The following is a 57671-nucleotide window of genomic DNA, read 5'->3' on the forward strand; positions in this document are numbered from 1 at the left end:
TTAAACAGATCAGCGTTTGATACGCTGAAAATCCGCAGGCACCACACAAGTCCCAGAAGCCTTACAAACCACAACAGGCTCGGCCAAAACATCCGCAGCAGAAACCTGTCCAGCAATCTTCGCTGGAGAAATCACCTTACGCGCTTCAAATTCCATCTTGCGTGAGGTCTTGCCCATAGAAACAATACGACCTGTCGCTTCAATATAATCACCAGCAAACACCGGTGCCATGAATTGCACATTGTCGTAAGCGACAAACAAACCTTCATCGCCATCACTACGGATCAACAATTCTGTTGCGACATCGCCAAACAAATTCAACATCTTCGCGCCATCGACCAGATCACCTGCATAGTGCGCGTCGTGTGAACCCATACGCAGGCGAATCAAACTCGTGTATTTGGATAAATCTTCCATCATTACCTCTTTTGAATTGTGATCAACACTCCCTTCTCCCGCAAGCGGTAGAGGGAATATATATTCGATTACGCAGCGTGACGCTTAATCCATTCATGAATCGCAAACGATGCGACATCTTCTGCATACGACTTAGTACCGAAGCCTGCATCGTAACCAAGTTCCTTCGCCAATTCATGACTAATACGCGGACCACCGACGACCAGAATCACTTTATCACGCAAGCCTTCTGCTTCTAACAAGTCGGACAACTTGGTCAAATTATCGAGGTGAATATTTTTTTGCGTCACGACTTGCGACACCAAAATCACATCAGCTTTTTCCTCGATGGCACGTGCAATCAACTCTTCCGAATCAACCTGCGCACCCATATTGATGGCGCGTACTTCGTGATAGCTCTCTAAACCTTTGTGGCCGTTATAGCCCTTCATATTCATGATCGCGTCAATGCCAACGGTGTGTGCATCAGTCTCAATACAAGCGCCGATCACGACCATACGACGGCCCATCTTCTCGGCGATCAAAGCATCGATCGCATATTTATCGAGCGTTTCGTATTCTGGCTTCACGACTTGGAAGCTAGACAAATCGACTTGATGTTTGCACTGACCGTAGACCACGTAAAAGCTAAAACCCTTACCCATGTCCTCGCAATGCACGACTGCGGGCTCTTCCAAGCCCATCAGCAAAGCCAAACGCTTCGCGCCTTCTTTGGAAGTTTCATCGAGTGCCACCGGCAAGGTGAAGGAAACCTGCACACGACCATCGTTCATGGTGTCGCCGTAAGGTTTGACCCATTGTTCTGGTTTCTTGATATCAGCCATTGTTGTCATGTTTTTCTCCTTACGCTGCCTGTGTTGGCAACATCAATTGTGGGAAAGGATTGTAGTAATCCGCGGCTTTAGTGATCACGCCAGCCAAACCTTTACCGCCCGTTGGTGTGCGTGAAATCTCTGCAAAGGTGCCCTTACCAATTGCTGCTGACAAGCCCATCTTTTCAATCTCTGCCAAGATGCTTTCTGTTTCTGCCAAAACTTCTTGTGCACGTGTTTCGATCAAGCCACCAGACTTGAATTCGATCTCAGAATGCAGATCCTTCATGGTACCGAACACATACTTCGCGTTTTGAATCGCTAAGAAACGATCTTGAATGAATGGCGTATGAATCGCTTCGGTCATCATGCCAAGTAAGTGAATATTTTGGTTGGTGACCGTGCTGACAATATTGAACAAGGTATCTTGTACCTGACCTTTGAAAATATTGCCTGTCATGTGTTTGGTTGGTGGCATGTATTTCAATGCAGCATCTGGGAAAACCTGACGCACTAATTGGGCATGTGCCATTTCCCACAAGAAGCCGTTTTCTAATTCTGGGTGAATTTCAAATGCATGACCAAGCCCCATTTGATCTGGCTGCAAACCGGACAAATAGGCGAACTGCTCATTAATCAATTGCGAAGCCAAAACGGTGTGCGCGGCTTCATAAGCATCGGCTGTCGTCAGGTAATTATCTTCACCCGTATTGATGATAATGCCTGCATAGGCATTGACCATGCGTGAGAAGAATTGATCGATGAAGGTACGCTTCATATTGATGTCGCGGAAGATGATGCCGTACATGGAATCATTGAGCATCATATCGAGACGTTCAATCGCACCCATCGCTGCAATCTCTGGCATGCACAGACCGGAGCAGTAGTTGGTCAAACGAATATAGCGACCGAGTTTTTCACCGACCTCATCCAAAGCGGCACGCATCAATTTGAAGTTTTCTTGGGTCGCATACGTACCGCCAAAACCTTCCGTGGTTGCGCCGTAAGGCACGTAGTCCAGCAAACTTTGACCAGTCGAACGAATCACCGCAATGATGTCCGCGCCTTGCTCGGCAGCCGCACGCGCTTGCACTACGTCTTCGTAGATATTGCCTGTCGCGACGATCAGATACAGCCAAGGCGTTGGTGCTTCACCCATCGTCTCAATCTGCTTAGCGCGGAATGCGCGTTGATTGGCGATACGTTCGCACATGATCGCCGCTTGCGCTTCGGTTGCCTTGCGCGCAGCATCTGCATCTTTTGGCAAAGCCAAAGTCAGCGTGCCTTTGGAAACAGCCTCAGCCACTTCTTGTGCCGTCATGTTATGTTCTTGCATAGCAGCGACCACGATCGGTGCCGCGCCATGTTGCAATAAATTTTGCGCTTGCAAATGATCAACGACCACGTTTGGCAAAGGCACATAATTTTCATCAATGCCGTCGATGCCTAACAAACGCAAAGTCGCGCGTTCTACCGTCGTCGTCGTGTATTGTGACATTTCATCGAACACTTGACGCGCAATGCGACGCGCTGAATCACGTGCGCGATCGATTTGTGCCTGATCTAGTTGTAAATGGCTCATGCTGCTTCTCCTGTTTCTTTAATTTTTTCGTCCGATGTCGCTTCTAGTACAACGTCACATACGTCGTAACCGATGAAGGCATTCTTTGCCACGTCCAAAAACTCAGCAGCTTCAAAACTGCCACCCATGGGCGAAAATGGATTCAAAGTAATCCCGGTCAAATTAATACCACGATACCCGACTAATTTCGCACCGAGCTTTTGAAAGATCAACAAATCGGTGTTTTCTATAAATAATTTCGTGCCATCTGCAACAACTACGGTCAATGTCGGATGACGTTCCGCCAAACTACTTAAGGCGCGCCATAATTGACGCCCAACTGCACCGCTAACCGCAATCGTGCCCACATCGGCATCGATAAATTCCATCAACTTCGCGCCCGCATTCAAAGTAGCAATTTCTTCTAAGAATAGCGTCTTGCCTTGTTGATCCCAAATACCAACACCGCCTTGTGTGAACACGGCTTCACATTGTGCTTTGATGTCGTCATCAGCTTGTTTGATGCCGAGAATGCCAAGACGATCACGCGTCTTACGAATCACGTCTTGTATACCGCCGCCGATTGCGGCACCGGTTGCCAGAATCACGCCGTCAGCAATCGCTGGAGACGCATGGTGACTGCGGCCTAAAGCGCCATCCAAAATCACTAAACTCGCGCCGCATTGGCGTAGACGTGCAATCACTTTTAACTGATCACTACCACGCGATGCACCAGCGACTTCCATCTCGCCGTATTCCAAGACTTTGACTACCAAAATCTCACCCATAGGGCTATCGATCTGCGTGGAGTCAATCAACTTCCAACGCACCTTTGCTCGCTGCAAAGTCTCACGTGCGGTAGCAACTAAATTGCCAGGCCACACCATGATCGGTGGTTTTGGGTTGAAAAATACTTGATCTCGGTCTTCACCATCACGACCGATTGAGGTTAAACCGATATCCACTTGCCCAGCAGCTGCTTGCGCTAGCACGTGGTTCATCGCGACCGTCTTACCGGTATTTTTGGTCATGCCCATAACCGCTAAGGTCTGCATTCCACTATCGTGGATGCGCTGCCAAAGCGGGCTGGTTTGTATATTGCTCAGAGTAGGATTTTTGAATTCCATCGGCGATGACTTTCTAAGCTATTAAACGTAGAGTTCAGTGAACAACTTGCGTAGTGTTTCACTCTCGCGCAGCAGGGCTAATGAGTGCTCTGCGTGACCAGTCGCGTAGCCATTACCGACGATCATTTCTACGTCTTTACCAACGCCTTCCGCACCCAAGGCTGCTGCGGTAAAGCTAGTTGCCATCGAGAAGAAATAGATTTTGCCATGCTGTTTGGTGGACAAGATGCTGCCCATTTCGGTGTTCTGAATATTCACGCAATTAATGACCAAGTCCGCCATCGCGCCATTCGTCACATTGGACACAGCTTCCATCAACGCTAAGGCATTAGTCGCATCGACTTGCAAAGTGTGATCAGCCCAACCCAAATCTTTCATGCGTTGGCAGTCTTTTTCGAACGGGGAAACACCGATCACGCAACCGTTTTTACCAGCGCGTTTTTTTGCTTCATAGACGCACAAGGTGCCAGATTTTCCGCCGCCACCGATGACGACTACGGTGTCGCCTTCTTTCACCAAACGTGCTGTCTGCGCAGGTGCACCAGCCACATCCAAAATCGCCAACGCCATCTTTTCGTCGATGTCTTCTGGTAGTTTTGCGTACAGGCCGGTTTCGAACAAAATCGCCTTACCCTTGATATCGACCTGATCTTTTTGCATGTGAATCTTGACGATTTCATCGATGCGCAATGGTGTCAAAGACAAAGACACCAAGGTCGCAATCTTGTCGCCCACTTTCAGATCGATTTTGTCTGCGAGTGCAGAACCGATTTCTAAGATCGTACCAATCAACATACCGCCGGAACCCGTCACCGGATTGTGATGCTTACCGCGCTTCTCCACGATACCTTTCACAATTTCCGCAACCTTAGCTTCATCGCCATTCGCTTCTTGTTTGATTTGCGTGAAGCTGGCAGCGTCGATATTTAAAGCAGAAACATCGATCAGGATTTCGTTGTCGGTGATCTCCATCGTGTTATCGATTTTCCATGCGCCTTGTGGCAAGACGCCTTGTGGTTCGATAACGCGGTGGATGCCGTATGGGGAGCTTGGGGTTGTGAGTTTCATGATGAGCTGAATGGGATAGTTTGGTGGATGAAGGCCGCGGATATCCCGCTCCCGCGAGCGGGAGAGGGCTAGGGTGAGGGTGATTCAGCTTTGAGTAAGCGCCAACCTATCTACCAATCATAAATTTCTAAATGTGCAGATAAATTACAACATTCATTGCTGAACGTCCCTCATCCCAACCCTTCTCCCGCTTGCGGGAGAAGGGCTTCAAATGCCAGATTCTTAGTTACTACGCGTAGGCAAGCTAAAGTCATGACCCAAGCCAGGCATGTCGATAGTCATGCCTTTGTAGTTACGGCACTTGACTGTCGTACCGCTACCATCAGGTAATTCTTCTTCACGTACATAAGTTGGAATGATAGGCAATTTACCCAAGCCACCCAAGCCATCGACCACAAAAGTTGGTACTGCTGGACCGCTGATCCAACCACGCAAGCCTTCATACAATTCAATCATGCGGTGATGGGGCACGATGAAATGCGCTGCACCTTCCACCATGTCTGTAGAATAAACGTAGTAAGGACGTACGCCCATTTCAATAGTTTGCATAAACAAATCGCGCATCACTTCGACGTCATCATTCACGCCTTTCAAGCACACGGTTTGCAAGCCCATCATGATGCCGGCTTTTTGTATCATCTTCACGCGTTGACGCAGCAAAGGTGTGATCTCTTTTGGATGACCGATATGGATATTGATCATCTGTACGCGATGCTTCTCTAAGACCGCGCACAACTCTGGTGTAACGCGTGTTGGCAATTGCACGACCATACGTGAACCCATACGCAAGAAGCGAACGTGCGGTGCACGGCGACGCAATTCTCCGAGGATGTAATCTAAACGCTCATCGGTAAATGTCAACGGATCACCACCAGACAAGAGCACGTCATCAATCTGAGGATTGCTCGCGATGTAATCGATGGATGCTTCGATTTCGTCTTTAGCGACGGAACCATCAGGCTGAGAAACCATACGCTTACGTGTGCAGAAACGGCACAAAGTCGCGCATGTATTCGATACCAAGAACAACACGCGACGTGGATAACGATGCACCACGCTAGTACCAGGAATCGTATCGCCTTCTTCGCCTAATTGATCCAAAGAGGTCGCGAAACCTGGAATGGTTTGCTCATGATGCGAAGGCATGTATTGCAAACGGATAGGGCAATTTGGGTCGTCTTTGTCCATCAATTTCGCCATGTATGGCGTAATCGCCACCGCGAATTTTTTGTAGACTGTGTTATCCACATCTTCCACATTATTCAATACACCCATCAATTCAGAATGGTGAGAATAACGACGTGTGAACTGCTTTTGCCAAGATTCTGACTCTGGATCATAAGCGTCTAATTCTTCGCGTGTCAGTAATTTCTTGATAGGATTAAATTCGACTTTTTGTTCCATGATGTCTCTCTCTTTGTGTAGCAAATCAAAGCCAATAAGCGGCAAAAATAAGGTGGATACCCATACGGGTGACAGGGGAACAGTGTAAAGACGAGTTGTGCCGCCTCAAACGCACAAAATGACTTAAATATCAGCAGAAAATCAGTCATAATGTATGATAATCAAACAATGTGCCTGAAACACAATTAATTATTCGTATGTCATCACCATTAGACCCACTCGACCAACAAATCATCGATCTACTCAAAGTGAATGCACGCTTACCCATAGTCGCAATGGCAAAAGCGCTCGGCTGTGCACGCAGTACCGCTCAATTGCGCTTGAAGTCCTTAGAGGACCGCGGCATCATCAGCGGCTACACAGTCGATGTTTCAATCAGCCGCAGCCGCCCTAGCATACGGGCGATGGTCTTAATTTCCATAGAGTCGCAACACGAACCAGAAATCATGCGAGCACTGACCAAGCGCCATGAAATCATCAAGCTCTATACGGTCAGCGGCCGCTACGATTTATGTGCCATGTTATCCACCGAATCAACCCACGAACTCGATGCCGTGATTGATAAGATACGTTTGATCAGAGGTGTGGTGGATACGTTTTCGACGATTTTGCTGTCGACTAAGTTGGATAGGCCGGAGTAATAAGTTCAATAAGTTTGTTAGCTATTAAATTTTGAAAGTGGTCTCCGCACTTAAATGCGTGACGGCCGTTCCAGAGGGTGCGGAAGATCGCGGGTGGTGCGTTGGGTTGTAAGGGATCTTTGGCTTCTTTTTCTACGCGCAGGCCTAGGTGATTATTGCTGTAGTTGCCTAACACCGTATTGTTCTTGCGAACGCTGATCAGGTTGTCTCTGGCGTTGTAGCTGTAGTACGTACTATCACTGCCTTTGGTCTTTTGATTGAGATTGCCTTGGCTGTCGTAGCTTAATGTGGTGTTGCCTGCGGCAGTGTCGGTGATGGCAGTGAGTTGGTTGCGGCCGTCGTAGGTGTAGGTTTTGGTGATGCTTGTTGGACTAGCTGCGCTGGCTGGTTTGGTGGTGATGATTTCTTTGGTGCGGTTGGCGAGAAATGTGTCATTTCAAGACGTGTCCCTACTTTCTCAATTCAATGTCAAATGCACGACCTAACCCTGTCGGTGTTTGGATTGTTTACGCGGATTGCAATCAGTGTGACGGGCTGGTTGATGGCGTTGGCATCGTCGAATTTCTGTCGCATGTCAACGACTCCATACTGCGCAATAAATAGAGCCAATTGCGCGCTACAAATGCTTACGCCTTACGGCCTTAGAAAGTGACATAAAGACCTTTACCAGACTCAATTTCATTGAACATATCTATTAATCGGGAAAGCTCCAATTTGTATTTGTGTTGATGTCTAAGGAGAACTTCTAGCATCATCTTATTCTTCTCCACTTGTTCTGGCGTTTGAAAATAAGATCCCATCTTTCCAGGATCAAAATAATTTGACCTTTCACCCACTGAGGATCCTAAAACAATAAGTGCTAGTGATTCAGATTCATTTAATAGGACTTTCTGAATCCTCTCCCATCCATCGCCAAGACCAATATCATTAGTCGGATCATAATATTTTGTAATTGCAAAATCAGCGTACTGATGAACATCTTTAATTTCTAGCAAATCCTCCCAGGATTCTTCTAGCACATTTCCCTCATACGGATCCTTAACATCAGAAAGATTATCGTCTATAAACTTTTTTATATTTTCAGCCTCATTCGACAATAATGCCATTTCCAATCTTGGACGCAATTCCAAATTGAATTTATCATAGTCAAACTCAAATGCTTTATGTTCAAAACTCATAAGTCAAACTCCTATTTTTTAGGCTTTGGAAGAAAATCTTCCGGTTTATACAATTCGGTTACAACAGGATCTCCAGTCTTGGGATCATATCGTTGAATTGCAATTGTGTCCGGCAAATGCCCCTCACGTTTCCGAAATGCTTCAATATTTCGAATCAACTCTTGCCGATCTTTTGATATTGGCCTACCAATTGGTTTATCGTCGACTATAAGCCGACGTTCATAATTGACCGCATCTGGTATTGCATTTTGCAGTCGAGCATCAACTGCATCACCAGTTTTGAGGTTAACTCGGTGCGGAACCTGAATCGTAGCCCCGCCCTTATCGGTAACAGCTTCATTAACTGTACTAAATTGGCCAGATGCTCGACGTCGTTCGGCTTCTATTCGATGTGCCTCCTTGCCTATTGCAGTACTTTCAGTTTCACCTGCTTTTGCAACTACTTTTTCAGCGGAATTCATCTCCGCAGTTTCAATTTTAGCGAGGCTTTGTTCAGTCTTCTTTGCCTTGAGCGCGTCTTTCGCAGCTTCCTTCAAAAACGGCAATAGAGGCTTTGCTTTATTGAGTATGCCACCGAGTAGTGGGCCAGCTATGATCGTCTCTGGGGTTGGTGCTGCAACCTCAGCAATTTCTCCGCCTATCTGCAATGCTAATTTACCGCGTGCATGCATCTGCCTTAGTTGTATTTGACTAGGCAGTTCTTCGACTTCATCGCCACCAATACCAGGCTTGTGGGCGGCTTCGCGTGTCAATCGTCTTTGAACAAACTCTGGGTCATCAATATTATTCGATGGTCGAGTTTTGTCTGCAAGAGTCTTCCGTGCTCTTTCTTGTTCTCGTGCGATGTTGTTCGCTGCTTGTTGCTCGGTATTCGGAGCAGGTTGACGATCACTAAATGTCTTTTGACCAGTAACAGGATCGATCGACATGTAGTAAGGTTTTCTTGATTGATACCCATGCAAATCAATGTAAGTCGTCGGATTCCCATACGCATACAAATAGTGATGCAAAGACAGTGGCGTGTTCCAGTCGCCCTCATACGGATCTTGAGTAATGAAGCGACCTGTTTGTGGATCGTAGTAACGCGCTTGGAAATAGATCAAGCCTGTTTCTTGATCCATCTGGTGGCCGGTGTAGCCGAACTTGTTGGCGCTTAGTCCGCTTCTGCTTGCGATGTTGCCGAAGGCGTCGTAGACGGTTTCGCTTTTGAGTTGGCCGCTGTTGTCAGTCGTGGCGGTGATGCTGCCTAGGGCGTCGTGGTGGAGCGCTTGGCTGCCATCGGTGCTGCTCCAAAAGCTGACGGTGTGGCGACCGTCGTTTTCATAGCGGCTTAGGGTGTTGCCACTTAGATCGCTGTCTTGGAAGGCGTGACGGCCGTTCCAGAGGGTGCGGAAGATCGCGGGTGGCGCGTTCGGTTGTAGTGGATCTTTGGCTTCTTTTTCTACGCGTAGGCCTAGGTGATTATTGCTGTAGTTGCCTAGCACGGTATTGTTCTTGCGAACGCCGATCAGGTTGTCTCTGGCGTTGTAGCTGTAGTACGTGATGTCACTGCCTTGGGTCTTTTGATTGAGATTGCCTTGGCTGTCGTAGCTTAATGTGGTGTTGCCTGCGGCGGTGTCGGTGATGGCGGTGAGTTGGTTGCGGCCGTCGTAGGTGTAGGTTTTGGTGACCGTGCTGGCGCTGCCGGCACCTGCTGGTTTGGTGGTGATGATTTCTTTGGTGCGGTTGGCGACAAATGTGTTATATCAAGACGCGACCGTACTTTTCAAAACCATCTTGAACGTACCTGTTTTTCTCACGGACACTTCGGACGGGACACCTGTGTTTTTTCACTAATCCCTGCTTTCTGTTTCTCAGATGGATGTCTAGTGATCGTCTTCCAATCACGGGAGAGCTCGAATTTTTTCAACGACCCGGTACTCGTCTGCAGGAAAGAACCCATGTGTCTCCATGCCCCCAAGTGCTGCCTTAAGGCGCGACAAGACTTCCAACACTGCACTATCACTATCTGCTGCTCGCAGTTGATCAAGCGCCATTTCGTAAATCTTGACGCCCTGAGACATATTCCTAGATTGGGCTGCGATCAGCAACGCCTCTATATACTGTGTAAGAATATCTTTCAAAGCTCTTTCTCCGATCACCAACCCGCTGGCAGTTTGTTTGTACGAACGACAGAGGATTTTGGTAAATTCTTGATGTCGATCCGCCCCTGATAACCTCCATCGGAACGAAACTCCCCTTGAATGCCTTCGCTTGTGGAGCAGCAACACCTTCACCAATTCAAGTCCCGTTGGCTGGTTTAAAGGTGGTGACTCAGTTGATGGCGATACACCACTCATCAGGAATTGCTAGGTCGTTTCGGATCATGGCTTCACTGCATAGAGCTTGCCCGTAACGTTGTTACCCGGTCTTTTCCATCAATTTGCGGTCAATACAGAAAGATCCCCATATTGCCCGCCATTGGTATCACATGCGGTTTACCCCGGAATCTCAGGCTCAACCAAATTCGCTAATTGCACTAAAGATTCTTGCCAACCCAGATAGCACATTTCGACCGGAATCATGGCGGGTATGCCTTCTTGTGTGACGGTCAGCTCCGTGCCGCATAAGACTTGCTTAAAATTGATTGTCACTGTCATGACGCCTGGCATATTCGGATCATCGAACTGGTCGGTATAGCGTAGCAAAGAGCCAGGTACCATTTCCAGATATTCGCCGCCAAATGAATGGCCGTTACCCGTCGAAAAATTACGGAAAGACATTTTGAATGTCCCGCCAACTTTGGGATCCATGTGGTGAACCTGGCAGGTAAAACCAAAAGGCGGAATCCATTTCGCCATCGCATCCGCTTCTATAAACGCACGATAGAGTTTATCGGGATTGGTACGTATTACTCTGTGTAATGTCACTGTGTTGGTTGACATAGCGTCTCCTTGCGATTGAATGGGGATTTAAAAAATATATTTACTTATTTCGATTCAATACCAATGCGTACTACATTTAACTGAGCTCCAACTTGATTTGGACTCAGTTTCAATTAAAATTCATGATCAAACCACTAGCTGCACTAGATTTATCAGATTACCGCATCCATCTTCAAAAATTACCGTCATAATCTGGCCCATATTCATAGGCTCTGAACGAAATTTAACGCCCACCTCTTTTAGACGCGCATATTCACTCAGCAGGTCTTTAGACATGAATGCCGTACAAGGAATGCCCGCATCGAACAAGGCTTTTTGATAAGTTCGTGCTGGCGCAAAAGCCATGGGTTCTAAAACCAATTCGACCCCATGCGCGCCTTCTGGCGAGATCACTGTCAACCAGCGAAACTCTCCCATCGGAATATCATTTTTCTTCTCAAAGCCTAACTTATTTGTATAGAAATCCAGTGCACGGTCCTGATCTTCAACCAGAATACTACTGAGTGTAATTTGCATTTCTTCTCCCTTTTAAAAATAGACACGAGTTCCTATATAGACTTTAGATTTTTTAACCGTTCAGCGCTCACTATTTCTGCTTGCACGAAGGGTCGACCTTCCGCCGCAAACAAAGGCGACTGTTTATGGCTGCCACTCAAACGCGCAGCTAAAGTCAAACAAATAAAACGTAACACAACGGGCAGCACGCCTTTTTGTGCCGGCTTTGCTTCGCCAAGTGCGGATTGCGTTTCCATCCATGCAGTCACAGCGCCAAAGTCTTTGTCTATATTTGCGCGATCTAAGGCGCTATGAATCAAACCGATGAACGCCATCTTAGGATTACGCATGGTATTTCCCAAAGGAGACTTGCAGCAAGCCGCATACCATCGCACCATGCCATGCTCGTGCAAACGCACCGCCGCCAAATTTTCACGCCCCTGAACAAAACGCAAACGCGCCTGACTTACTTGCACAATCTCCGTTCCACCTTGCGCATCCAACACTAACCCAGCACGCCCGAGGTAATGCGCAAAGGCTCGGCAATCGCTGCAATAACAAACGATGTGACTATGCAGACCAACGCCTTCGACCTGGGCGCGAAGTTGACCGCATTGGCATTGGATTGCGTGCATGTATTTCCTTACTTAAAAACGATAAAATTTTTACGAAAAAATTTTCAAAATTATCTATGACGTCCAAAATAACGAGCCACCTGTTTTTTAGTGCATCCAAATTCTGTTCATTGACTGGCACGATAAAATAGGCGGTACATCACGTAAAATCACAATGAAGAAAACTATCTACTAAGCCGCCGATTTTGACCAAAGTGTCAGAAAATTGGGCTCTTGCTGACAGCACAGACTTGTTTGAGCGCGACAGAGATTTTTCATATGGTGTTAGAGCTTCTCGAACACCTCAAAACTTTAGATCCTACGATGAATCAAACTTCACGCTCCATGACAATATTCGCACGAGAATAAACAGGGTGAGGCCCCTCAGACACGGTTTGAAAGCCAAATTTCTTATACAAATTGATCGCCGCTGCGAGCTTGGTATTCGAAACCAGATAGACCTTCTTTGCCTTGATCGATTGCAATGTATCCAGACAATGTTGAATCAATAAATTGCTATACCCGAGCCCCTGATGTTGAGGCGAGACCGCCATTCGTGCCAATTCGAAAACACCCTCTCCATTATTGAAAAGCGCACAAACACCTAGCACTTCGTGCTCATGCAACAGACAGAAAATGTACCCGCCTTTGTCGACGATTTGAAATGGATCAGCTGCCAACTTTCTATCGGTATCTTCAATCTCAAAATAGTGACTGATCCACTCTTCGTTGAGGCGAATAAAATCAGACAGATAGTCCTGCGAGTTTTCAACAATGGTAGGCATGGCCGATCCGCTATAAAATTTTCAGAATTCTGCATGCTAACGTGGAAAGAACGAAAACTCAATCGCGACTCATCAACTTAGCTACCAACAGTTTTTCTTGAAGAACTTGATTATTCTGGCTTCGCAATCATGGCTTGCGCTGGCATCTGAAATAGCAATAGCAAGGCAGCAGTTTCTTTATTCCAGAGCCTAAGGTAGGCGTCATTGTTATCAAAGTTCAAGGGATTCTGCTCGCCACTGATCGTCTTCCAACGAGCTTCGTGTGTTTTAGCACTGCAGTCGTGGTAATGTTGCAATGTGAATTCTGCATTGTGCCAACTTAGTTCTCGCACTTTGTCGCAAGCAATGTGGTCTGCCGGTGCTGACACGATCATCATACAAATCAGCAGATCAAGAACATTCCGCATCGATAACCAGCAATCTTGTCTAAAAACATGCACGATGATTTCTAGGGCTCAGAAAGTCGCAATAAATTGCCAGAACCATATCAAATTCGTAATCACATCTTGTTCGTCCAAGTCTGCACGCCATTACAAAATATGTCTGACTCTGTTCTATTTTCAATACAAATATTTTGAAACTGTGCGGAATTCCTTACATTGTGCGATCGCACAATTGCCCTACTTCATCTAAAGCAATTTTTCTTCACAATCAACGAAATGCCCCATTTTCGTGGTGTCATAATCAGCTGCGACTGATTACCCATCTGGTCACACATAACAACAAAAATAGCGTCGGGAATACGCTTCCCGACGCTTCTATTTCCCGGCCTAAATTTCTAGGCGCAATTTCTTAGTTAATGAAAGAGACATCATGATCGTAGGCGTACCTAAAGAAATTAAGAACCACGAATACCGCGTGGGTATGACCCCATCCTCCGTACGTGAATTGACTTCACGCGGCCATCAAGTATTGGTACAAAAAAATGCGGGCACTGAGATTGGTTTAAGTGATGATCAGTACAAAGCCGTTGGTGCAGAATTAGTTGAAACGGCACAAGAAATTTTTGCCCGTGCAGAAATGATCGTCAAGGTCAAAGAGCCGCAACCGGTTGAATGCGCAATGCTGCGCCCTGGCCAGATTCTGTACACCTATCTGCACCTCGCACCAGACCCAGAGCAAACTGCGGCATTGGTAAAATCGGGTGCGATTTGCATCGCGTATGAAACCATCACCGGCGCAAATGGCGGCTTGCCCCTGTTGGCTCCAATGAGCGAAGTAGCTGGTCGTATGGCGATACAAGCAGGCGCAGCGCATCTGGAAAAATCCAAGGGTGGAATGGGTTTGTTATTGGGCGGCGTACCTGGTGTCGCTCCAGCACATATCGTCATTATCGGAGCCGGCGTAGTCGGTACAAATGCCATGCAAATGGCGGTCGGTACGGGTGCGCGCGTCACCGTATTAGATAAGAGCGTAGATCGTTTGCGTCAATTGGATCTAGTGTATGGCAATCGCATTTCTACGGTGTATTCCAACACACAATCGATAGAAGAAGCCGTGTTATCTGCTGATTTGGTCATTGGTGGCGTCTTAGTTCCAGGAGCAGCAGCGCCTAAGCTGGTCAGCCGCGATCTGATCTCGCGTATGAAAAAAGGTGCGGTCGTTGTGGATGTGGCGATTGATCAAGGCGGCTGCTTTGAAACTTCGCACGCGACTACGCATGCGGAACCTACATATGTGGTGGATGGGGTGATCCATTATTGCGTCGCGAATATGCCGGGCGCAGTGGCTCGCACATCAACATTTGCACTCAATAATGCGACGGTTGGACACGCGATAGCATTAGCAAGCAAAGGGTGGAAGCAGGCACTACGTGACGATGTCCATCTGCGCAATGGATTGAATGTATGCGAAGGCAAAGTCACCTATGAGGCGGTCGCACGTGATTTGGGCTATACCCATGTTACAGCGGCTAGTGTATTGAACTAAAACATCAATCTGAAAAAACCGGCAATTCAATTATTTGAATTGCCGGTTTTTTTGTCAGTGAAGTGATAACTTATTTGCCCGCGCTAACGCCGCCGATGCCTTCTACTGTCTTGTTGATTGATTTTGGATTACCAAAGTAATTCAAAGAGCCAATGCCTTGCACATTCGCCTTCAGTTTTTCTGTTGCGGTCACCTCGACCGAACCGATACCTTCTACTGTGGCATCGACATTCTCAGCGACCAAACCCTTGGCATCCACAAAGCCCACGCCTTGTGCGCGCAATTTGAATTCGCGCACTTTGCCACTCATTTTTAACAAGCCTACGCCTTCGTAATTCAATTCAAAACGATCACCGGTGATCTTGCTAACGGTGGTTAAACCCGCGCCTTCCATCTTAAATTTACTCAAAGTTGGCATAGTAACGATCACTTTTAAATCGTCAGAAATGCGGATATTCTTTTTCTCTTTATAGCTGATCAAGAGTTCATCGCCCGCGATATCAGTAATGATTTTGTCCATGTATTTGTCGTCACCCTTGACCGTGATCGAATGCGTGCTGCCGACCACTACTTCTACTGATAATGCGCCTTGCGTGCGAATCGTAGAAAACGGAGAAACTTTACGAACCTGCTCACCAGCTGCGGCGAGAGAACTAGCTAACACTAAACCAAGGGTAATGCCTGAGATCCAAACTTTGCGCATGATGAGCTCCAGAAAAACGATCGAAAGATAAAACATCAAATGATGTGATGACGGTCGCTAGTGTGCCTGTTTATTTTTGTTTTGTGTAAAGCAAAAGACAAAACGACAGAAACGTGGAACAGAATGTCAAATAGACTGATCGGATGTCATCAGTACTCGATGGACGCAAAAAACGGCGCACTGTGCGCCGCTTTTTGCGTCTAATCCAGCAAAACTCTTTTGGATCTTATTTGGTCTTACATGAACATTACTTAGCAGACGCCACTGAAGCTGCAGCAGATGCCGCTGTAGGTGTTTTTTCTGTCATTACCTTTGCATGCTTTTTCGCGTGTTTTTCAACATGTTTTGCTGCATGTTTTTCATGCATAGCTGGCTTCACATCCGACTTCACTTCGGCTTTCGCTTCTGCTTTCACTGCAGTAGCAACTGCTGGCACACTCGTAACTTTTGCCGCTGCGGCTGGTGCTGCTGGTGCTGGTGCTGGTGCTGCTGCGGACACAGCTGTAGCACTTGCCACTTTTGTTGTCGCTGCGGGGACAGGTGTACTTGCTACTGCCGTCGCTGGTGCTGTCGCTGTCGTCACTGGATTTGCTTTTGCAGGCGCTGCTGTTGTAGTCGGCGCTTGTTCAGCATTTGCAAATGCTGCACCGAAAGAAAGAGTAGCTGCAACGAGTGACAATGTAAGCTTGTTCATGTTAAATCCTTTATGGTTTCGATTGATTAAACTAGGTTTTTTGTTGCATTTTTTGTTGCCTGAATTCTTGCCTTGTCTTGCTTTTTTTCGCTGCACTTGCTTGGCATTTTCTAGTGTCTGCTAAGCACTTGCTGCGTACTCCAATAACGAGGTCACTCAATATGCTGTTGACACGTTTTGAAAATATTCCTCATTCTTTCAATTTATTTTTCAAAATAAATTTTGATCTTTCAGCGCAGTACTTTTCCGAAAAAAATAGTCAAATAAAAATAAAAATAAAAACGGCGCAAAAAAAGCGCCGTTTTCTAGTTCATCTTGGAGATGATTTACTGCAAATGACTTCCATTATTTTTTCGCTGCTGGCACTACAGCTTCTACTTTTTCCGCCGCTTTTTCTGCTACTTTTTCAGTATGTTTCTTTACTGATTTTTCAGCATGCTTTGTTGGTGCTGTCGCCGCTTTCATGTCAGCACTAGCTGCTGCCTTCGCTGCAGCTGGAACACTCGCTGCACTGGCTGCCATTGCAGCTGCTGCTGGTGCACTGCTTGTTTTCGCGACTGCACTTGAAACCACGGTCGATGCCTGCGTTGTCGCGGCTGGTGCTGCCACGGCTTTCGGTGTAGTCACTGCACTAGCTGCGCTCGCTGCGGCAGAAGCTACTACCGCTTTCGGGCTGGCACTCGCTACTGGCGTTTGGTTGCTGGCAGCAAATGCTGCGCTCATAGACAATGTGGTAGCGATGATAGTGAGAGCGATTTTTTTCATGATATTTTTCCTGTTCAATTCTAAGTGATGAAGGTGTGAAATTAGTTCCGGTGTTGCTTATATTCTGTGTTGCTGTTGCGCAGTGTTTGCTGCGTACTCCCATAACGGGTTCGCATTTTTTTCTGTTGACACGTATTTGAAATATTTTTTAATGCGCCCTACTGAACACGCAAATCAATTTATATTTAATATTTTTTCACAATTACTGACCATGCAACCTGTATTGAGTAATGAATAAAAAGTGCGCACAAATGGGGTTGTTTCTTAAGCTTTCAAGTCCACAAAAAATTTAATTTTAATCTCTTGAAAAGCCCTTTTCATAGCTACATATCAGTATCAGCAGATGCTCAAGTGAGGTCTGCCAATTCATTTATCGCTTATTTTTTAGAGGATACTTATCATGCGTAATTTCGACTTTTCTCCACTCTATCGTTCTGCAATCGGTTTTGATCGCTTGGCACATTTATTCAATGAAGCACAGCGCACTGAAGCGACACCAAGCTACCCTCCCTACAATATTGAATTGGTCAATGAAGACCAGTACCGTATCAGCATGGCGGTCGCTGGCTTTGATCGCACAGAAATTGAGATTGAAAGCGAGCGTGATGTATTAAAAGTAGTCGGCCGCAAAACAAAACCTGAACTGCAAGGTACGTTCCTGCACCGTGGAATTGCCTCACGTGATTTTGAACACAGCTTCCGTCTAGCAGATCACGTCAAAGTGGTTGGCGCGAAGATGGATAACGGTTTGTTGAACATCGAATTACAACGCGAAATCCCGGAAGCACACAAACCACGTCGCATCCTGATTGATGGCGAACCACTGCGTACTGTTGGCACTCAGGATCAAGTGCAAAGCCAGCTACAAGCCGCATAGTCCATTTAATCCAACTCCGTAAAAATAGAATCCCCTCCTGGCGTGACTGGCAACAGTCACGCTTTTTTTCGCCTTTCTCTCTCTTCGTGGGCATTCATTTTGCGTTGCTTTTGCATATCAAAACTTGCTGCTCTACGATCAAGCTCTGTTACTATTTTAAGCTTGTTAGAAATGACCATAGGGGGACGCAAATGCATTACCTAAAATTGATACTTGCCATCAGCTTACTATGCCTAAGCCAACGCAATGTCGCGCAAGTGGCAACAGCACCAGCAATACCAGCAACCGTGCGCGTCGACATTCTGCATAGTGGCAACGCAAAGATCGAACACTATGCTTTGGAACGCGTAGTCATTGAACCACTGCCTTGGCCAGGGCATTTGAAGAAAAATGTAGACAGCAGCAATCGCGGCAATCAATTATTTGAAGTGCGTGACAAAGCTACTGGTGAACTTTTGTATTCACGTGGGTATTCGACCGTATTTGCGGAGTGGCAGAGCACCGCGGAGGCAGGAAAAATCGACCGGGGATTTGAAGAGTCTTTACGCTTCCCCAAACCACAACATGCAGTCAATTTGCGGGTGTTGAAACGCGATCAACAAATGCAGTTTCAAACTGTATGGAGTATTGATGTTGATACAGACGCACCGGATGTGGTCAAGAGACATCAAGCTACGCCGCTCAAACCTATTCCCATCCACATCAGTGGCAATTCGGCTGACAAGGTCGACCTCTTAATTATTGGTGATGGCTACACGGCGAAAGAATTGAAGAAATTTACCGCAGATGCAAAACGTATGAGTCAATATTTGTTCACCGTATCGCCGTTCAAAGAACGTGCGACCGATTTCAACATCTGGGGTTTAGTTGCGCCGACCAAAGAATCCGGCATATCGCGTCCCTCTAGCGGTCAATTCCATGCATCACATACCGGTACGAGTTACGATATTTTTGGTAGTGAACGCTATGTTCTGACTTTGGATAATCGCGCACTGCGCGAGTTCGCACAAAATGCACCGTATGAATTCATCGAGATCTTGGTGAATAATAAAACCTACGGTGGCGGTGGCATCTTTGGTCAATTCTCGACTGCCGCCGCTGGTAATGACTGGGCGAACTATTTGTTCGTCCATGAGTTTGGTCACCATTTTGCAGGATTGGCAGATGAGTACTACACCTCACCCGTGGCTTACCAGACCGGCGCAGAAATCACGCAAGAGCCTTGGGAACCGAACGTCACTGCTTTGAAAGACCCAGCGAGTCTGAAATGGAAACAACACTCAACTGCCAACATTGGCTTGCCGACATCCTGGCCCAAAGAGCGCTACGAAGAAGCATCACGTGCTTATCAAAAGGTGCGCGCAGATTTACGTAAAAATAACCGGCCAGAATCGGAAATGAGCGCCTTGTTCAAAAAAGATCTGATCGAATCTAGTCAACTTTTCTCCAAAGATCCCAACTATCACAGCATTGGTGCGTTCGAAGGCGCGAACTATGAGGCCAAAGGTTATTACCGCTCGCAAATGCAATGCCTGATGTTTGATCGTAGTGAAAAATTTTGTCAGGTTTGCCAAGATGGGATCACCAAAATCATTAATTTGTATTCGAAATAATTACAGAATGCATGTGATCAAAATAATACATTTGAATCTAAACGATTTTGCCTATGGGTATTATATCGGGTCTTAAATTAACTTTTTTACTTAATTTAAAAACATTTAAAGAAATTACGTATGGGCAACTGGTATTGTCGATGTTGCCCATATGAATTGTTTACCTCGCTCCACTATCTAATCAAAAAAGCAATCCAAGTCAAATCTCAGTCTGAGTCTGCTTTTCTTATAGAACAAATCACCTTGCTCAGCAAATATTGCCCACAATAAAGTGGTACAGATAGCTTTGATTTGTAGCAAAAAAAAATCAAAAAACAAAGCATTATTTAATTACTTTTTGCATCGTATTTGTCGGTTGACTTATCAAATGGCAAACATGATACTTTGCGCGCTTGATATTTTAAATTCAAGTATTACTAGTTTATATCTACAACAAAAATGGTGGCGCTAAATGAGCGCCTCAAGCAAACGGAGTTATTTCATGAAAATTCATCACGTCTTGCGTTTAGCGATACTAGGTGCATCAATTTGCACTAGTCTTGTACATGCAGCAGATTACAGGGTCAATTATCTTGCTAACACAAGGTCATTAATCAAGTTCAACGAACTCACTCAACCTGAAAAAGTTGTGTTAGCAGAGCAGGCGCAATTGGTATTGCGTGATCTGTATGTTAATCGTTATCAAAAAAATGAGTTTTATGGGACTAACCCTAATTTTGGGCATGTCGATCCTGCTTTAGCAGCCCAAGACATCCTTAACAAAGTCAAGGCAGGAAACCTCAGCACGACAGATTTGCACAAGAGTTTGAGTCAAGTTTTTGTCTCACAACGCGATTTGCATTTGAACTATAACTTCCCGTTGCCGTATGCGACTTTCGAAACGTTTATTCCTTTCGAGTTTACTCGCACTGCATCCGCTGCCGATCAAAATGAAGTACGCATTAGCCGTCACTTTAACGCTTACTACTACAATACTTTCTATCCAGGTATTCGCAAGCCAGTAGTCGGTGATTTGGTCTTAGAATATGATGGCATGCCAATCAAACAAGCAGTGCAAAAAGCAGTCGTTAATGGTAATGGCGCGAATTTGTATGCTGGCTTCTCGCGCGCCTTGCAATACATGACTTACACATGGCAAGGTTCTGCAACTCCGCCGACAAAAGATACTATTACGCTCAAACTTAAAGCTGCTTCAAACGGCGAAGAATATAGCATCACACTGCCATGGTTGAGCTTCTATGACAATGATGATTTACAGCCGACTGTGAACAAAGTTACTGCAAAGGTAGCCAAAACAGCACAAGCATTGAAAGCAAGTATCGGCAAAGCACTCAATTTGAGTAATGAACCTGTTCAAGAACACTACAATCGATTTGTCGCGAGAAATTCGACCGCTAATTTCGGAGCGATCACAAAAAATCCAACGACTGAACCGAGTATCCAATGGGCAGTTGTGGATCGTGGAACTAAGAAAGTTGGTTACCTCAGCATTGGCACTTTTGCTCCTGCAGGCAATGATTTCCTACCAGCGGTAGAAGTCATCACAAGTTTATTACGTAATCAGTTGGCAGTAACTGATGCATTAGTGATCGACGTTCGTAACAACGGCGGTGGCTACATTTCATACGCTGACATGTTGCCTGAATTATTCATTCCAGGAAAAGCAAGTGTGAATGCTGCACGCTTATTGAATACTTCTTTGAATTTCAAATTCTTGAATCAAGAAATTTTCCAGATCTACTGGCCAGAATGGGTGCAGTTAATCACAAACGCACAGAAGACAAAAGATCGTTATAGCAAAACTGAAGTATTCACTTCTTCACAAGATGCAAATTACTTTGGTCAAATGTATTACAAACCAGTTGGCGTTTTAGCGAACGCACGTAGCTTCTCCGCAACCGATTTGTTCACGTGCGCAATGCGTGACAATGCCGCTGCAACGATTTATGGCGAAGATCCTAAGACTGGTGCTGGCGGTGCAAACGTTATAGAACACTCTTTCTTTGCTGATTATGGCACCACTCCTTTCCAAGCATTGCCTGGTGGCGTGAGTATGCGCGTATCTTGGCGTCAAAGCATTCGTAGTGGCCTCGCTGCTGGTACGATGATTGAAGATCAAGGTTGTAACGCTGACGTACAAGTTCCTCGCACATTGAGTGACTTGACAAATGGTGACCAAACTCAGTTTGATAAGATCGCGAGTGACTTGTTATCAAAACCAGTTAACAAATCTTTCTATCGCAATTTGACTGATGGCAATTTCATTCCTGTAGGCGATGTGATCACTGTTTCATCCAATACGCTCAATTTGAATTTGCAAGTTGCAAATACAGAATTTGTTAAAGTCTATGTTGATAATGTCTTGGTCTCAACGCAAACAGTTCGTGCCTATGGCAATCCACGTGCTGTCGCTTTAAGCATTGGTGTGTCAAATGGTTCGCATCAAATTTCCATCGTTGGCACGAACACTGCACATACACCATTGTGGAACACTAAACGCAATGCAGAAGTATCTATCGACTGTGTTTCTAGCTGCCTTAAACGCTAATTAGAAATCCGTTTTGTTGTTCACTAGTTGCTGACTAGTTGGACAATTAGTCAGTCTAAAAGTCGCAGGTGCTAAAGTTTCTAGCGCCTGCGATTTTTTTCGGCGGCAAAAAGACAATCGGTAAAAGTCACACTCAAATTCAGTCTGACCTCACTTTCGATCTATCAACTAAATCCCTATTCCCACTCGATCCCGCTGCACTCCCTTGCAGAGTGATTGATTGCTGCTGAAGACCTGCCAGATTGTTTGCACACAAATCACGCGTGTCTATTTGCATTGGTAACTCATTGCGCAATGTAGAACACGTAAAGAAGCGGTTGATCATAGGTTCAAATCCGCGACTTTTCTCTACCTACAGTTCGCTGAAGGCATCGCCAGAAATTCTTATTTCGCACCATCGGAGAAACATTCAACCAGCAAATTGCGTAACCACTGATTGCCTTCATCTTGGGCAAATCGCCGATGCCAAAAAATATTTGTTTGCAAAGTCGGTAATTTGATTGGTGGCTTACAGAAATTCAAACGGAACGGTTCGGCCGCGCTCACAGCGAGTTTTTGCGGTACGATCACCACCAAATTGGTACTACTAACGATATAGGGTACCGAGGAAAAATGCGGCACTGTAAAGCTATTGCTGGCGGTGATCCCTACTTTCTCCAGACTCTGGTTGATCTTGTCATAAGGATTTTCTCGCGTCGATACTATCAAATGTTCGACACTCAAAAACTCTTTGTTCGATATGCCCTCACGCATCACTGGATGGCCTCGCCGGTACATGCAGACATAGTCTTGCCGAAACAAGCGTCGGTGATATAAAGCATCTGAAACCTGATCAAATGCACCGAGCGTGATGTCGATACGTCCGGTTTCCAGTTCTGCCATCAAATCAACGCTATTTGCACGCACTGTTGCGATTTGGACCTGCGGCGCATGACGTCGGCACTGTTCCACCAGAATAGGCATGAAATACATTTCACCCACGTCTGTCATCGCGATGGTGAATTGACGCTGACTGCTGGCGGCCTCAAATGTCTCATGTTGATTCAAGGCTTTCGTAATATGACTGAGAGCCGCTGCGACTGGCTCGGCTAATTGCTGAGCCAGCGGCGTAGGTTGCATGCCTTGCGAAGTGCGCACGAATAATTCATCGTTGAAGGTTTTGCGTAGACGTGCCAACGCATTGCTAACGGCGGGTTGCGACAAATTGAGTTTGCGCGCAACACTGGAAATTTGCCGCTCTTGAAACACCTCCTGAAAAACCACCAGTAAGTTTAAATCGATATCTTTGGCTTCTATCATTTTCGCCTCGCAGAGAACGCCCCATTATTGATTTTGTGAATGATCTACATTTTAGTATTTCTATCGTAAAAATGACAGGTTTGCACTACATTAACGAATACTAAAAAATTCCCGCGCTAGTTTTGATAGATTGCGCGCCCCTAATTCAGCTTGGCCGATCTGAGCCAGCGATAGTTTCTGAGGAGCCAGACGATGAATACTCATTACATGAGTGGTTTTGCGAATGAATTTGCGACCGAAGCCCTGCCCGGTGCATTGCCGCACAACCAAAACTCGCCGCAAAAATGCGCTTATGGTTTATATGCAGAACAAATTTCTGGCACTGCGTTTACAGCGCCGCGCCATGCGAATCGTCGTTCATGGACTTACCGCATTCGCCCAGCGGCGATGCATCAGCCATTTGTACAAATTGAAAATGGCATGATGACCAATGATTTTGCGCAAGTGCCGAGCACCCCAAATCAACTACGTTGGGATCCGCAGCCTATGCCTGTGGTGTCGACTGATTTTATCGAAGGTTGGCTGACAATGGCGGGCAATGGTTCGGCCGATGCACAAACTGGTTGCGCGATTCATTTATACGCCGCCAACCGCGACATGACGGATAAATTTTTCTACAATGCGGATGCCGAATTATTGATCATTCCGCAGCAAGGTCGTTTGCACATTAAAACAGAAATGGGCTTGATCGATATTGAGCCGCAAGAAATCGCTGTCATCCCACGCGGCATCCGTTTTCAAGTCAGTTTGCCGGATGGCGGCGCACGGGGTTATGTCTGTGAAAATTTTGGTGTGATGTTAAAGCTGCCCGATTTAGGCGTAATCGGCTCCAATGGTCTCGCCAATCCGCGCGATTTTCTGACACCGACTGCCTGGTATGAAGACCGTGAAGGTGACTTCGAATTAGTCGCAAAATTTAGTGGCAATTTGTGGAATGCGAAGATTGGCCATTCACCACTCGATGTCGTCGCTTGGCACGGTAACATGGCACCGTACAAATACGATTTGCGTCACTTCAATACGATAGGCTCCATTAGTTACGATCATCCAGATCCATCGATCTTTTTGGTGTTGCAGTCGCCAAGCAGTATTCCGGGCGTGGACACGATAGATTTTGTAATTTTTCCACCTCGTTGGTTAGCCGCAGAAAATACCTTCCGTCCACCTTGGTTCCATCGCAATATTGCAAGTGAATTTATGGGTTTGATTCACGGTCAATACGATGCGAAATCGACCGGTTTCCGCCCAGGTGGTGCAAGCCTGCATAATTGCATGAGTGGTCATGGGCCAGATGCGCCAACCTTTGATAAGGCTAGCAACATTGATACCAGCACACCACATAAAGTCGATGACACGATGGCGTTTATGATAGAAACCTGTACTATCCTGAAACCTAGCCGTGCAGCGATGGATTCCCCGCAATTGCAAGCCGATTACTTCCAATGCTGGCAAGGGATAAAGAAAAATTTTAATCCTTCGCAGAAGTAAATGACCAGCGCAGCTTAGGTACAGTGAAGCACACTGAAAACCGCAACGAGGCGCAAAGAATGGAAACGCAGAGAGGAAATTGTCGCTCTGCGTTTTCTTGTTCCCGCACTTGAATATTTTATCTAGTAAAGAAAGTCCACTATGTCTGTACAACTAAACGAAACGCATAACCCGGCATTGCGCAGCTGGGTCGCTTCTGCGAATGATGGCCACACTGATTTTCCGATTCAGAATTTGCCATTTGCAGCTTTTCGCCGTGCCGGTAGCAACGAACAATTTCGCATAGGTGTAGCGATTGGCGATCAGATTGTGGATTTAAGTATTGCTCTGCACGCGGGCGTTTTCGCCGACATCAGCAATGCCGCTTTAGCACATGGCTTAACTGCGACGAGTTTAAATGCGCTAATGGATTTGGGAAATCAAGTTTCTTCGCAAGTGCGTCTGGCATTGTCCAATGCGCTGCGAGAAGGTGCATTCGCACAAAAACAATTAGTTGGCACACTGGTAGCACAGGTCGATGCCGAATATGCCTTACCGGCCCAGATCGGTGACTACACTGACTTTTATACTTCCGTGCATCATGCAACTTCGGTGGGTAAATTATTCCGCCCAGATAATCCATTATTGCCAAACTATAAATGGGTACCGATTGGCTATCATGGGCGTTCTTCGTCTATCGGCGTATCTGGCCAACGGTTCCACCGCCCTATCGGTCAGACCATGCCACCGAACGCAACTACACCATCGTTCGGTCCCGCCAAACGCATGGATTACGAATGCGAGGTCGGCGTTTTTATTGGACAAGGGAATGCACTGGGTGAAGTAATTGATATCGATCACGCCGAGCAGCATGTCTTTGGTATGTGTTTGTTAAACGACTGGTCAGCACGCGATGTGCAAGGCTGGGAATATCAACCACTAGGCCCCTTCCTGGCAAAAAATTTCGCCTCAACGATTTCTCCTTGGGTCGTTACTTTGGAAGCCTTAGCACCTTATCGCAAAGCCTGGAGTCGCGACGCTGCTGATCCACAACCTCTGCCGTATCTGGACAACGCAGACTTACGCAGCACAGGCGCTTTCGATATTCAACTTGAAGTTTTATTGCAAACCGAAAAAATGCGTGCAGACGGTACGCCAGCGCAACGCTTATCCTTGTCCAATTTTGGTCATTCGTATTGGACAGTTTCTCAAATGGTGACCCATCACACCGTCAATGGCTGCAATTTGCGCGCGGGTGATTTCTTGGGATCGGGAACGCAATCAGGGCCTCTCGCAGAAGAAGCTGGTTCTTTGTTAGAACTCACCGAGGGTGGCAAGAAACCGATTATCTTTAGCAATGGCGAACAACGTATCTTTATCGAAGACGGGGACAGCATTATTATGCGGGGTTGGGCACAAAAAGAAGGTGCGCCACGCATAGGTTTTGGTGAAGTCGAAGGACGCTTGTTGCCGGCTCGCAAGCTAGTTTAAGCCTAGCCAATATTTCACTTTCTCACAATTTGGCGCGCAAGTTCTGCGCGCTTTTTTTTGTGTTGATACGAGCAATGCGTATGAAAGCAGAATCGCATTTGGCTTGGCTTGCGCCAAAACCACCATTTCCGGTCAATTGCATCGACAAATGTTACTTTTTCCTTCTCTAAAGTTCGAGAATTTGCTTAAATAGCTGCACTGCTTTAGATTTTCATATTGCCTTATCATATACAGGAAAACCATGGTGCGTTTATTTAAACAATTTGCTACGATAGCCTTCTTGGGCGCTAGCTTGACTGGTCTGTTAACTGGCTGCGCTTCAGTAAAATTAGCGAGTACCCAAGAGGATGCAAAAGCCAAAACTTTTGCCACTAATCCGAATCAAGCTAATTTATACATTTATCGCAATGAGTTTATGGGTGCGGCTATCCAAATGCCAATCGATTTAGATGGCAGAGAAATCGGCAAGACTGGCCCCAAATCTTACCTGTCTATCGGCGTCGCGCCCGGCAAACACACCTTAGTGTCCAAAGCTGAGAATGATTTCACGCTAGATCTCGCAACCGAGGCTGGCAAAAATTATTACGTGTGGCAAGAGGTCAAAATGGGATTGCTTTACGCCCGCACAAAATTGCAATTGGTCGACGAGGCACAAGGGCAAGCTGGTGTAAGAGAATCGAAATTATTGGAAATTTCAGGCGCAATAACAAAACAATCGGGAATGTCCGTTGCTAGTAATGCACCAAGTCCGGCGGTAACTTCTACCGTAACTTACCCAGTTACAACACCTGTTGCATCTTCGAATTCATCCGCTAATCCATCCGCAATTACGGCGCCAATCAGCAAACCCAGTCCTGAGCTGATTGCCACCAATTCAGTCAACGATATGGCTAGCACTCCAGTAAAAATCGAGAAAGTGCCATTCGAATTAGGCGTTTCGTCTGTGACAGTGGAGCGCATCGCAAAGCAAAATAGCTGCGAATCGAAAAAAGGCGCCGGCTTGCTCTACCGGAAGAGCCCAGTTGAGGTATATCGTATTGAATGTGACGATGGTCGTGAGATCAAAGCCCGTTGCGAAATGCGGCAATGCGAAATATTCAAGCCATAACCCGAAACAAACTCCAATCCAGCGCGCATGTCTTGCGCGCTGCCAATTCTTACACTCACGGTCATTCTTAGGTCTTTGTGAAGGCGAACATCCGATGCGATTGCGTCATCCTTTATTGTCTGTGTTATGTACATTGGCGTCCCTATCCGCATTGCCAGTGCAGGCTCAAAGTTTAACTGTTGCCTGGCGCGAAAAGCCTCCCCATCAATATATCGAAAATGGGCAGGAAAAAGGGGATCTCTTAGAATTAGCCAAGCAGGTGTTTGCCGATAGCAAAATCAAGACCATATTTGTTGAAGAGCCTGCTAAAAGGATTTGGCAAAATTTCACGAATAGTAAAAAAAATTATTGTTCGTTCGGTTGGTACAAAATCCCAGAGCGTGAAGCACTCGTTCAGTTTAGCGAAAGCTTTTATAAAGATCCGCCGCACACCTTGTTGGTCGGAAATGGCGCATTAAATCAAGTGCGTAACCACAAAAATTTAAAGTCCTTACTTGCAGATCCTAGCTTAAGTTTAGCGATCGTCGATGGTGTTTCGTATGGTGAGCAATTGGACCAACTATTTTTGAGCAGCAAAAACAAAATCATCCGTAGTAGTGCCGCACCCATGATCATGGTCAGGATGATCAACGCTAATCGTGCCTCAATGATGTTGATTGACCGAGAGGACTGGCGTTATCTTAGCAGCAAAGATGCTCAGTTAAGCGAACTCACGCAGGTCGATATTGATGGCATGCCCCCGGGATTGGATCGTTACATCATCTGTAGCAAAGATGTGACATCGGCTATGATGAGTAAGATCAACGCTTCATTAACAAAATTCAATAGCGTTACGAAAGCGCGATAAGTTTTACTCCTGTCAGGCACTTATTTTGCCCGCTTGAAGACTTACGCAATTTTGACCGCTTTGTTCGCTTTGACTCTATCGACTTTGTGAGGTTTGTTTCGACCTCCAATTCATACCGATTTGTACAGCGCGTGAAATCGCGCAATTTGCGACTCAACACAGGTATCTGGATTAGCACTTCTTATTCACTAACAATGCAAAGCTATCGCCCCGCGTCGGTTGGCTATATGCATTTGTTTCCTTCACATGCTTCACTTGATCCGGGTGGATGAACTCACCGCAATGCAGCGCATTACCGCAAGTGAAATTCTGTCTATTTAGGCGTCCATCAAGCTTATGTCACTACACATAAGCACTTTCCCTTGGAAAGTAACAAACCCGATCGCTCTTAAGAAAAAACCACAAAAAATAGTGTTTTAATTAAGTACTTTTAAGTAAATAGTTCTTTGATAAAAATACGACTAAAACTTAATTAGATGCTACAAGATCTCAAACTACAGAATTATGAATTGAGCTTGAGACACAAATAAAATTTATCGAAAAGTCATGCTGTTTGTATATACAAATCAGGTCAATTTCAATATACCAAAAGTATATTGAATTCTTCTCATTTTCTGTTTAACTCTGTGCTCGCTCTGCTTTTCTTGGTTCATTTTGGCAAAACTTTTACTACAAGTTTTTTCATTCTGAGCGAAATCCGTCGGTCGTGAAATGCGAGATGTAGGCATTCACCCAACAACGGCAATCTATGATCGACTATCAATCAACAAACAAATAATCAACATCCTACAGAGGAGACAGTCATGAAAAAATCATCATCAAAGTCGCAATATGCATTGCGTTCTAGTTTGCTTGGCGCATTATTGTTAAGCGCGGTCAGTGCGATAGCGGCAGACACTCTCGCGGCACGGCAAGAGATCGGGAGTGCCGACAATCTGATACGCTTGCTGGCAAATCAACACGCGAATCCAACTCCTGCTTTATTGCGGTCCAGCGAGGGCAGTAATTCAAAGACCAAACACCTTGAGACTGACATCACTGATTTCCATTTCAAAGACGGAATGTTGTCGGTTTCAGGTAAAGCACGTGGCTCAGCCAATTCCAGTTTTTATCTGAAAGGCAGCGCCAAAAATTTGCATGGTTATTTGATTAAGCATGACGAGAAAAAAGCTTACGAATACAGCACCGATGCAAAAGGTATTGTCAGTGTCACCGAAGTAGCGATCAGCAAGGTCATTCCTGACTTGGATGAACGCTGGTTAAAAGCCACCACGGTCAACAATCTCGCAGGTGCAATTCATCCTGTTTACAGCACAATGGCCTTGCGTCAAGCACGTCATATTGGTCCTTACAATAACGAAGATGTCACTAAGTTAGAAAGTAAGCCTGGCAGCCCGTGGGTGTTCTACCTAAATCATTCTGCGGTGATGAGTGGGAGCACGCCACTCAATGGCGTAACGAAAGAAAATATGTACCGTGCCTGGCAGATCGTGGCCGATCAGTATTCGATGTACAACATCAACATCACCACCAATCCAACTGTATATAACACCGCAAAATCGGCAAATATTTTGCGTACCGGCGTGATCAATTTTGTCAATCAAGATGGCCGCTCCAATGCGCCACTGAGTGCCTTCGGCACCACCTCGGCCGGCACTTTATATCGCAATCCTTCAAGTGGTTTCGACTATGGCTATGGCATAGGTATGACCGCGGCACATGAGGTTGGTCATCAGATGGGCATGAATCATGATCATGGCGGCACCGGTGGCGAATACTTTGAAGGGATTGCGGCGTACCAATGGGGACCTATTATGGGCAACTATTGGATGGGTGCAAACTGGGCAGCAAGTCGCTGGACATGGAGCAAGGGTGAATACAATACTGCGACTAACTTTGAAGATGACTTACGCATCATGAACGTGAATGAATCTATCCCTTACGTGGCCGATGATAACCCTTCAGGCAAAGCACTTGTATTGGATGGCGCCGGTAATATTGATCCACTGAGCAATTTTGGCCAGATCGAAAAAACAGGCGACACTGATGCCTTCACTTTCACCGTGACCGGGAATGGCAAATTAGATTTGAAGGTTGATCCAATTGAGTACTTCGGTATGTTAGACGTCGACGCAAAAATCTATAACGCCGCGGGCACTTTAGTTTCCAGTAGCAATAAATCAGTGAATCGTTCTGCTGAATTTATCGGATTGAATTTAGGTGCTGGAGATTATCGTCTGGTTATTGCAGGTGGTGCAGAAGGTACGCCACAAAACGGTTTCTCCAACTACTCTTCACTCGGCTATTACGCGATGAAAGGCACTTTAGTCGGCAGTACACCGCCAGCCGATGTGATGCTCAGCAGCGGCGTCGGACTCGCAAATCAAAGCGCAGCTACTGGTACTTGGAAATACTATGCAATTGACGTACCAGCAGGCAAAACCAGCGTCGTATTCTCATTGAATGGTGCGAATGGTGATGCTGATTTGTATTCACAACTGAGCGTGAAACCAACGACTGCGGCGTACAAGTGTAAATCAGACGGTGCAACGTCAGTTGAAACCTGTACCGTTAACGCACCAGTCCCCGGCCGCTATTATATTGGGGTGTATGCGTATGCAGCGTTTAGTGCTTTGACGGTGAAAGCGACTATCAACTAATACGGCAAGTCCTGCAATAAACACCATTGAAAAGGCGGTGAACGAATAGTTCACCGCCTTTTTTCTTTCAAGCGATACAAGGATCTTCTTTTAAATTCGCGCTACAACAGCACAACATTCAACTTTATCGAGCTACATCAAACATCGTGATCGCAATTTCAAGGGGTGTGTCGGTTATACTAACGGGTCTAACGCTTTTCTATGAAAGAAATTATGTCTCAGTTACCAGCCTGTCCCGTTTGTGGAATGGAAAACACATACCCTGATGATGCCAATTATGTGTGTGCCGATTGTGGCCACGAATGGCCGATGCAAGCGGCTGCCGAGGAATCTGACGAGCGCATTGTCAAAGATTCAAATGGTAATGTTTTAGCCGATGGCGACGCCGTCGTATTGATCAAAGATCTGAAGGTGAAAGGTTCTTCGATCACCTTGAAACAAGGCAGCAAAGTGAAGAGTATCCGCTTGGTCGGCGGTGACCATGAGGTCGATTGCAAAATGGATGCCGGAAATTTTATGCTGAAAGCTTGCTACTTGAAGAAAGTGTAAACCTGGATCGGTAAATCAATTGGCGCAGACCTGCACCCAGCAAGCCGCGCCCATTGAATCTACAAAATTTAAATTTACTTGGACGCCGGTGCACGCAGCACCATCCATAGCATCATCAATACTCCCGCCAGCACCGCCAAAGAAGAACCTGACAACAGGGGTTCCACTTTATCTTCGGCAACAAAGCGTCCATACAACAGAAATAGTCCCAAGCCAATTCCAACCGCGCCCAAGTGATGCAATACAAACTGCACTCTCGCTAACACTCCAGTCAATCCCACAAGCCACAATTTATGAATGATGGCGTACATCATAGATACAACGAAACCAATCAACAAAATATGTGCATGTGTCACATGCTGACCGTGGTCATGCGTAGCGGCCATGAAGATTCCTAAACACATCCCGATTGCCGCAAAGCCCAAAGCAGATATCAAATATTTTCTATCAAAGCCCATGTCTGTCTCCTTATTTTCTATGCGATGTTTTATCTTAAGGACTTACCTTTTTTACCAGTAAGCGCGCATTAGCTTACGCATGGGCTCGCAGCTTGTCTATCTGAAATCAAGCCACTGTTGCAAAAAAAACCGAAAATTGGAAACGAATACCAGCCTTGTTTCAAATGACGTTCTCGCCTTCAAACCGATAAACAGTTACACCGAAATCGGGCGGTTATATAACCATTCTGCGATCAACAAATTAGGAAGCCAGCATAACCAAGAAATAATCGGATAGGCGATATCGAATGGCCAGCCAAACACCAACGATAAAGGTAAATAAATACGTAAAGTCACCGCGGCTAAGGTGAGCGAAAAATTACGTATCATCCAGCGCTGATGCATCACCACGTCACCATGCCGTATCGCCCAATATGCACGCGCACCAGTATATAACCACAAGACTGCGAGGATACCAAAGCCAAGATTAGAGCCCAGACCACCGTACGCTAGACCTGCCATCAGCAAGCCAGCGACGCCACCGAGCAATACGCCAACACTCAAGTATGCTTTCCCAAGGGCACGATGCCATCGGGGCTTACCAGTCCGTAATTTTTTTGAAAACTGCCACGGGCCAATCAGCAGAGCGAGGCTAGAGGCAAAAATATGCGCATAAACAATCAGGCTGTGATGTTCAAAATTTGCCTTCATGTCTGGATGCACCAAAGCACCCAACGGGAACACGGCATACGCTACAGTGGCGTATCCAGCCACGCCAATGCACAAGATCAACATCAGTCCGTACAGCACCTTCTTTTTCATGCTCTCGTTCATATTTTCCGGGGTTATTTTGAATATCTAGTCTGGGTTCTTGTTGTGCGCAGCGAGCATGGCTTGAATTTTTGGCTCTGGCTTCCAGTAATCCGGTCCTTTCATTACCTTGCCTCGCTCATCATAGATCGGTAAGCCATCAGCACCAAGTTTTGAAAAATTTGATTGCATAATGATCGCTAAAACCTGATCGAGCGGCAAACCAAACTTTGTCATCTCTGAGGCGCAATACACTTGGATATCACCCAATAAATCAGCCAACATCGTCAGCACTTCGAGCGGATCCTTACCTGCATTTTGCGCAGCGATGATCTCATCCATCTCATGTACTTCTTCCATCAAAATATCTTTAAATGCCGCCATCCGCTGCGCAGCTGGAACACCAACCTCTAACGTGGGCACTTGGCTCACCGGTAATTTGTAAATGCCATTGAATTTCTTAATGTCTTCTGCGAATGTACTCATGCCTTTTCACTACCTCTCTTAGTTTGCCTTGACCGGACAATAACACGCGATCTGACCAAATAGAATAAACGATCAGCGCTTTACCCACCACCAGCGCAGAGCCACAAATACAATACCGCCAATTAGCCAACGAAATGCCATCAAAATATCACGCCAAGAATTTTCACCGACACCAGACCAGATTTGTACTTTAATAGATTCAAACTCCAAATTTTCGGCTTTTACCAATTCCAACATGGGTTGAATGGCACGTGACTCTTTAAAACGTGTTGGCTGCGCTGCCTTGGTCATCTCCACGCGCTCACCGGCCTTCACATTCAGTTTTGTCAAACCTGGGAACGATGTCGTACGTGCCCCCTGATCTCCAAAAAACCATCCTGAATTCCACAACGTGATCGCGTCACCGTCCGCTTTTGCTTTGCCCGTGATGGTAACGACCATCGTATACGGACCATTATCCTTGCTAGCGTTTAGGCGTTCACCAACCCAATTTTCTGTGGTGGCCGTTAAGGCTTGATTCGGACTAAGTGCCCGTAAATTTTCTGCAGGTGGTTTAAACGCAGCGAGCTTCGCCAGCTCCTCGCCACTCAGCTGCATTTCAACTTCAAGGCGACGACCATATTCACTCGATACATTTTTACCACGGGCTTGTGTCACAGAGCTAGAAAACACTGTCAGCAACAACGTCAAAATACAGGCGATATTCGTCATTTTTAGACGCGATGGGCGCCGCAAAGCTGGGAGAAAAAACATACTGAAACCGAAGTGAATTTGAGGAATTCGCAGCCTAGCATTACTTACTCATAAAATATAGAGAAATAGACATCGGCGCTACACTCAACAATTTTTATTGCACTTAGCAGCGCAGCAGTGCTAAGACTCAAGCTCATTGCTCAACTGGACAACTTCAACCCTATAATGCCACCCAAAATCAATAGCAGACTCAAAACACGCGCCGCGTTCAATGCCTCGCCAAATAACACGATACCGAGTATAGCTGTACCAATTGCCCCTACGCCTACCCACACGGCATAAGCCGTGCCGACCGGCAAAGACTTCATTGCCAAACCTAGTAAGCTCACACTAATCAACATCGCAAGCGCTGTCCCCACACTTGGCCACAGACGCGTGAAACCATCGGTGTACTTCAACCCTATCGCCCAGACTATTTCGAACAAACCCGCACAGACTAACATCAACCAATTCATACTAATTCCTTTGGACTTTTAATGCAGGGTCGTCCCTGCGTAGGGTAATACCAGCTGGTCGTCCAAACTGGGACGCATTATTTGCCAATCATGCGTCGATCAAATAGGCAAGGTATAAATATGTGTGGGATCTCGACTCTTTAATGATACGAACCATGCATTTGATAAATCAAAAATTCTGCATCGGCAGCGTAGCTTGCCAGTTTTTCCGCTAACAACGTCGACCCTGGTGCTGTTTGAAAACCAAATCGACGCCAATAGCCGGCAGAATTTTGTACTGCCACCAAGCATGCTTGTGCGTATTGCCATTGCGCGCAACGGGCGAAAAAACATTCGATTAAAGCGCGGCCAACGCCGGATTTGCGGGCATTCGGATGCACCGACAAGTCATGCAAATACAAACAATCTGCATGTGTGGGAATATCGCAGTCTGGTGCGTTCAATTCCGGTGGTGCTGTCGAGACCCAGGGAATCGCAATCAGATAGGCAATCACTTCATCTTCCGCCGTCGCCACAAAGCAGCTGCGTGGAGCGGCTACAAGTTTGGCACGCAAAGAGTTCGCGGATTCGGGAATGTCACCGCTGTAACATGCAGCTTGAATTCGCAACACACTCTCTATGTCATTGAGATGCATGGGGCGTATGTCAAATAGGCTCATCATGATTTACTCGTGAAAGGCAAACATCACAAAATATCTTGCAGATAGAAAAAGTATCCTGGCCACGCAGGATTGGTTAATTCAAACTGTTTAGTTCAAGTTCCGCGACGCGCTCGACGCTCACGTAAAATCGTCAAACGTTCGCTAGCAAACTCGACTTCAGCCGGACGCTCACAAGCATGAATCAGCGGCGCATTCACTGAGCCATAAGCAACTACCAAATAGGTCTTACCAGACGCAACGGTGGTACCGCATTCGGCACTACTCAAGGCTGAATACACGACGACAGATTGACCTATCGCACCTTTGAAATTTTCCTGTATATCAAACCGAAAACTTCTTTTTGGAAGCCTTAATGTTGGCAACATACTAGCGCTGACTTTACCGACAAACACCAGACTAGCATCTTGCAAAATAGCATTCACCGCTTGTCGCTCTGCTGGCAAAGTGACTGGGCATGAGCAGGCAATGCCGAGCTGACTCACACTTGAACTAACAATCATACATACCAGAGCAAAGATGTATTTCATAGATGAAATGTTAATTTATTCAGATCAAACTTGCCGCCAAAAAGCCTTAATTTATGCACACAGATACTAACATGCAGCATGCTATATTAGCTGCATATGTTGACCATCTATATTGATTACTTCGTCTAGGCTGACTAGGCATTCCATCGACCTCACCAGTTCGGCACCACCCCACATCTTTTCTGGAGATTAAGTTGAAAACAACCACGCTCATTGCCCAATTGACAGGGCTCAGCATGACACTGAGTATGTTTTTTTCTGCGACGCCAATTCACGCTGAGCAACGTCAGATTGCATTCTGGCCGAATCAAGTACCCGATGCCATTCACGCCAACGTGAATGGTCAAGCGGCGTTGGAGAGCGTGCGCTCCCTAGGGCGCTTTCATCGAGTACATGGTTCACCAAGCTACGCGGCAGCGGCCGAGTGGATGCGTAGCCAGGCGACACAGGCTGGGTTAAGCGAGGTCAAGATAGAATCATTTCCAGCTGACTGGAAAACCCGCTATGCACACTTTCTAAGCTATTTGGGCTGGGATGCCAAGACCGCCAGCTTAGAGGAAGTCACGCCACACACACGTCTGGTTGCACGCTTTCCAGAATCGCCAGTCGCGCTAGCCGACTATAGTCAAACCACCAATGTCTCTGCCGCTTTAGTAGACATCGGTACCGGCAGTTCAGCCAAAGACTTTCTTAATCGTGAGGTGAGAGGTCGCATTGTACTCGCCAGCGGTCCCTTGCCGCTCGTGCATCAACTCGCAGTAGAAGAACGCGGTGCGCTCGGCATCGTGTCGGATTTTCCGAACCAAACGACCGCCTGGTCAGGTGATGATCAAGACTTGGTGCGTTGGGGACATCTGTCGCCCTATCATACAAAAAATACATTTGCCTTTATGCTCTCTAAGCGCCAGGCGCAGGAGTACAGGCAACGTTTGGCAGTTGGCGAAAACATCACTGTGCGCGCAAGCGTTCAAGCGCAAATGCAGCCGGCCAATTTCGACGTGGTATCCGCAATGATCCCCGGCAGCGATCCGCTTGCGGGAGAGGTGATACTCACCGCGCATCTTTGTCATCAGTCTGCGGGCGCGAATGATAATGCCTCAGGCAGCGCGGCAATTTTGGAAGTCGCACGCAGCTTGCAACAAGCCATCCAGCGCGGGCAGATCAGCGCCCCGCGCATGAACATTCGCTTTTTATGGACGCCGGAAATCGCTGGTTCACAGGCGTGGTTATCACGTCATCCAGACATTGCTAAACGCTTGGTTGCGGGCATACACATGGATATGGTCGGTGCCCTGCTAAATACTACCCATTCGACTTTTCATTTATCACGCAGCGCAGCGAGTTTGCCACACGTAATCAATGACATCGGCGAGGCTTTCTTTGATCAAGTGGTCAAAGCTTCCGCTTTATATGCGGAGCGCGGTGGTGATGCTTACGCAGGTTTTGTCACACCGGGTGCATCGCGTGACATGTTCTTAGGCGATGTCAGAGCAATAGAATTGGGCAGCGATCATGAAGTATTTCAGGCTGTGGGTTTTGGCATTCCCATGCTGTATTTTCACGATTGGCCAGATGTGACTATCCACACCAATAAAGATCAGCCAGAAAATCTGGATGCGACTAAACTGGGTCGCGTTGTCTATTTAGGTGCTGCCACCGCCTATACTTTAGCTGCATTGCCAGCGAGTGAAGCACCACGGCTTCTGGCAATCAGTCGCGCGCAAGCGGACAAAGACCTAGCGCAGGCACGTCTGCGTGCGGCACTTACTGACGATGCACGAGAAGCCAGTTTAGCGATTCGCGAAAGCTACGAACAAAGCAAATTACGTTTGCAATCATTCGCGCACTTGTGGCCAACGACCAGCAAAGAAATCGATACGTTGACGAAAAATTTTACGACACACAACATCGTACTACCTGCCGCACTCAAACAAGATCGGCGTATTCCACTACGCAAAACCGATATACGCGGCCCACTCCATGTTTACTACTACGACCATTTGAGTGCGGAACTCAAACAACGAGGCATTCCGCTAATTCCGAATAACATCACCTTGCCAAGTGGAGATAATGAATTAATGGAATATGAAGCCTTTAACTTGGCTGACGGCAAACGTAATCTTTCAGACATCAGCGATATCTTAACGGGGCGATATAGCAATGTGCCTGTTGAATTCGTTCAGGCGTATTTTGAACGCTTGTCCAAGGCTGGAGTGATTTTCTGGAAATAGGACAGGAATAGCAACCCATGGGTGTGAAAATGCAGGCGCAGCACTTGTGGTATTGTGCCAAATAGGCAATACTAAATTATTGAATAAGTTAATTGCGCTAGGCTATCAAGTTTGTAGCACTGACGCACCAAGGTCAATTTCACCGCGATACTACATGAATGGGAGCAAGCTATGGGACTGTGGAATAAATTAAGTAATGAATTCATCGATATTATCGAATGGCTGGACGACAATCCTAACGTGATGGTGCATCGTTTTGAACGCTACCAAAACGAAATCAAGATAGGTGCGAAACTCACCGTACGTGAAGGTCAAGTTGCGATCATGGTCAATGAAGGCCAAATGGGCAAGGGACAAGTGGCAGATATCTTCATGCCTGGCATGTACGATCTCAGCACCGAAAATATGCCTCTCTTAAGCACGATCAAAGGCTGGAAGTACGGCTTTAATAGCCCGTTCAAAGCCGAAGTCTACTTCTTCAAAACCACACGTTTTACCAATTTAAAATGGGGCACCGCGGGTCCGGCGACCATGCGCGATCCAGAATTTGGCGTGGTCCGTGTCACCGCATTTGGCATTTACGGTCTGCGCATTCGAGATGCAAAAACTGTCTTACTCGAATTGGTAGGCACCCAGGCAGACTTCACCATTCAAGACATTGAAGAAAATTTACGCGGCAAAATTGGCTTGCGCATCAAAGAAGTCATGCCAGAAATTGGCGTACCCGTCATCGACTTAGAAAGTAAAGTCAGCATTGTTGGTCAGCGCATACAAGAAAAAATCGCAGGTGATTTTGAACAGTACGGCTTAGAGCTATGCGAAGTCCAAGTTCAAGACATCGGTCTGCCGGAAGAAGTTGAAAAAGCCATTGATCAACAAGGTGCAATGCGCGCCATCGGCAACATGCAACAGTTCGCTCAATATCAAGGCGCACAAGCGCTACGCGATGCGGCACAAAACCCTGGCATGGCTGGCGCGATGATGGGCGTTGGTGTCGGTGGCATGTTAAATCAAAGCATGGGTAATCTGTTTCAAGCGAATGCGGCCCCTTCGCCAGGTGCTGGTGGTACGCCGCCACCGTTACCGGGAGCGATACCCTACTTTGTCGCCATCAACGGCGCACAAGCTGGCCCTTTCGAGCGCGCAAGCTTGCAAACACAAGTTGCTAATGGCACATTGACACGCGACAGCCTAGTCTGGCGTCAAGGCATGGCTGGCTGGGTAAAAGCAGGTGAACAAACAGATTTGCAAGATCTATTTGCAGCGCTGCCGCCCCCGCTGCCGCCACAATAAAACATGTTCAAATTGATCTCACATCGGACAACCATTTCCTGATGTGAGATCAGCCGCAGTTTCAACATTAATTTCGCCATGACCGCCATCGTTTTTTGGAATAGCTTGTGACAACCAAAACTTATCCTTGTACCCAATGCGGTGCCAAACTTGAATTCGCACCGGGTCAATTAGCACTCAAATGTCCGTACTGCGGCAATCAAAATCAGATCGAAGCGGATGAAACCGAACAGGTCATTGCCTACGAAGAATTGGATTATCAAGCTTATTTGAGCAAGCAAGCGGGCAACGAAACGGTAATAGAACAACAAACCGTTAAGTGCACAGGCTGCGGCGCGCAATCGCAATTTGCACAAAACATCGTTTCGGATCGTTGCCCATTTTGCGCAGCCCCGATGATCGCCACCAACGCTTATGCCAAGCGCCAGATTCAACCCAAAGCCATCGCCCCATTCGATATCAAAGAGAGCGAAGCACGTAAGAAATTCAGTGACTGGGTCAACAGCCTATGGTTTGCTCCCAACGCACTCAAACGTGCCTATCGCGCCGAGCGAGGCTTGAAAGGAATTTACACACCGTACTGGACTTATGACGCTGATTCGGACACCACCTATCAAGGACAACGCGGTGTGGATTACACCGTCACGGAAAGCTATGTACAAGACGGCGAAACCAAAACACGTCAGGTCACCAAAACGGATTGGTACCCGGCTGCGGGCGAAGTGCAAGTGAGTTTCGACGATGTCTTAGTGATCGCCTCTAAAACACTACCAAAACAATATGCCGACAATCTGGCGCCGTGGAATTTGAATAAGCTACAAGGCTATCGCGATGATTATGTATCCGGCTTCACGGTAGAAGCCTACCAAGTCGCACTAGAGCCTGGCTTTATCGACGCCAGAACCATCATGGAAGATGCTATACGCAACGCGATTTGCAGCGACATCGGCGGCGACCATCAACGTATTACGTCTATGCAGCCACGCTACTCCAACATCAGCTTCAAACACATTTTGCTACCGATTTGGCTATCGTCCTACAAATACGGCGAGAAGACATATCGCTTTTTGGTAAATGGACAAACAGGTGAAGTACAGGGTGAACGGCCTTACTCGTATTGGAAAATAGCGGGCGCCGTTTTGTTGGCGATTGTTGCGGTAATGGTGGTGATCGCTTTGACGAAGAAGTAGAAAAACTAAACCAAAGTACCTTTTATTTTCACTTAAAAAACTTGAAAATGTGTACCCAGAAACAAGCAGTCCTATGACCTACTCATGACAAACTTAGCGTCTTCATTAGGCGCGATTTTCTTGAAACTCGATATTTTTTAAAGATCGAAAACGAGCACAACTCATACTAGACAGCTTTGCTCGCGCCTGTTTCGACTTTTACTGAAAACTGTCACCTCAAGGTATCCGAACGCTCCCGGATCCTTGAGACATTCTTGTCTGACAGCCTACTTTCCACCACGCGGATCAACTACATTCACAGACTCGGGCGAAGCGCCATAAGCGCGGATTTCTGGTCGGTACATATCTTCGGCGTAGGTACCAGGTACGTGGAATCGTCCCGGCGTGACTACACGTAGCATATAGAACAAATTAATCTTACTGTCGCCCAAGCGCACTGCAGCGACGAAGCGGTCATCGCGGTATTCTTTATGCTTGATGCGTTCATCCGCCATCGCCGCCGCTAAATTAACGCCATCAATACTGAATTCACCGGCTTGTGGGCCTTGTGAAAGATTCAGATTTTCGACTTCTAAACCCGCTGGAATATGATCAACAATCATCGCGTCTTCGATGATTTGTTTGGCGCTGGCAGTGACGCGGGCAATCAGCATATCGCCGACTTTTAAGTTACCGCCCTTCCACGGTTTTCCATCAACGGTGAACCACTTACGTTCGAGGCTGATTTTTTCCGTACTTGGTAATGGCAATTTCAAAGGGAAACCGCTAGCTTCAATTTCCAGCCATAGAGAATTGCTGCCTTTGTTTTCGATACTGATGCCTTTTAAGGCGAGCGCCGGATCAAAGTGGCGGCTGGCGCTATCTTTAGAACTCAACGGGCTGCTGCCATCGGCGGTTTTGAGAACCACACTCCACGGATCAGTGACTGTACCACCGGCGGCGCGTGCAGCTAAGAACAAAGCTATACGCTCTTGGGTGGAATAATAACCACGTGCTTTGCCGAGACGATCCGCTAAACTAATCAATAAGTTCTCCCGTTGCGGATGATTGATTTTGTGACGGGACAATAAGGCATACGCCATTGCTTGGTCACGCACAGCGGTACCATAATCCCCCAGCCAATCCCAATCCCATCCCGCACGTATACCATACGGTTTGCTCATCGCTTCATTGATCGCGACATCCGCACGTTTTTGATCGCCCATGAGACTCAATGCGAGGCCAAGATGAACTAGTGGCAGAGACGACTTTGCACGATCACGATAACTATCATGCAGCAAGCGCAACGATGCCAATGAGGCTTTCTGATCGCGTGCCAGCATATAACCGATGTGAGCAAGCTCGGCAAAACGCTGATGACTATCACGCAGCAAATCGTAATCGCGCCATTCGTAGGCACCGTTTGCATCTGGTTTCAGATTTGCGGGCAATGAAGGAAAATGATTGGCTGCGCCGTTTAGTTTTTCCACCATCCATTTTTGTGCACGCTTATTGATTTCTTCTGGCACATTAAAGCCAGCATCACGTGCGTCGGCAAGAAAGCTGGTGACGTACGGAGTCAGGTAATTTTCATACGCTCCGCTATTCCCATTCCATAAACGGAACCCGCCTTCTGCACCTTGCATACCGGCAATACGACTGATCGCGCCTTCGATGAATTTAGCGCGCTCTTCACGAGTACGTGGTGCCAGGCCGACCGCTTTGGCACTGTCTTCATCGATGAACACATGCGGATACGCAGCACTGGTGGTTTGCTCCAAACACCCGTATGGATAATCGAGTAAGCCTTTGACGATACTGCGCACATTCAAGGGAGGGCGATTCGACATCGTGACGCTCAATGTGGACGAACCGCGATAGAAGCGCTCTATCATATTCACATCAATTTTTTGTGTCGCGCCTGCATCGATACGTATTCGACGCGCATCTTGTTCACGCGGTACCGGTGGTTGAATTTGCAACGCAAATTCGCGATGGATTACGACCGGTTTATCGCCTGCTGTCTTAACGTCGAGACTGATACGTGACAAACCATATGGTTCGGTTGGCTCTATGTTGAAGCGCAGGATATTACGCTGTTTTGGGGTCAACTTAATTGTGCGTTCACCGTCGGCTATTTTCAATAATTTGTCGGCAGATAGCCTTATACTAATACTCTGTTCGCCTTGCATCATATTGGTCACATCGAGCGCTAGTGTCGAGGTATCGCCAGGACCGATAAAGCGTGGCGTGGCCAACTCAGCGACGATAGGGGCGCTGACGATGACTTCCTTGTCGGCACTGCCATAAGCCTCATCGGTAGAAGCGACAACCATCACGCGCAAAGTACCATTGAAATCAGGAATATTCAAAGGCACATCCGCTTCACCTTTGTCATTGAGTTGTACTGGACCAGAGAAAATATCGACCAACTTCACTTTTTTCGGCATGCTCTTAGTATCGCGTTTACCAGCGTCACCACCCCATTTGATTTTTCCCGGGGTTCCATCCATGCGCTCAATTAACTTGCCATAGATGTCCGTCAGCTCAGCACTAAAACGATGTTTGCCGAAGAAAAAATCGAAAGGATCTGGGGTTTTGAAACTCGTGATATTCAGAATACCCACATCCACCGCTGATACCGTCACCATGGCTTTTTTGCCCGCCGCATTTTCCACTTTGACTTTGGCGATCATGCGTTTCTCTGGTTCGACTTGGGCAGGCGTGGTGACGCTGACTTTTAACTTACGTGTTTCACGCGCTAGTGGTAACCATGTCAGGCCGACCGCGCGCGCTGGCGTCACTTTATCGCCTTGACTGCCGGGACGGAAAACCACGGTGGAGACATACATATCCGAGCGATTCCAACTCTTATTGATGGGGATACTGACTGTTGTCCCCTCAGTACTGACCGCAATCCGTTTGCTCCACAATACCTTGTCCGCTTCGACCAACACTAAAGCTTCACCATCATGTGGCGGAATAATTTTGAGCTTGACATCACTCCCTGGTTTAGCTGGCGCACCTTCTAATTGCAATCGCACACGATCCGGGCGATTGCCAACACTTTCACTATCCTGCGCATTCCAACCGGCGTAGAAGAAATAGCGCGCCACCAGATGTGTTTCTGGATCGGTGATTTCCAAACGGTAACGCCCCCACTTCACAGGCACGGTGAGTTTGGCGCGATTCTTCAATTCGAGGGCGCCTGCATGGATAGTTTCTTCACCTTCGGTGTAACCAGAATGCCAGCCACGACCTGCGTCATAACGCCAATAGTATTCACGATCTTCCCGCACCAATTTAAACGGCGCTTGTTTTAACGTCGAAAACTTCCCAGAGGTATTCACGCGGATAATTTCAAATTCAGCCATGCTACCTTCGCGCGCCACATCTTTTTCGAATAAAGGGCGGATACCTATCATGCTGGCGGCTGGCCACCAAACGCGCTCAATCGAGCGCACGACTGGACGGCCACCCGATTCTAATAAACTAAAGGCAGCACGTACTTTAATCGGAGATTTTGCGGTAGCTGTAAATGGCACATTTACTTCCGCTTTACCACTATCGTCAAGACTCGTTTCTGCTAATTCTGCACGACTACGTTCTTTATCATCGGCAAAATCACCGAAGATAAAACCTGGCCAGTCTTTGGCAACCGGATTCTTAAAACGTTCCTGCGCCACACTACCGAGCAGGCGATTGCCCGCCGCAGGTGCACCATATAAATAGTCTCCCTGAGCACCAACATCGAAACTGGCAGCATCTGTTAAAGGTGTTGTTTCCGATTTCAAACTCAACTTCATGCGCTCAGGCAGAAACTCTTCAACTTGGAAAGTGTAAATCGAGTCAGGTCGCTTCGCACTTGGGTCTGCACGGAACTCTAAACTCCAGCGTCCAGTAACAGCATCGGGTGGTAAATCTATCAGGTGTTGCAAATAGCCGGGCGTCTTAGGGTTGGGTTGCCAGATGCTGGAGCTGACCACATCACCGCTGGGTTTCTTTAGATCCACTTTAATCGGTGCCGCAGGCAAGGCTACACCTTCGGCCGAACGCGCCATCAACGAGGCGGTAAATTTTTCTCCCGGACGATACAAATCACGTCCAGACCAGGCAAATAATTTCGCATCGCGTGGTAAATGCCCGCCGATATCAAACTCTGCCAAATCGAGACCCGGCTCTTGCAAGGCTATGATAGAAGTTTCTTTATCCCGCTTAGCTAATAATAATTTAGCGCCATTTGGCAAACCCGGCAAAATCCCGTGTCCCTCACTATCAGTTTTACCGCGCAATAAGACTTTGCCTTGTTCACCTAAGACTTCAATATCAACACTGCCCTGCGCTTTACCGTCTTTGAGTGAAGTGGTGAATACATCGGTTTGTTTCAATTGACGGCGTACATGCAAGCCTATGTCACTGACATAGAAATATGTGACTTGATAATCGTAATCGTAAAAACCTGGTCGGCGCATGACGGCGACATAGATACCAGGTTCTTTAAGTTCGGAGATCTTTTCAACGGGCAAGAAACTAACCTTGCGGCTATTCGCCACTTCATTGGTGACAAAACGATTTTGATAAACGCTTTCGGCAATGCCTTGCAAAGCGTTCAATTGCCAGCCTGAAGTTAAGCCTTTCAACTTATTACGACTTCCGTAGTAATCGTAATAGTCTTCGCCGTCCGATTCTCCCTCGCCTTCACTCTCAGCGCTTTGGGTATGGCGATTTTTGCCAACCACCATATCAATAAATTTTGGCAGTTTTTCTGGCGATACACGTAAAAACTCTACATCCACCTCAGGAATATTCACTGTCACCACCGGCAAGCCACCGTTCAAGCCCGCAGGCAAGACTGTGCCCTTGCTGGCAAAAAAGTAAGACGGTGCCATTTCGTCGCTGACCACTTCGCAGGTCTGGCCCTTATCCAACTTCTTACCGCTACTGGCAATCAACATACCACTCAAATTAATTTGGTATTTATGACCAGCTTTGACAAAGGGAAATAATAAGACATGCGGATTGTCTGACAATATCCAGCCACCTTTGATGATTTCGCTCGGTTTAGATGCCGCATTGCTTGTCGCATCAGACGATTTTGATTTGCTCGAGTCGACTTTTGTACTACCCAGATCAGTCACTTCTATTAACTTATCCAGTGCTTGCTCAGCATCGACGCTTTGCGAAAACATCACTGCCAAAGCAGGCTTGTCGTCGTGCAAACGCGCTAAACAGGAACCCATAGCAAATGGTGCATCGGGATTGGCCACAATCGCATCACCACTGACGGGAACGCTGGTTCTATTTTTTTTAGTCCACCAATATCCTGTACCAGCTGCTGCTACCGCCGCTGACAATAAGACGATGCCTAAGGTTTTCTTAGAGAGATTGGCCATATTGATTTCCCAATTTTGAAGTGAAGTCAATATAGCATTTCAAGCAAGAAAAAAATATACAAAGGTTGGTCCTAATTCAGGTATTTTTTCCATCGACCAAGTGACTTATTTACATGGTTTCTGCATCCCAAAAATGCATGCAAATACAGTAATGAGTTAAAAAATGCAATTTCAAATTGCAATAAAATCATCCAAAAAACAACAAGGTGTTTACCGATATTGCACGTACCAATCACGTCAGGTAGTATGAATCGGCCTATTTTTGCAGGGAAGCAGGGCATACCAGTAGCAACTAAACATTGATTGACATCCCCCTGTCATCAATACATATATAAATCAAATGGGAGCAAGAATTGAAAAATAAATCTACAAAGATCGGCAGTTCGCCGAACAAAGAAATTTTTGTAAAAAGTGCAGTTCAGTTAGCCATCGTATTATTAGCATCAGGCGGCATTGCTAGCGCACAGGATGCAACACCAGCAAAAGCTGGCGAAAAAGCCCAGGAAGTACAACAAGTGGTGGTGACATCCACCGGTACTCGCGGCTCTAACCGCACTGTGATTGATACGCCAGTTCCAGTGGATATTTTGTCAGCGAACGAATTGACGAAAACTGCGCAAGCGTCCCTCGACAAAGCCTTAGCCTTCCGCGTTCCTTCCTTCAATACCGTTCAAACGCCAGTCAATGATGCCACTTCACTGCTCGATCCATACGAAATTCGTAATATGGGTCCTAGCCGTTCGTTGATCTTGATTAACGGTAAGCGTAAAAACTCCAGTGCATTGGTTTACACCCAAACTTCTCCAGGCCGTGGTGAAAGTGGTGCGGATATTTCTGCCATTCCACAAGATGCGATCAAACGTATTGAAGTCTTGCGTGACGGTGCTTCCGCGCAGTACGGCTCTGACGCGATCTCCGGCGTCGTGAATATCATTTTGAAAGACAATGCAGAAGGTACTTCAATTACTGGCCGCACTGGTGTCACGCATGAAGGCGATGGCAAAATGCAAGCCATCAGTATCAACCACGGTATGTCTTTAGGTGATAGCGGCTTCATTAACGCAACTATCGATTTCTCCAAAAATGGCTTGTCTTCACGCTCGGGTATCGTCAGCGCGCGCGGCGAGGCGGCAACTTTCGGCGATGGCCCAAGTACCTTTGCAGCAGATCTGGCCAAGGTCAACACCTTCTTAGCCAAAAAGCCTGACGCAGGCAATATTAATGGTTCACCAGACACTCGTGCTGCGAAGTTCTTGATCAACTCTCGTTATGATTTCGCGGGTGGCGCATCTTTGTATGCAAATGCTGCTTATATCGATAAGAAAATCGACAGCTATGCAAACTATCGCACACCATACTGGCGTCCAACTGACTACGGTCTGTTGCATCCAAGTGGCACTGCGTACGATGGGTATGTACCAGGGTTCTTAGGTAACCTGAAAGATTACAACGCAACTGTTGGTATTAAATTTGACGTTGCTGACTGGACTTCTGACGTTAGCTTGACTTTCGGCGGCAATGAGCAAATGTACACGGTCACGAATTCTGTCAACCGTGGCATGGAAGACGCATACTTGGCAGCCGTTGCAGCTAAAACGACACCGTTGCCACCGCATGGTCAAACTCGATTTGATGCAGGCGGTTCTAAGTTCAATCACACCGTATTCAATGCAGATTTTTCTAAAGAAATTTCCAAAGGCGTCAGTGCCTATTTCGGTACAGAAATTCGCGCTGAACAATACACATTGTTGGCAGGTGAACCTGCGTCGTGGTTGTATTCTGGCGCAGACTCTTATGCAGGCAATACACCAACCAATTCATTCACATCCACGCGTTCTAACTATGGTGTTTATGGTGGAACGATGTTTGACGTGAGCAGCGCTTTGGTTCTCGATGCGACTGCGCGTTTCGAACGCTATAGCGATTTCGGTAATGCTACGATCGGTAAATTAAGCGCGAAATACAAAGTGAACGATGAGATCACTTTGCGTAGCTCTGTTTCCACAGGTTTCCGCGCGCCATCTTTGCATCAGATCTACACACAGAAAACGCAATATTCTTTCTCTGGCGGCTCAATTCAAGTGTCTGGTTTGGCGAGCAATGTTTCTGCAGAAGCGACAGCACTCGGCGTGCCTAAGCTGAAAGCTGAAAAGTCTACTAGCTTCACTTTAGGTTTGGGCTACAAGCCAACTAAAGACACTAGCATGACTTTGGATTACTACAATATTTCGCTCAAAGATCGCATCATTTTGGGTAAAGAAATCAAACCTAGTGGCGATGCAACTGCTGAGTTGGACAAAATCCTGAAAGCAGCCAACATCGTATCTTTGAGCTTCTTCGCAAATGCTTTGGATAGCCAAACATCTGGTATCGATTACGTTTTCAACCAACGCAATATCAAGTTAGGCGACGGTAAGTTGGCATTTAACTGGTCCGGTAACTACTCATTGAAAAATGAGCGTGACGGTGCCGTAAATAATCCTGCTGCGATTGCAAAAGCTGGTCAATCTGTTTTGGACATCACCCAAGAAGCATTGATGTTCACTTCTCGTCCTAAGTTTAAGTCCATCATTGGCTTTGACTATGACATCAGCGACTTCAACTTCTCTTTGAACAACACGGTATTTGGCCCAACCAGATTCAGAAACGCTGATTTGGATCAAAATTTGGAAGTTGTTTTCAAAACGAAGACAGTGTCCGACTTTTCGGTTAACTACCAAATCAATAAGAACATGACTTTGGCTTTCGCGATTAACAATATGTTTAACGTGACACCATCATGGAAATTGCAAGCGGCTGGTGACAAAGCAAAAGGTCAGGCAATCTTGAACAGCACGACTTTGGATTACAGCGGTCGTACACCAACGCAAATTCAATCTGACAACATTACATTTGACCAACGTTATTCTATGGTCACTTATGATGGTTCACATTTCAGCCAATTAGGCCGTATGTACGCACTGTCATTGAACTATCGCTTCTAAGATCCTGACAGATCACTGACATAGAATCTTCTGTGTCAGTCAAAAAGAAAGACCGCAGAATTTTGCGGTCTTTTTTTATATCTGAATCTGAACCAAAGTCTGAACCAGAATCGCACTGAGAATGCTTACAGCGTCGACAAGTTAGCCAAGTACGACAAACCCGGTATCGAACGACTGCCATACCACGACAACATTTCTCCATCAACCAGCATTACAGGCTTCTGAATTTGCTGCTGTAATTTCACTGCATGTTCCGGCGTAAAGCTATAAGGCTCGGTCGACAATAACACGAGCTCGACATCTTGCAAACTGCGGTCGCTCCAATCAAAACACGGATAGCGCAACGAAGAATCCGACTGCCATTGCTGCCAACCGCGTAACTTCAATAGATTGGCGATATACGTGTCTTGACTGACGGTCATCCAGGGGTCTTTCCAGATGCAATACAAGATTTTTTTGCTGCATACTGGTACCGGAAACAAGTCCAATTGTTGCTGCAATGCCCGACATAAGTCCTCCGAACGTGCTTCAACATTAAAAACACCGCCCAGCAATCGAAATAACTCGAAATTATCCTTCACTTGCAAGGGATGTGTGACGATGACGTGAGGGACAAATTGCGCGAGTTCTTCCACCGTGGGCTTTTCATTTTCATCGATATTCACAAGCAAATGTGTCGGCGCTAAGCGACGAATCTTATCGATATTCACATCCTTAGTCCCGCCAATTTTGGGGATGTTTTTTACGACTTCTCGTGGGTGTATGCAAAAGCCTGTGCGCCCGACTACTTGATCTTGCAAACCCAAATCACACAGTAACTCGGTAATCGAAGGCACTAGACTAACGATGCGCGAAGTTTCATTTTTTGGCACGACTTGATGTTCGGTGCCACAAGCATCTCGCAATGACATTTTCTGCACTGAAGTTGAGTACGAACGCATTGCTTGTTTTGGCAAACTCATGATTTACCTATATCGATATTTTTGGCGTGCTCAGGGAGACGCGATTTACGTGGGGCATTCGCAAATACTAAGTCATAGACAAAATTCGGCAAGGTGCGCAAGACTTTCGCCACCACACCCATTTGCCATGGGATCACACGATAACTGACACCCGTCTGTATGCTATGAATTGCACGCTTAGCGAACTCCGCTGCAGGGAGCAAAAAAGGCATCGCATACGTATTAATTTGTGTCATTGGGGTATCGATATAACCAGGCGCTATCGTCACCACCTTGATGTCGCTTGCGCGCAATTCGACACGCAAAGACTCGCAATAACTGATAACCGCCGCTTTTGATGCACTATATGCGCTAGCGCCGGGCAAACCACGAATCCCGGCAACACTGGCAATCCCCACCAAACGGCATGGACGCTGCGGTGCATGTGGTTTCATGTGCTCAATAAACGGCGCGAAGGTAGCGACAGTCGCCAGCACGTTTGTATCCATCACACGTCGGAACACGGCCAAATCTTCCGACAACTCTGTCAGCGTACCGACGGATATTCCTGCACTCGCGATCACGGTATCGACCATTCCAACCGCGCCGATAAAGTCTTGGGCTGCCAGTTGCAATGCCGAGTGATCGTTGACGTCAAGTGCATAGATATGATGTGAAGCGGCGTTTGGCAAGCTCGCGCGCAGACTCTCCAAAGCGTCTGATCGCCGCCCTACTAAGCCCAGCAATGCCCCCTGTGCCGCGTATTCTCGCGCCATGGCTTCGCCCAAACCGGAAGAGGCTCCCGTGATAAATACCGTATGTTTGAATTGTTCTGGTGTTGTCATTTGCGCTCCTTATTCATTCAACGCTGAGTACTGAACTGACTATCGCCGATCTATTCGCCCAAGTATCATGTCAGACGAAAAAAAATCCGCCAGTCTGACGGATTTTTCTTAACAAGGCCGAGAACTCAGCTTACTTCTTTTTTACCGGCGCTGCAGGCACGATAGCTGGCGCCGCGCCATTTTTTTCTTTGTACACCTTATCAACCAACCAATCCATCACCACCAAACCAGCATGCGAACCATCGCGCACTTTTGCCTTAGCAAACAAGTCGGCCGGAGACACCATAAAACGACCATCAATCGCTACCGTAGGCACGCCATTAATTTTGTAATCATTCATCAATTGTGCTGCACGATTGACTTTGGACTGAATTGAAAATGAAGCGTAAATATCGGTAAATTTTTTCTTATCTAAACCAACTTTTTCGACGTATTTAAACACTTCAGCATCTGTCGACAAACGGTTGCGGTCAACATGGTAGGCGTTAAAAGTCTTTAACTGATAGTCATCCACTTTACCCATGGCTTCCAAAGTGAAATACAGTTTTTGCTGTGTGACCAACTCGTGAAAATTGACATGCACGCGCTTAACCACAATACGATCACCTTGTTTCTTAATCCAGGCTTCGAAGTAAGGCTCAAAAGCATTACAAGCCGGGCAGAAGAAACCAAAGAACTCAGTGATCTCTACTTTTTTACCAGAATCAGTCGGTTGAGCACGATCCAGCACAGTGTACTCTTGCCCCAAGCGTGGCTCTTGTGCAGTGGCAGACAGCGACACAGTCAGGGAGAGAGAAGCGACAGCGGCTAATAATAAACGATGAAATAAGCGACGAAATAAATGCATGGTTTCCTCTTAAGTTTGCAATTCAAATAATGTACAAGTTACTTGGCTGATCGTACGACTGCGGTCTCTACACTGTTCTCAGACAACTTGGCGCGCATTTTGTTCATTCCATCGAAACTATCAAATGGGCCAACTCGCACTCGGTGCAAAACACCGTTATCACTCGCTTTGTCGCTGACATTTGCTTCTACCCCTATCATCGCCAATTTTGCCCGTGCACTTTCAGCATCTGCCACTTCTTTAAATGCCCCAATTTGCAAGAAATAAATGTACTTGTCGTCAGCGACTTCAGGCTTAGATGCAGCGCTCACAGGTGTTGCTGGCACCGCTGTAGCCGTTGGTACAGCAGCATTCGCGGCCGCACTTAAAGCATCTGCCGGTTTGGCGCTTTCAGCTGCCTTAGTTGCAGCAACTTCTTTCGCAGCCTGACTCACAGCATCCTTATTCCCATACAAAGGTTTATTCGGATCTTGCATCTGTGTCACCGGTATATCCGCTTTATCGCTCTTACCATTCTTGTTAGTGAACGGTGTCGCGGCTTTATTGATCACCAAGGCGACGATCACCGCAATGCTCAAGCCAATCACTAAACCAATGATAATGCCAGTTAAGGTATTGCCTGACTGGCGACCAAATTTACTCGTATTTTTCTTAGTACTGAAACGCATATTTTCCCTAAGTTCTCAGGATGTCATGATGATACAAATCGACTTTTACATTTGATTCGGAGCAGAAACACCGATCAAACTCAAGCCATTACGCAGCACCTGACGGGTTGCCAATATTAACGCTAAACGTGCCAATTTGGTTGGCTCGTCGTCGACTAACACGCGCTCAGCATTGTAGTAGCTATGCAATTCGCCTGCCAGATCACGCAAGTAAAACGCAACTTGATGTGGTCCTAGCTCCTCTAAAGCCTTCTCCAGCATTTCTGGATATTCAGCAAGTTTTTGTAATAAAGATGCTTCACGCGCTGCAGTCAAAGGCGATAAATCGACGTCTTTCAATGCGGCTAAAGCTGCTTCCGATTCAGTGTACTGCGTCAACATACGACAGATACGTGCATGTGCGTAATGCACGTAATACACAGGGTTTTCGTCTGATTTGGCCAAAGCCACGTCGACATCAAACACAAATTCGGTATCTGCTTTACGCGAAATCAGGAAGAAGCGCACCGCATCGCGACCTTTTTGCACATCACCACCGCCCGACCACTCGATCAAATCACGCACCGTCACATAGGAGCCTGCGCGCTTAGAAATTTTCACTTCTTCGCCATCTTTCATCACCGTGACCATCTTATGCAATACGTAATCAGGATAACCTTGCGGGATACCCTGATTGACGGCTTGCAAGCCTGCGCGCACGCGCGCAATCGTACCGTGATGATCGCTACCTTGGACATTAATCGCCTGACTAAATCCGCGTTGCCATTTAACGATGTGATACGCCACATCTGGAACAAAATAAGTATAAGTGCCGTCCGACTTTTTCATCACGCGATCTTTGTCATCGCCATATTCTGTCGTACGCAACCACAAAGCACCATCTTGCTCATACGTCTTGCCAGCATCGATCAAAGCCGCCACCGCTGCTTCGACTTTACCGTCAGAGTACAACGAGGATTCGAGATAATAATTATCAAACTTCACGCCAAAGGCCAATAAATCAATATCTTGTTCATTACGCAGATAGGTCACACTGAATTGACGGATAGAATCCACATCATTGACATCGCCGCTCGCTGTAACAGGCTCGCCATTACTCGCTGAAACTGTCTTTTTGACTAAAAAATCTTGCGCAATCTCGGCGATATATTCACCGTTATACGCAGACTCTGGCCACTCTGCATCGCCGGGTTTAAAACCCTTGGCACGCGCTTGCACCGACAGCGCTAGATTGCCAATCTGCACACCAGCATCGTTGTAATAAAATTCGCGCGTTACTTGATAATTTTGTGCTTCTAACAGTGCAGACAAAGCATCACCGAGTGCACCTTGACGTCCATGGCCGACATGCAAAGGCCCGGTTGGATTTGCAGACACAAACTCGACTACGACCTTCTTACCAATGCCTTTAGTGCCTTTACCGAACTGATCTTGCTGCTGCAAAATAGTTTTTACCACGGCTTGTTTCGCTGTTGCAGTGACGCGCAAATTAATGAATCCTGGCCCGGCCAATTCTGCGCTGGCGATCAAGGGATTATTCTGCGCCAACAAGGCATCGACGATCGCCTGCGCTAATTCGCGCGGATTTTTTTTCAATGGCTTAGCAATTTGCATCGCGATATTGCAAGCGATATCCCCGTGCGAAGGGTCGCGTGGACGTTCCAATGCAATGGTAGGGTTGAGTTCAGTACCAGCAAGTGTCGGCGCGACTGCGCTTTTTATTGCTTCGAGTATGTCTAATTTTTGCTGAGCTAACATGATGTTTGAATAGTATTTTTGCTGCGCGTGAAGATCACGAGGCACGCAAATATTTTAGAGAAAATTAACAGTCATTATAACCTTTGTATGCATCCTAATTTGTCGCAAAGCTAAGCATGCAGAATAAAAACCTCGAGATAAGCGCTGTATCAGCGACTTATGCTTGATGACAAACTGCCATTCTTGTGCAAATCCTCCGTAAATATCTGCGTAGAAGCTTCTACAGCGGGCGTTCGAACGTGTAGAATAAGTCGCTTTTCCTCTTCTCTGGATTGCACATGTGGTTTAAGAATTTACAAGTTTTCCGCCTTCCCGCCCCTTGGAAAGTCGATGTCGAACAATTGAATATGCAATTGGCATCGCAATCCTTTTCCAATACTGGTTCCGGTGACATGCAAAGCGAAGGCTGGGCTTCTCCTCGCAATGACGAGCGCCTGGTTCATAGCGTCAATCAACAATTGCTGCTGTTATTACAAACTGAAAAGAAATTATTGCCGTCCTCGGTAGTGAATCAAGTGACCAAAGCGCGCGCAAAAGAGCTTGAGGAGCAACAAGGTTTTGCCCCTGGTCGCAAAGCGATGAAGGATTTGAAAGAACGCGTCACGGATGAATTACTACCACGCGCTTTTTCTATCACGCGTCAAACTTGGGTCTGGATTGACCCTATCAACGGCTGGCTAGTAATCGATAGCTCCAGCCCAAGCAAAGCCGATGAAGTGATCAAATTGCTGTTGAAGTGCGACAAAATCCCGATGGAAAGTTTGCGCACTAAAGTTTCTCCGCAGACGGCGATGACAGACTGGTTAGCGGGCAATGAAGCGCCTAAGGGCTTTACGATTGATCAAGATACCGAGTTGCGCGCCCACACAGAAGACAAAGCAACCGTTCGCTATGTACGCCACTCCATTGATCCAGACGACGTGCAGCGCCACATCGCTGCAGGCAAACAATGCACGAAACTGGCGATGACGTGGGATGACAAGATTTCCTTTGTCTTATCCGAAAACTTGGCCATCAAGCGCATCAAGCCTTTGGATATTTTGAATGAAGATAAAGATCAGCGTACGTCGGATGAAAATGAACGTTTTGACGCTGACTTCTTGCTGATGGCTTCAGAATTAGCGAAGATGTTAGATGATATCGTGTATTCACTAGGCGGCCAGTTAGCAGATCCTTTGGCTGCATAAAGGAATCCGCTAGAAATATTAGTTTGCAATAAAGAAAATGCCAGCGTCTGCTGGCATTTTCTTTATTGTACTGAGTTATTTCATGCTGATTTATTTTGTCCTAATTTAATTTCTAACGTCAGCTGAATCATGCGATTGGCTGACTGTTAGCTAAAGGACAGTGTAAGTACATTCACTTTTTAGCAGACGAAAAAAAACGCGCCTTAGCGCGTTTTTTCTTACAACTTGGCGGAGCGGACGGGGCTCGAACCCGCGACCCCCGGCGTGACAGGCCGGTATTCTAACCAACTGAACTACCACTCCGTTTTAGAAAGGCATCTGTACTTTACAGTTATTTGATGGTGGGTGCTGAGAGGCTCGAACTCCCGACCTACGCCTTGTAAGGGCGCCGCTCTACCAACTGAGCTAAGCACCCATATACTACTTGCTTAGTTCAAATAACTGCTTTGCTGTGTCATCAGCAACGACAGAAACAAGATTATAGGCACATTTCTGAAATCTGTCTAGGGGGTCTTCACATTTTTCTTAAATTCCTACTTATGATGCCTGAGGGCCCTGAATGATCGCAATTTCAACCATGCCTTGCTTGATTGCCGCAGAGAAGTCTCTTTCCAGCTCTGGTAACGCCTGTTCATACGGCACTAGCAAGCTCAGTAAGCCATAGGCACGATTGCGACCGTTAACCTTACCCATGTATAAGGCCATGTCTGCCAACTGCATTGCCTTTTCCCAATTGCAAGCAGATTCAGGCACTCCTGAAAACGGCAATGAGATATAGCCAGCGCTAACTGTCACGGGAATCACATTATTTCCAACGATAACCGGCGTTGATCCTATCGCTTTCAAAACCCGGTCTACCAAAGGCATTAGTAAGGCCGGCTGCGTCTTCGGCGCAAAAATCAAAAACTCCTCACCACCCCAGCGCAAAGTCATGTCAGTATCTCGCACAGCACTACGCAAACGCTTAGCCACTTCAATCAACACTGTATCCCCTGCTGAATGGCCCCAGGTATCGTTGATGTGTTTGAAATGATCTATATCCATGATCATCAGACAATCAGGACTATCACCATCATTTTCACGTCGTTCGTGCTCAACGTCTTCTGATCTGACTTTCATCAACTCTAAGAACGAACGCCGGTTGTGCAAACCGGTTAATGGGTCGCGTACCGAATGGAATTCCAGCTGTTGATTCACCTCTTCCAATCGTTCATTGGTTTGTTTTACTTTACGATAGAGCATATAAATAAAAATCCCGCCCATAATCGTCAATACCGCGCCCAAAAGAGTGATGATCTGTTGCAGGCGACTATTCTTGATGTCGGCATCTTTGATTTGGTTCTCGCGGGCGAGCAGTTCAATTTGCTTTTTGCGTTGATCCGCATCAAATTGCTCTTGCAAGGCGGCGACTGTTTTTGAACGATCTGCACGAAATAATTCGTTGCTGATCTTTTGCTGCTCTCTGGTGTATTCCAGCGCTTCTTTATACATCTTGGCATGCTCGTACATGCGGCTGATCTCACCAACCGTCGCCTCAACATCGGCTTTATCCCCTTGCTCACGCGAATGTTCGAGCACTGGTATCAAATATTCCATCGCCGGCGCAATTTTCCCCTGCCCGCCAAGTGCAAATCCGATGTTTGCTTTAGCATTAAAAATGGCAAGATCATCTTGAATAAATTCAGCTTTTTTCAGAGCCTGACGCGCGACATTTTCAGCCCGCACAAAATTATGGGTCCGCAAATGTAAATCGGCGATATTGCTCAAAACCAGCGCTTCTAATTTCGGTAAGTTAGCTTCTTGCGCAGCTTTCAATGCGCGTTCATAGGAGACCAATGCTTCTGGATAGCGCTTCAAATCGCCTAGTGCCATCGCCTGATTTTGGCGCAAAGTTGCAATAATCCTTGGTGAATCCACTTCAGCGACTAATGCTAAAGCATCATTCGTGACAATCAAGGTTTGCTCTGGGTTTTGCATAGTCAAATACAAACTGGCGAGCGTCGCTAAGCGTCGGATTTTAGTTAGGGATTTGCGTTGAGTTAATTGATCCGTCAAGCGTAACGCTTCTAGGTGATGGCTCAGCGCTTGTTCAAATTTACTGGCGGCATGATAAACAACACCGTAAGCTATCTCCAGACGCATTAAATTATCTGGTTTACTTGAACCTTTAAGAACTGCAGCTATTTCATCTAGCTTTGCAATAGCCGCATCAAATTTACCGACATCACGTAATTTATAAACCTGATCGATCTGCATCAAGGCGACAGTTTCTCGATCATTATTTGCTTTCGCCAGATCAAGGATCTCAGCTCGACTCTTGTCACTGGCTGGGATATCGCCGGAATCAAAATAAGCCGAAGAAAGCTCCCTCAAAGTGTCGATTTTTAGCTGGTATTCAGTATCGGCATTAAACTGAGAATAAAACTGCTTCAACTGCACCAATGCGGCTTGATTATCTTTTTCAGATAGCAACTGTATAGCCTCAAGACGCGCCATATCCGCCCTGACGTCAGCATGCGCGGCACATGAAATGCCTATCGAACAAGCAAGGACAAGCGAGGGTAATAAATAGATACGCTGGAATGCCATAGGTATGCCTTAAATCAATGAATATTTATGAATTTATTCAGCAAATAAATGAGGATACGG

The 57671-nt window shown here is 46.6% G+C and carries 49 protein-coding genes and 2 tRNA genes; 16 read left to right on the forward strand and 35 right to left on the reverse strand.

Translation table 11 applies throughout. The annotated features are described in order from the left end of the window. Positions 1-9: 9 nt before the first annotated feature. The 6 genes from ACO0KW_RS19875 to ACO0KW_RS19900 all read right to left on the reverse strand — a co-directional run bounded on the left by ACO0KW_RS19875 (position 10) and on the right by ACO0KW_RS19900 (position 6389). Complete coding sequence (locus ACO0KW_RS19875) at positions 10-420, reverse strand: hotdog domain-containing protein (protein ID WP_229827341.1); 411 nt, start codon at positions 418-420, stop codon at positions 10-12. Positions 421-485: 65 nt separating this feature from the next. Next, positions 486-1250 carry an OAM dimerization domain-containing protein gene (locus ACO0KW_RS19880; RefSeq protein WP_246464244.1) on the reverse strand — a complete coding sequence of 255 codons (765 nt, stop codon included), beginning with the start codon at positions 1248-1250 and terminating at the stop codon, positions 486-488. Between the two features lie 10 nt (positions 1251-1260). Continuing rightward, positions 1261-2811, reverse strand: a complete 1551-nt coding sequence (locus ACO0KW_RS19885) for a lysine 5,6-aminomutase subunit alpha (protein ID WP_423055080.1) — start codon at positions 2809-2811, stop codon at positions 1261-1263. After that, the gene (locus ACO0KW_RS19890; RefSeq protein ID WP_423055081.1) at positions 2808-3917 is read right to left on the reverse strand and encodes a hypothetical protein; all 1110 of its coding nucleotides are present in this window, start codon (positions 3915-3917) and stop codon (positions 2808-2810) included. The genes ACO0KW_RS19885 and ACO0KW_RS19890 overlap by 4 nt, the downstream gene beginning before the upstream one ends. Positions 3918-3938: 21 nt before the next feature. Next, positions 3939-4985, reverse strand: a complete 1047-nt coding sequence (locus tag ACO0KW_RS19895; RefSeq protein ID WP_423055082.1) for an L-erythro-3,5-diaminohexanoate dehydrogenase — start codon at positions 4983-4985, stop codon at positions 3939-3941. A 222-nt stretch (positions 4986-5207) separates the two neighbouring features. Further along, a complete protein-coding gene (locus tag ACO0KW_RS19900) occupies positions 5208-6389 on the reverse strand; it encodes a KamA family radical SAM protein (RefSeq protein WP_423055083.1) in 1182 nt (393 codons plus the stop codon). A gap of 170 nt (positions 6390-6559) precedes the next feature. Between ACO0KW_RS19900 and ACO0KW_RS19905 the strand changes: the two genes are divergently transcribed. Beyond that, positions 6560-7030, forward strand: coding sequence for an Lrp/AsnC family transcriptional regulator (locus ACO0KW_RS19905; RefSeq protein ID WP_423055084.1), 471 nt, complete (start codon positions 6560-6562; stop codon positions 7028-7030). A 282-nt stretch (positions 7031-7312) separates the two neighbouring features. Here the strand turns inward: ACO0KW_RS19905 and ACO0KW_RS19910 are convergent, their stop codons facing one another. The 9 genes from ACO0KW_RS19910 to ACO0KW_RS19950 all read right to left on the reverse strand — a co-directional run bounded on the left by ACO0KW_RS19910 (position 7313) and on the right by ACO0KW_RS19950 (position 13403). Further along, a complete protein-coding gene (locus ACO0KW_RS19910) occupies positions 7313-7465 on the reverse strand; it encodes a hypothetical protein (RefSeq protein ID WP_423055085.1) in 153 nt (50 codons plus the stop codon). A gap of 206 nt (positions 7466-7671) precedes the next feature. Further along, on the reverse strand, positions 7672-8208 hold the full coding sequence (locus tag ACO0KW_RS19915; protein ID WP_423055086.1) for a hypothetical protein: 537 nt from the start codon (positions 8206-8208) through the stop codon (positions 7672-7674). Between the two features lie 11 nt (positions 8209-8219). Then, the gene (locus tag ACO0KW_RS19920; protein WP_423055087.1) at positions 8220-9692 is read right to left on the reverse strand and encodes an RHS repeat domain-containing protein; all 1473 of its coding nucleotides are present in this window, start codon (positions 9690-9692) and stop codon (positions 8220-8222) included. A 399-nt stretch (positions 9693-10091) separates the two neighbouring features. Beyond that, positions 10092-10547, reverse strand: a complete 456-nt coding sequence (locus ACO0KW_RS19925) for a hypothetical protein (protein WP_423055088.1) — start codon at positions 10545-10547, stop codon at positions 10092-10094. Between the two features lie 138 nt (positions 10548-10685). Beyond that, positions 10686-11132, reverse strand: a complete 447-nt coding sequence (locus tag ACO0KW_RS19930) for an SRPBCC family protein (protein WP_423055089.1) — start codon at positions 11130-11132, stop codon at positions 10686-10688. 126 nt (positions 11133-11258) lie between these two features. Next, positions 11259-11648 (reverse strand): VOC family protein, encoded by a 390-nt coding sequence (locus ACO0KW_RS19935; protein ID WP_423055090.1) that lies wholly within the window; start codon positions 11646-11648, stop codon positions 11259-11261. A gap of 32 nt (positions 11649-11680) precedes the next feature. After that, a complete protein-coding gene (locus ACO0KW_RS19940) occupies positions 11681-12262 on the reverse strand; it encodes a DUF6151 family protein (RefSeq protein WP_423055091.1) in 582 nt (193 codons plus the stop codon). A gap of 308 nt (positions 12263-12570) precedes the next feature. Beyond that, positions 12571-13026: a GNAT family N-acetyltransferase gene (locus ACO0KW_RS19945; protein WP_423055092.1), complete on the reverse strand. Its 456-nt coding sequence runs from the start codon at positions 13024-13026 to the stop codon at positions 12571-12573. A gap of 110 nt (positions 13027-13136) precedes the next feature. After that, a complete protein-coding gene (locus ACO0KW_RS19950; protein ID WP_423055093.1) occupies positions 13137-13403 on the reverse strand; it encodes a hypothetical protein in 267 nt (88 codons plus the stop codon). A gap of 436 nt (positions 13404-13839) precedes the next feature. Here ACO0KW_RS19950 and ald point away from each other — a divergent pair, with 436 nt between their 5' ends. Continuing rightward, on the forward strand, positions 13840-14955 hold the full coding sequence (gene ald / locus ACO0KW_RS19955) for an alanine dehydrogenase (RefSeq protein ID WP_423055094.1): 1116 nt from the start codon (positions 13840-13842) through the stop codon (positions 14953-14955). Positions 14956-15025: 70 nt separating this feature from the next. Here the strand turns inward: ald and ACO0KW_RS19960 are convergent, their stop codons facing one another. The 3 genes from ACO0KW_RS19960 to ACO0KW_RS19970 all read right to left on the reverse strand — a co-directional run bounded on the left by ACO0KW_RS19960 (position 15026) and on the right by ACO0KW_RS19970 (position 17117). Next, positions 15026-15658, reverse strand: a complete 633-nt coding sequence (locus tag ACO0KW_RS19960; protein ID WP_423055095.1) for a head GIN domain-containing protein — start codon at positions 15656-15658, stop codon at positions 15026-15028. Between the two features lie 247 nt (positions 15659-15905). Next, complete coding sequence (locus ACO0KW_RS19965; protein WP_423055096.1) at positions 15906-16352, reverse strand: hypothetical protein; 447 nt, start codon at positions 16350-16352, stop codon at positions 15906-15908. A 345-nt stretch (positions 16353-16697) separates the two neighbouring features. Next, positions 16698-17117, reverse strand: coding sequence for a hypothetical protein (locus ACO0KW_RS19970; RefSeq protein WP_423055097.1), 420 nt, complete (start codon positions 17115-17117; stop codon positions 16698-16700). Between the two features lie 400 nt (positions 17118-17517). On the opposite strand from ACO0KW_RS19970, the gene ACO0KW_RS19975 reads away from it, so the two are divergent. From ACO0KW_RS19975 to ACO0KW_RS19985, 3 genes are all read left to right on the forward strand, one after another. Next, the gene (locus tag ACO0KW_RS19975; protein ID WP_423055098.1) at positions 17518-17994 is read left to right on the forward strand and encodes an Hsp20 family protein; all 477 of its coding nucleotides are present in this window, start codon (positions 17518-17520) and stop codon (positions 17992-17994) included. Between the two features lie 191 nt (positions 17995-18185). Continuing rightward, a complete protein-coding gene (locus tag ACO0KW_RS19980) occupies positions 18186-19607 on the forward strand; it encodes a M64 family metallopeptidase (RefSeq protein ID WP_423055099.1) in 1422 nt (473 codons plus the stop codon). Between the two features lie 481 nt (positions 19608-20088). Beyond that, the gene (locus tag ACO0KW_RS19985) at positions 20089-22155 is read left to right on the forward strand and encodes a S41 family peptidase (protein ID WP_423055100.1); all 2067 of its coding nucleotides are present in this window, start codon (positions 20089-20091) and stop codon (positions 22153-22155) included. Positions 22156-22539: 384 nt separating this feature from the next. On the opposite strand, the gene ACO0KW_RS19990 is transcribed toward ACO0KW_RS19985, so the two are convergent. After that, on the reverse strand, positions 22540-23454 hold the full coding sequence (locus ACO0KW_RS19990) for a LysR family transcriptional regulator (protein WP_423055101.1): 915 nt from the start codon (positions 23452-23454) through the stop codon (positions 22540-22542). Positions 23455-23646: 192 nt separating this feature from the next. Here ACO0KW_RS19990 and hmgA point away from each other — a divergent pair, with 192 nt between their 5' ends. From hmgA to ACO0KW_RS20020, 6 genes are all read left to right on the forward strand, one after another. Beyond that, positions 23647-24942, forward strand: a complete 1296-nt coding sequence (gene hmgA / locus ACO0KW_RS19995; RefSeq protein ID WP_423055102.1) for a homogentisate 1,2-dioxygenase — start codon at positions 23647-23649, stop codon at positions 24940-24942. A 141-nt stretch (positions 24943-25083) separates the two neighbouring features. Continuing rightward, positions 25084-26412 carry a fumarylacetoacetase gene (gene fahA / locus ACO0KW_RS20000; RefSeq protein ID WP_423055103.1) on the forward strand — a complete coding sequence of 443 codons (1329 nt, stop codon included), beginning with the start codon at positions 25084-25086 and terminating at the stop codon, positions 26410-26412. A 241-nt stretch (positions 26413-26653) separates the two neighbouring features. Further along, positions 26654-27520, forward strand: coding sequence for a DUF2846 domain-containing protein (locus tag ACO0KW_RS20005; protein ID WP_423055104.1), 867 nt, complete (start codon positions 26654-26656; stop codon positions 27518-27520). 94 nt (positions 27521-27614) lie between these two features. Then, a complete protein-coding gene (locus tag ACO0KW_RS20010; protein ID WP_423055105.1) occupies positions 27615-28367 on the forward strand; it encodes a transporter substrate-binding domain-containing protein in 753 nt (250 codons plus the stop codon). An 803-nt stretch (positions 28368-29170) separates the two neighbouring features. Further along, positions 29171-31027, forward strand: coding sequence for a pre-peptidase C-terminal domain-containing protein (locus tag ACO0KW_RS20015; RefSeq protein ID WP_423055106.1), 1857 nt, complete (start codon positions 29171-29173; stop codon positions 31025-31027). A gap of 213 nt (positions 31028-31240) precedes the next feature. Beyond that, entirely contained in the window at positions 31241-31576 is a 336-nt protein-coding gene (locus ACO0KW_RS20020) for a zinc ribbon domain-containing protein YjdM (RefSeq protein ID WP_423055107.1), read from the forward strand. A 74-nt stretch (positions 31577-31650) separates the two neighbouring features. Here ACO0KW_RS20020 and ACO0KW_RS20025 read toward each other — a convergent pair whose 3' ends face one another. From ACO0KW_RS20025 to ACO0KW_RS20055, 7 genes are all read right to left on the reverse strand, one after another. Further along, positions 31651-32034, reverse strand: a complete 384-nt coding sequence (locus tag ACO0KW_RS20025; RefSeq protein WP_423055108.1) for a hypothetical protein — start codon at positions 32032-32034, stop codon at positions 31651-31653. A gap of 195 nt (positions 32035-32229) precedes the next feature. Then, entirely contained in the window at positions 32230-32835 is a 606-nt protein-coding gene (locus ACO0KW_RS20030) for a DUF2306 domain-containing protein (RefSeq protein ID WP_423055109.1), read from the reverse strand. A gap of 36 nt (positions 32836-32871) precedes the next feature. Then, the gene (locus ACO0KW_RS20035) at positions 32872-33309 is read right to left on the reverse strand and encodes a pyrophosphatase (protein ID WP_423055110.1); all 438 of its coding nucleotides are present in this window, start codon (positions 33307-33309) and stop codon (positions 32872-32874) included. 72 nt (positions 33310-33381) lie between these two features. Continuing rightward, positions 33382-34062: a hypothetical protein gene (locus ACO0KW_RS20040; RefSeq protein WP_423055111.1), complete on the reverse strand. Its 681-nt coding sequence runs from the start codon at positions 34060-34062 to the stop codon at positions 33382-33384. Between the two features lie 140 nt (positions 34063-34202). Next, the gene (gene sugE, locus ACO0KW_RS20045; RefSeq protein ID WP_423055112.1) at positions 34203-34517 is read right to left on the reverse strand and encodes a quaternary ammonium compound efflux SMR transporter SugE; all 315 of its coding nucleotides are present in this window, start codon (positions 34515-34517) and stop codon (positions 34203-34205) included. A gap of 140 nt (positions 34518-34657) precedes the next feature. Further along, positions 34658-35179: a GNAT family N-acetyltransferase gene (locus ACO0KW_RS20050; protein WP_423055113.1), complete on the reverse strand. Its 522-nt coding sequence runs from the start codon at positions 35177-35179 to the stop codon at positions 34658-34660. A 92-nt stretch (positions 35180-35271) separates the two neighbouring features. Further along, complete coding sequence (locus ACO0KW_RS20055; RefSeq protein WP_423055114.1) at positions 35272-35679, reverse strand: hypothetical protein; 408 nt, start codon at positions 35677-35679, stop codon at positions 35272-35274. Positions 35680-35900: 221 nt separating this feature from the next. On the opposite strand from ACO0KW_RS20055, the gene ACO0KW_RS20060 reads away from it, so the two are divergent. The 3 genes from ACO0KW_RS20060 to ACO0KW_RS20070 all read left to right on the forward strand — a co-directional run bounded on the left by ACO0KW_RS20060 (position 35901) and on the right by ACO0KW_RS20070 (position 40420). Then, positions 35901-37937: a DUF4910 domain-containing protein gene (locus ACO0KW_RS20060; protein WP_423055115.1), complete on the forward strand. Its 2037-nt coding sequence runs from the start codon at positions 35901-35903 to the stop codon at positions 37935-37937. Positions 37938-38108: 171 nt separating this feature from the next. Then, entirely contained in the window at positions 38109-39230 is a 1122-nt protein-coding gene (locus ACO0KW_RS20065; protein ID WP_423055116.1) for an SPFH domain-containing protein, read from the forward strand. Positions 39231-39337: 107 nt separating this feature from the next. Continuing rightward, positions 39338-40420, forward strand: a complete 1083-nt coding sequence (locus tag ACO0KW_RS20070; protein WP_423055117.1) for a hypothetical protein — start codon at positions 39338-39340, stop codon at positions 40418-40420. Positions 40421-40686: 266 nt separating this feature from the next. Here ACO0KW_RS20070 and ACO0KW_RS20075 read toward each other — a convergent pair whose 3' ends face one another. Beyond that, positions 40687-45792 carry an alpha-2-macroglobulin family protein gene (locus ACO0KW_RS20075; protein WP_423055118.1) on the reverse strand — a complete coding sequence of 1702 codons (5106 nt, stop codon included), beginning with the start codon at positions 45790-45792 and terminating at the stop codon, positions 40687-40689. 353 nt (positions 45793-46145) lie between these two features. On the opposite strand from ACO0KW_RS20075, the gene ACO0KW_RS20080 reads away from it, so the two are divergent. Beyond that, positions 46146-48776, forward strand: a complete 2631-nt coding sequence (locus ACO0KW_RS20080; RefSeq protein ID WP_423055119.1) for a TonB-dependent receptor plug domain-containing protein — start codon at positions 46146-46148, stop codon at positions 48774-48776. Between the two features lie 125 nt (positions 48777-48901). Here the strand turns inward: ACO0KW_RS20080 and ACO0KW_RS20085 are convergent, their stop codons facing one another. The 5 genes from ACO0KW_RS20085 to argS form a co-directional block, all read right to left on the reverse strand. After that, on the reverse strand, positions 48902-49687 hold the full coding sequence (locus ACO0KW_RS20085) for a helical backbone metal receptor (RefSeq protein ID WP_423055163.1): 786 nt from the start codon (positions 49685-49687) through the stop codon (positions 48902-48904). Positions 49688-49734: 47 nt separating this feature from the next. Next, the gene (locus tag ACO0KW_RS20090) at positions 49735-50562 is read right to left on the reverse strand and encodes an SDR family oxidoreductase (RefSeq protein ID WP_423055120.1); all 828 of its coding nucleotides are present in this window, start codon (positions 50560-50562) and stop codon (positions 49735-49737) included. 130 nt (positions 50563-50692) lie between these two features. Next, positions 50693-51409 carry a thiol:disulfide interchange protein DsbA/DsbL gene (locus ACO0KW_RS20095; RefSeq protein WP_423055121.1) on the reverse strand — a complete coding sequence of 239 codons (717 nt, stop codon included), beginning with the start codon at positions 51407-51409 and terminating at the stop codon, positions 50693-50695. Between the two features lie 38 nt (positions 51410-51447). Next, the gene (locus ACO0KW_RS20100; protein ID WP_423055122.1) at positions 51448-52077 is read right to left on the reverse strand and encodes an SPOR domain-containing protein; all 630 of its coding nucleotides are present in this window, start codon (positions 52075-52077) and stop codon (positions 51448-51450) included. A 45-nt stretch (positions 52078-52122) separates the two neighbouring features. Then, on the reverse strand, positions 52123-53835 hold the full coding sequence (gene argS, locus ACO0KW_RS20105) for an arginine--tRNA ligase (RefSeq protein ID WP_423055123.1): 1713 nt from the start codon (positions 53833-53835) through the stop codon (positions 52123-52125). A gap of 278 nt (positions 53836-54113) precedes the next feature. On the opposite strand from argS, the gene ACO0KW_RS20110 reads away from it, so the two are divergent. Continuing rightward, positions 54114-55022 (forward strand): recombination-associated protein RdgC, encoded by a 909-nt coding sequence (locus tag ACO0KW_RS20110; RefSeq protein ID WP_423055124.1) that lies wholly within the window; start codon positions 54114-54116, stop codon positions 55020-55022. A 226-nt stretch (positions 55023-55248) separates the two neighbouring features. On the opposite strand, the gene ACO0KW_RS20115 is transcribed toward ACO0KW_RS20110, so the two are convergent. The 3 genes from ACO0KW_RS20115 to ACO0KW_RS20125 all read right to left on the reverse strand — a co-directional run bounded on the left by ACO0KW_RS20115 (position 55249) and on the right by ACO0KW_RS20125 (position 57611). Continuing rightward, positions 55249-55325 (reverse strand) — tRNA-Asp (locus tag ACO0KW_RS20115). Between the two features lie 36 nt (positions 55326-55361). Next, positions 55362-55437: transfer RNA gene (locus tag ACO0KW_RS20120), tRNA-Val, on the reverse strand. A gap of 122 nt (positions 55438-55559) precedes the next feature. Then, positions 55560-57611 carry a diguanylate cyclase gene (locus ACO0KW_RS20125; RefSeq protein ID WP_423055125.1) on the reverse strand — a complete coding sequence of 684 codons (2052 nt, stop codon included), beginning with the start codon at positions 57609-57611 and terminating at the stop codon, positions 55560-55562. Positions 57612-57671 lie beyond the last annotated feature (60 nt).

Origin of the sequence: Undibacterium sp. Ji22W (genome assembly GCF_049340305.1) — a bacterium.
Lineage (GTDB): Bacteria > Pseudomonadota > Gammaproteobacteria > Burkholderiales > Burkholderiaceae_D > Undibacterium.

What these genes read in the sequence shown, in the direction of transcription:
- ACO0KW_RS19875 (WP_229827341.1), bottom strand. Translation starts at nt 420, where the DNA reads ATGATGGAAGATTTATCCAAATACACGAGTTTGATTCGCCTGCGTATG.
- ACO0KW_RS19880 (WP_246464244.1), bottom strand. Translation starts at nt 1,250, where the DNA reads ATGACAACAATGGCTGATATCAAGAAACCAGAACAATGGGTCAAACCT.
- ACO0KW_RS19885 (WP_423055080.1), bottom strand. Translation starts at nt 2,811, where the DNA reads ATGAGCCATTTACAACTAGATCAGGCACAAATCGATCGCGCACGTGAT.
- ACO0KW_RS19890 (WP_423055081.1), bottom strand. Translation starts at nt 3,917, where the DNA reads ATGGAATTCAAAAATCCTACTCTGAGCAATATACAAACCAGCCCGCTT.
- ACO0KW_RS19895 (WP_423055082.1), bottom strand. Translation starts at nt 4,985, where the DNA reads ATGAAACTCACAACCCCAAGCTCCCCATACGGCATCCACCGCGTTATC.
- ACO0KW_RS19900 (WP_423055083.1), bottom strand. Translation starts at nt 6,389, where the DNA reads ATGGAACAAAAAGTCGAATTTAATCCTATCAAGAAATTACTGACACGC.
- ACO0KW_RS19910 (WP_423055085.1), bottom strand. Translation starts at nt 7,465, where the DNA reads ATGACACATTTCTCGCCAACCGCACCAAAGAAATCATCACCACCAAAC.
- ACO0KW_RS19915 (WP_423055086.1), bottom strand. Translation starts at nt 8,208, where the DNA reads ATGAGTTTTGAACATAAAGCATTTGAGTTTGACTATGATAAATTCAAT.
- ACO0KW_RS19925 (WP_423055088.1), bottom strand. Translation starts at nt 10,547, where the DNA reads ATGAGTGGTGTATCGCCATCAACTGAGTCACCACCTTTAAACCAGCCA.
- ACO0KW_RS19930 (WP_423055089.1), bottom strand. Translation starts at nt 11,132, where the DNA reads ATGTCAACCAACACAGTGACATTACACAGAGTAATACGTACCAATCCC.
- ACO0KW_RS19935 (WP_423055090.1), bottom strand. Translation starts at nt 11,648, where the DNA reads ATGCAAATTACACTCAGTAGTATTCTGGTTGAAGATCAGGACCGTGCA.
- ACO0KW_RS19940 (WP_423055091.1), bottom strand. Translation starts at nt 12,262, where the DNA reads ATGCACGCAATCCAATGCCAATGCGGTCAACTTCGCGCCCAGGTCGAA.
- ACO0KW_RS19945 (WP_423055092.1), bottom strand. Translation starts at nt 13,026, where the DNA reads ATGCCTACCATTGTTGAAAACTCGCAGGACTATCTGTCTGATTTTATT.
- ACO0KW_RS19950 (WP_423055093.1), bottom strand. Translation starts at nt 13,403, where the DNA reads ATGATGATCGTGTCAGCACCGGCAGACCACATTGCTTGCGACAAAGTG.
- ald (WP_423055094.1), top strand. Translation starts at nt 13,840, where the DNA reads ATGATCGTAGGCGTACCTAAAGAAATTAAGAACCACGAATACCGCGTG.
- ACO0KW_RS19960 (WP_423055095.1), bottom strand. Translation starts at nt 15,658, where the DNA reads ATGCGCAAAGTTTGGATCTCAGGCATTACCCTTGGTTTAGTGTTAGCT.
- ACO0KW_RS19965 (WP_423055096.1), bottom strand. Translation starts at nt 16,352, where the DNA reads ATGAACAAGCTTACATTGTCACTCGTTGCAGCTACTCTTTCTTTCGGT.
- ACO0KW_RS19970 (WP_423055097.1), bottom strand. Translation starts at nt 17,117, where the DNA reads ATGAAAAAAATCGCTCTCACTATCATCGCTACCACATTGTCTATGAGC.
- ACO0KW_RS19975 (WP_423055098.1), top strand. Translation starts at nt 17,518, where the DNA reads ATGCGTAATTTCGACTTTTCTCCACTCTATCGTTCTGCAATCGGTTTT.
- ACO0KW_RS19980 (WP_423055099.1), top strand. Translation starts at nt 18,186, where the DNA reads ATGCATTACCTAAAATTGATACTTGCCATCAGCTTACTATGCCTAAGC.
- ACO0KW_RS19985 (WP_423055100.1), top strand. Translation starts at nt 20,089, where the DNA reads ATGAAAATTCATCACGTCTTGCGTTTAGCGATACTAGGTGCATCAATT.
- ACO0KW_RS19990 (WP_423055101.1), bottom strand. Translation starts at nt 23,454, where the DNA reads ATGATAGAAGCCAAAGATATCGATTTAAACTTACTGGTGGTTTTTCAG.
- hmgA (WP_423055102.1), top strand. Translation starts at nt 23,647, where the DNA reads ATGAATACTCATTACATGAGTGGTTTTGCGAATGAATTTGCGACCGAA.
- fahA (WP_423055103.1), top strand. Translation starts at nt 25,084, where the DNA reads ATGTCTGTACAACTAAACGAAACGCATAACCCGGCATTGCGCAGCTGG.
- ACO0KW_RS20005 (WP_423055104.1), top strand. Translation starts at nt 26,654, where the DNA reads ATGGTGCGTTTATTTAAACAATTTGCTACGATAGCCTTCTTGGGCGCT.
- ACO0KW_RS20010 (WP_423055105.1), top strand. Translation starts at nt 27,615, where the DNA reads ATGCGATTGCGTCATCCTTTATTGTCTGTGTTATGTACATTGGCGTCC.
- ACO0KW_RS20015 (WP_423055106.1), top strand. Translation starts at nt 29,171, where the DNA reads ATGAAAAAATCATCATCAAAGTCGCAATATGCATTGCGTTCTAGTTTG.
- ACO0KW_RS20020 (WP_423055107.1), top strand. Translation starts at nt 31,241, where the DNA reads ATGTCTCAGTTACCAGCCTGTCCCGTTTGTGGAATGGAAAACACATAC.
- ACO0KW_RS20025 (WP_423055108.1), bottom strand. Translation starts at nt 32,034, where the DNA reads ATGGGCTTTGATAGAAAATATTTGATATCTGCTTTGGGCTTTGCGGCA.
- ACO0KW_RS20030 (WP_423055109.1), bottom strand. Translation starts at nt 32,835, where the DNA reads ATGAAAAAGAAGGTGCTGTACGGACTGATGTTGATCTTGTGCATTGGC.
- ACO0KW_RS20035 (WP_423055110.1), bottom strand. Translation starts at nt 33,309, where the DNA reads ATGAGTACATTCGCAGAAGACATTAAGAAATTCAATGGCATTTACAAA.
- ACO0KW_RS20040 (WP_423055111.1), bottom strand. Translation starts at nt 34,062, where the DNA reads ATGTTTTTTCTCCCAGCTTTGCGGCGCCCATCGCGTCTAAAAATGACG.
- sugE (WP_423055112.1), bottom strand. Translation starts at nt 34,517, where the DNA reads ATGAATTGGTTGATGTTAGTCTGTGCGGGTTTGTTCGAAATAGTCTGG.
- ACO0KW_RS20050 (WP_423055113.1), bottom strand. Translation starts at nt 35,179, where the DNA reads ATGATGAGCCTATTTGACATACGCCCCATGCATCTCAATGACATAGAG.
- ACO0KW_RS20055 (WP_423055114.1), bottom strand. Translation starts at nt 35,679, where the DNA reads ATGATTGTTAGTTCAAGTGTGAGTCAGCTCGGCATTGCCTGCTCATGC.
- ACO0KW_RS20065 (WP_423055116.1), top strand. Translation starts at nt 38,109, where the DNA reads ATGGGACTGTGGAATAAATTAAGTAATGAATTCATCGATATTATCGAA.
- ACO0KW_RS20075 (WP_423055118.1), bottom strand. Translation starts at nt 45,792, where the DNA reads ATGGCCAATCTCTCTAAGAAAACCTTAGGCATCGTCTTATTGTCAGCG.
- ACO0KW_RS20085 (WP_423055163.1), bottom strand. Translation starts at nt 49,687, where the DNA reads ATGTCATTGCGAGATGCTTGTGGCACCGAACATCAAGTCGTGCCAAAA.
- ACO0KW_RS20090 (WP_423055120.1), bottom strand. Translation starts at nt 50,562, where the DNA reads ATGACAACACCAGAACAATTCAAACATACGGTATTTATCACGGGAGCC.
- ACO0KW_RS20095 (WP_423055121.1), bottom strand. Translation starts at nt 51,409, where the DNA reads ATGCATTTATTTCGTCGCTTATTTCATCGTTTATTATTAGCCGCTGTC.
- ACO0KW_RS20100 (WP_423055122.1), bottom strand. Translation starts at nt 52,077, where the DNA reads ATGCGTTTCAGTACTAAGAAAAATACGAGTAAATTTGGTCGCCAGTCA.
- argS (WP_423055123.1), bottom strand. Translation starts at nt 53,835, where the DNA reads ATGTTAGCTCAGCAAAAATTAGACATACTCGAAGCAATAAAAAGCGCA.
- ACO0KW_RS20110 (WP_423055124.1), top strand. Translation starts at nt 54,114, where the DNA reads ATGTGGTTTAAGAATTTACAAGTTTTCCGCCTTCCCGCCCCTTGGAAA.
- ACO0KW_RS20125 (WP_423055125.1), bottom strand. Translation starts at nt 57,611, where the DNA reads ATGGCATTCCAGCGTATCTATTTATTACCCTCGCTTGTCCTTGCTTGT.